53 protein-coding genes and 1 tRNA gene are annotated in these 49,343 nt (G+C 74.5%); 19 read left to right on the forward strand and 35 right to left on the reverse strand.

The window, feature by feature from the left end:
* Window positions 1–112: 112 nt before the first annotated feature.
* From ACI79A_RS16515 to ACI79A_RS16525, 3 genes are all read right to left on the reverse strand, one after another.
* Complete coding sequence (locus ACI79A_RS16515; RefSeq protein ID WP_457084843.1) at window positions 113–799, reverse strand: permease; 687 nt, start codon at window positions 797–799, stop codon at window positions 113–115.
* A gap of 149 nt (window positions 800–948) precedes the next feature.
* Complete coding sequence (locus tag ACI79A_RS16520; protein WP_457084844.1) at window positions 949–1,413, reverse strand: DUF3237 domain-containing protein; 465 nt, start codon at window positions 1,411–1,413, stop codon at window positions 949–951.
* A 49-nt stretch (window positions 1,414–1,462) separates the two neighbouring features.
* The gene (locus tag ACI79A_RS16525) at window positions 1,463–2,845 is read right to left on the reverse strand and encodes an FAD-binding oxidoreductase (protein WP_457084845.1); all 1,383 of its coding nucleotides are present in this window, start codon (window positions 2,843–2,845) and stop codon (window positions 1,463–1,465) included.
* A gap of 341 nt (window positions 2,846–3,186) precedes the next feature.
* Between ACI79A_RS16525 and ACI79A_RS16530 the strand changes: the two genes are divergently transcribed.
* From ACI79A_RS16530 to ACI79A_RS16545, 4 genes are all read left to right on the forward strand, one after another.
* Entirely contained in the window at window positions 3,187–4,041 is an 855-nt protein-coding gene (locus ACI79A_RS16530; protein ID WP_457084846.1) for an ABC transporter permease, read from the forward strand.
* On the forward strand, window positions 4,038–4,823 hold the full coding sequence (locus tag ACI79A_RS16535) for an ABC transporter permease (RefSeq protein WP_457084847.1): 786 nt from the start codon (window positions 4,038–4,040) through the stop codon (window positions 4,821–4,823). The genes ACI79A_RS16530 and ACI79A_RS16535 overlap by 4 nt, the downstream gene beginning before the upstream one ends.
* Before the next feature lie 14 nt (window positions 4,824–4,837).
* Window positions 4,838–5,620: an ABC transporter ATP-binding protein gene (locus ACI79A_RS16540; RefSeq protein WP_457084848.1), complete on the forward strand. Its 783-nt coding sequence runs from the start codon at window positions 4,838–4,840 to the stop codon at window positions 5,618–5,620.
* Between the two features lie 72 nt (window positions 5,621–5,692).
* Window positions 5,693–6,688, forward strand: coding sequence for an ABC transporter substrate-binding protein (locus ACI79A_RS16545; RefSeq protein WP_457084849.1), 996 nt, complete (start codon window positions 5,693–5,695; stop codon window positions 6,686–6,688).
* A gap of 146 nt (window positions 6,689–6,834) precedes the next feature.
* On the opposite strand, the gene ACI79A_RS16550 is transcribed toward ACI79A_RS16545, so the two are convergent.
* A tRNA-Asn gene (locus tag ACI79A_RS16550) sits at window positions 6,835–6,907 on the reverse strand.
* Between the two features lie 139 nt (window positions 6,908–7,046).
* Between ACI79A_RS16550 and ACI79A_RS16555 the strand changes: the two genes are divergently transcribed.
* Window positions 7,047–7,259: a hypothetical protein gene (locus ACI79A_RS16555; protein WP_457084850.1), complete on the forward strand. Its 213-nt coding sequence runs from the start codon at window positions 7,047–7,049 to the stop codon at window positions 7,257–7,259.
* An 18-nt stretch (window positions 7,260–7,277) separates the two neighbouring features.
* Here ACI79A_RS16555 and ACI79A_RS16560 read toward each other — a convergent pair whose 3' ends face one another.
* From ACI79A_RS16560 to dusB, 5 genes are read right to left on the reverse strand one after another with little or no spacing between them, the layout of a single operon-like run.
* Window positions 7,278–7,856, reverse strand: a complete 579-nt coding sequence (locus ACI79A_RS16560) for a hypothetical protein (protein ID WP_457084851.1) — start codon at window positions 7,854–7,856, stop codon at window positions 7,278–7,280.
* On the reverse strand, window positions 7,853–9,736 hold the full coding sequence (dnaG, locus tag ACI79A_RS16565) for a DNA primase (protein WP_457084852.1): 1,884 nt from the start codon (window positions 9,734–9,736) through the stop codon (window positions 7,853–7,855). The genes ACI79A_RS16560 and dnaG overlap by 4 nt, the downstream gene beginning before the upstream one ends.
* Window positions 9,737–9,751: 15 nt before the next feature.
* Complete coding sequence (locus ACI79A_RS16570; RefSeq protein ID WP_457084853.1) at window positions 9,752–10,381, reverse strand: YdcF family protein; 630 nt, start codon at window positions 10,379–10,381, stop codon at window positions 9,752–9,754.
* 60 nt (window positions 10,382–10,441) lie between these two features.
* Window positions 10,442–10,900: an Rv0361 family membrane protein gene (locus tag ACI79A_RS16575; protein ID WP_457084854.1), complete on the reverse strand. Its 459-nt coding sequence runs from the start codon at window positions 10,898–10,900 to the stop codon at window positions 10,442–10,444.
* 7 nt (window positions 10,901–10,907) lie between these two features.
* Entirely contained in the window at window positions 10,908–12,065 is a 1,158-nt protein-coding gene (gene dusB, locus ACI79A_RS16580; RefSeq protein ID WP_457084855.1) for a tRNA dihydrouridine synthase DusB, read from the reverse strand.
* A 246-nt stretch (window positions 12,066–12,311) separates the two neighbouring features.
* Here dusB and ACI79A_RS16585 point away from each other — a divergent pair, with 246 nt between their 5' ends.
* A complete protein-coding gene (locus ACI79A_RS16585; RefSeq protein WP_457084856.1) occupies window positions 12,312–13,382 on the forward strand; it encodes a type IV toxin-antitoxin system AbiEi family antitoxin domain-containing protein in 1,071 nt (356 codons plus the stop codon).
* Window positions 13,383–13,501: 119 nt separating this feature from the next.
* Here the strand turns inward: ACI79A_RS16585 and ACI79A_RS16590 are convergent, their stop codons facing one another.
* Window positions 13,502–14,914, reverse strand: coding sequence for a glycine--tRNA ligase (locus ACI79A_RS16590; protein ID WP_457084857.1), 1,413 nt, complete (start codon window positions 14,912–14,914; stop codon window positions 13,502–13,504).
* A 125-nt stretch (window positions 14,915–15,039) separates the two neighbouring features.
* On the opposite strand from ACI79A_RS16590, the gene argG reads away from it, so the two are divergent.
* Complete coding sequence (gene argG, locus ACI79A_RS16595; protein ID WP_457084858.1) at window positions 15,040–16,488, forward strand: argininosuccinate synthase; 1,449 nt, start codon at window positions 15,040–15,042, stop codon at window positions 16,486–16,488.
* A gap of 47 nt (window positions 16,489–16,535) precedes the next feature.
* Here the strand turns inward: argG and ACI79A_RS16600 are convergent, their stop codons facing one another.
* Window positions 16,536–16,811 (reverse strand): antibiotic biosynthesis monooxygenase family protein, encoded by a 276-nt coding sequence (locus ACI79A_RS16600; protein WP_457084859.1) that lies wholly within the window; start codon window positions 16,809–16,811, stop codon window positions 16,536–16,538.
* A 51-nt stretch (window positions 16,812–16,862) separates the two neighbouring features.
* Here ACI79A_RS16600 and ACI79A_RS16605 point away from each other — a divergent pair, with 51 nt between their 5' ends.
* Complete coding sequence (locus ACI79A_RS16605; RefSeq protein WP_457084860.1) at window positions 16,863–17,219, forward strand: ArsR/SmtB family transcription factor; 357 nt, start codon at window positions 16,863–16,865, stop codon at window positions 17,217–17,219.
* Entirely contained in the window at window positions 17,219–17,614 is a 396-nt protein-coding gene (locus ACI79A_RS16610; RefSeq protein WP_457084861.1) for a Fur family transcriptional regulator, read from the forward strand. Before ACI79A_RS16605 ends, ACI79A_RS16610 begins: the two co-directional genes overlap by 1 nt.
* A 5-nt stretch (window positions 17,615–17,619) precedes the next feature.
* Here the strand turns inward: ACI79A_RS16610 and ACI79A_RS16615 are convergent, their stop codons facing one another.
* From ACI79A_RS16615 to era, 4 genes are read right to left on the reverse strand one after another with little or no spacing between them, the layout of a single operon-like run.
* Window positions 17,620–17,847 (reverse strand): hypothetical protein, encoded by a 228-nt coding sequence (locus ACI79A_RS16615; protein WP_457084862.1) that lies wholly within the window; start codon window positions 17,845–17,847, stop codon window positions 17,620–17,622.
* Window positions 17,844–18,608 (reverse strand): isoprenyl transferase, encoded by a 765-nt coding sequence (locus ACI79A_RS16620; protein WP_457084863.1) that lies wholly within the window; start codon window positions 18,606–18,608, stop codon window positions 17,844–17,846. Before ACI79A_RS16620 ends, ACI79A_RS16615 begins: the two co-directional genes overlap by 4 nt.
* Window positions 18,605–19,393: a DNA repair protein RecO gene (recO, locus tag ACI79A_RS16625; protein ID WP_457084864.1), complete on the reverse strand. Its 789-nt coding sequence runs from the start codon at window positions 19,391–19,393 to the stop codon at window positions 18,605–18,607. Before recO ends, ACI79A_RS16620 begins: the two co-directional genes overlap by 4 nt.
* Entirely contained in the window at window positions 19,390–20,361 is a 972-nt protein-coding gene (gene era / locus ACI79A_RS16630) for a GTPase Era (protein WP_457084865.1), read from the reverse strand. The genes recO and era overlap by 4 nt, the downstream gene beginning before the upstream one ends.
* Before the next feature lie 6 nt (window positions 20,362–20,367).
* On the opposite strand from era, the gene ACI79A_RS16635 reads away from it, so the two are divergent.
* Window positions 20,368–20,964, forward strand: coding sequence for a hypothetical protein (locus tag ACI79A_RS16635; RefSeq protein WP_457084866.1), 597 nt, complete (start codon window positions 20,368–20,370; stop codon window positions 20,962–20,964).
* A gap of 107 nt (window positions 20,965–21,071) precedes the next feature.
* Here ACI79A_RS16635 and ACI79A_RS16640 read toward each other — a convergent pair whose 3' ends face one another.
* The 6 genes from ACI79A_RS16640 to ACI79A_RS16665 form a co-directional block, all read right to left on the reverse strand.
* A complete protein-coding gene (locus tag ACI79A_RS16640; RefSeq protein ID WP_457084867.1) occupies window positions 21,072–21,410 on the reverse strand; it encodes a cytidine deaminase in 339 nt (112 codons plus the stop codon).
* A 22-nt stretch (window positions 21,411–21,432) separates the two neighbouring features.
* A complete protein-coding gene (locus tag ACI79A_RS16645) occupies window positions 21,433–22,791 on the reverse strand; it encodes a hemolysin family protein (RefSeq protein WP_457084868.1) in 1,359 nt (452 codons plus the stop codon).
* Window positions 22,788–23,300 carry an rRNA maturation RNase YbeY gene (gene ybeY, locus ACI79A_RS16650; RefSeq protein WP_457084869.1) on the reverse strand — a complete coding sequence of 171 codons (513 nt, stop codon included), beginning with the start codon at window positions 23,298–23,300 and terminating at the stop codon, window positions 22,788–22,790. Before ybeY ends, ACI79A_RS16645 begins: the two co-directional genes overlap by 4 nt.
* Before the next feature lie 5 nt (window positions 23,301–23,305).
* The gene (locus tag ACI79A_RS16655; RefSeq protein WP_457084870.1) at window positions 23,306–24,436 is read right to left on the reverse strand and encodes a PhoH family protein; all 1,131 of its coding nucleotides are present in this window, start codon (window positions 24,434–24,436) and stop codon (window positions 23,306–23,308) included.
* 111 nt (window positions 24,437–24,547) lie between these two features.
* Window positions 24,548–25,201, reverse strand: a complete 654-nt coding sequence (locus ACI79A_RS16660) for a response regulator (protein WP_457084871.1) — start codon at window positions 25,199–25,201, stop codon at window positions 24,548–24,550.
* A gap of 17 nt (window positions 25,202–25,218) precedes the next feature.
* Entirely contained in the window at window positions 25,219–26,352 is a 1,134-nt protein-coding gene (locus ACI79A_RS16665) for a sensor histidine kinase (protein ID WP_457084872.1), read from the reverse strand.
* 199 nt (window positions 26,353–26,551) lie between these two features.
* Here ACI79A_RS16665 and ACI79A_RS16670 point away from each other — a divergent pair, with 199 nt between their 5' ends.
* Window positions 26,552–27,247: a hypothetical protein gene (locus ACI79A_RS16670; protein ID WP_457084873.1), complete on the forward strand. Its 696-nt coding sequence runs from the start codon at window positions 26,552–26,554 to the stop codon at window positions 27,245–27,247.
* Window positions 27,248–27,335: 88 nt separating this feature from the next.
* Here the strand turns inward: ACI79A_RS16670 and ACI79A_RS16675 are convergent, their stop codons facing one another.
* A complete protein-coding gene (locus ACI79A_RS16675; RefSeq protein WP_457084874.1) occupies window positions 27,336–27,707 on the reverse strand; it encodes an HIT domain-containing protein in 372 nt (123 codons plus the stop codon).
* On the opposite strand from ACI79A_RS16675, the gene ACI79A_RS16680 reads away from it, so the two are divergent.
* From ACI79A_RS16680 to ACI79A_RS16700, 5 genes are read left to right on the forward strand one after another with little or no spacing between them, the layout of a single operon-like run.
* Window positions 27,706–28,242: a methyl-accepting chemotaxis protein gene (locus ACI79A_RS16680; protein ID WP_457084875.1), complete on the forward strand. Its 537-nt coding sequence runs from the start codon at window positions 27,706–27,708 to the stop codon at window positions 28,240–28,242. The two genes, ACI79A_RS16675 and ACI79A_RS16680, sit on opposite strands and share 2 nt — an antisense overlap.
* Before the next feature lie 53 nt (window positions 28,243–28,295).
* The gene (locus ACI79A_RS16685) at window positions 28,296–29,225 is read left to right on the forward strand and encodes a putative selenate ABC transporter substrate-binding protein (RefSeq protein WP_457084876.1); all 930 of its coding nucleotides are present in this window, start codon (window positions 28,296–28,298) and stop codon (window positions 29,223–29,225) included.
* Window positions 29,226–29,239: 14 nt separating this feature from the next.
* A complete protein-coding gene (locus tag ACI79A_RS16690) occupies window positions 29,240–29,968 on the forward strand; it encodes a phosphonate ABC transporter ATP-binding protein (protein WP_457084895.1) in 729 nt (242 codons plus the stop codon).
* Window positions 29,965–30,486, forward strand: a complete 522-nt coding sequence (locus ACI79A_RS16695) for a hypothetical protein (RefSeq protein WP_457084877.1) — start codon at window positions 29,965–29,967, stop codon at window positions 30,484–30,486. The genes ACI79A_RS16690 and ACI79A_RS16695 overlap by 4 nt, the downstream gene beginning before the upstream one ends.
* Window positions 30,483–32,093: a PhnE/PtxC family ABC transporter permease gene (locus ACI79A_RS16700; protein WP_457084878.1), complete on the forward strand. Its 1,611-nt coding sequence runs from the start codon at window positions 30,483–30,485 to the stop codon at window positions 32,091–32,093. The genes ACI79A_RS16695 and ACI79A_RS16700 overlap by 4 nt, the downstream gene beginning before the upstream one ends.
* A 93-nt stretch (window positions 32,094–32,186) precedes the next feature.
* Here the strand turns inward: ACI79A_RS16700 and ACI79A_RS16705 are convergent, their stop codons facing one another.
* Genes ACI79A_RS16705 through hrcA form a run of 3 tightly spaced genes read right to left on the reverse strand, consistent with a single transcriptional unit; the run spans window position 32,187 to window position 35,121 of the window.
* Window positions 32,187–32,945 (reverse strand): 16S rRNA (uracil(1498)-N(3))-methyltransferase, encoded by a 759-nt coding sequence (locus ACI79A_RS16705; RefSeq protein ID WP_457084879.1) that lies wholly within the window; start codon window positions 32,943–32,945, stop codon window positions 32,187–32,189.
* Entirely contained in the window at window positions 32,942–34,081 is a 1,140-nt protein-coding gene (gene dnaJ, locus ACI79A_RS16710) for a molecular chaperone DnaJ (RefSeq protein WP_457084880.1), read from the reverse strand. Before dnaJ ends, ACI79A_RS16705 begins: the two co-directional genes overlap by 4 nt.
* A 17-nt stretch (window positions 34,082–34,098) precedes the next feature.
* Entirely contained in the window at window positions 34,099–35,121 is a 1,023-nt protein-coding gene (hrcA, locus tag ACI79A_RS16715; protein ID WP_457084881.1) for a heat-inducible transcriptional repressor HrcA, read from the reverse strand.
* 212 nt (window positions 35,122–35,333) lie between these two features.
* Between hrcA and ACI79A_RS16720 the strand changes: the two genes are divergently transcribed.
* Entirely contained in the window at window positions 35,334–35,831 is a 498-nt protein-coding gene (locus ACI79A_RS16720) for a type II toxin-antitoxin system VapB family antitoxin (RefSeq protein WP_457084882.1), read from the forward strand.
* On the opposite strand, the gene ACI79A_RS16725 is transcribed toward ACI79A_RS16720, so the two are convergent.
* From ACI79A_RS16725 to ACI79A_RS16740, 4 genes are read right to left on the reverse strand one after another with little or no spacing between them, the layout of a single operon-like run.
* Complete coding sequence (locus ACI79A_RS16725; protein WP_457084883.1) at window positions 35,828–36,433, reverse strand: response regulator; 606 nt, start codon at window positions 36,431–36,433, stop codon at window positions 35,828–35,830. The genes ACI79A_RS16720 and ACI79A_RS16725 overlap by 4 nt on opposite strands.
* Entirely contained in the window at window positions 36,430–37,575 is a 1,146-nt protein-coding gene (locus ACI79A_RS16730) for a sensor histidine kinase (protein WP_457084884.1), read from the reverse strand. The genes ACI79A_RS16725 and ACI79A_RS16730 overlap by 4 nt, the downstream gene beginning before the upstream one ends.
* A 6-nt stretch (window positions 37,576–37,581) precedes the next feature.
* Window positions 37,582–38,319: an ABC transporter permease gene (locus ACI79A_RS16735; protein ID WP_457084885.1), complete on the reverse strand. Its 738-nt coding sequence runs from the start codon at window positions 38,317–38,319 to the stop codon at window positions 37,582–37,584.
* Window positions 38,316–39,236: an ABC transporter ATP-binding protein gene (locus ACI79A_RS16740; protein ID WP_457084886.1), complete on the reverse strand. Its 921-nt coding sequence runs from the start codon at window positions 39,234–39,236 to the stop codon at window positions 38,316–38,318. The genes ACI79A_RS16735 and ACI79A_RS16740 overlap by 4 nt, the downstream gene beginning before the upstream one ends.
* Window positions 39,237–39,453: 217 nt before the next feature.
* Here ACI79A_RS16740 and ACI79A_RS16745 point away from each other — a divergent pair, with 217 nt between their 5' ends.
* A complete protein-coding gene (locus ACI79A_RS16745) occupies window positions 39,454–40,782 on the forward strand; it encodes a Cache 3/Cache 2 fusion domain-containing protein (protein ID WP_457084887.1) in 1,329 nt (442 codons plus the stop codon).
* Here the strand turns inward: ACI79A_RS16745 and hemW are convergent.
* Window positions 40,779–42,011: a radical SAM family heme chaperone HemW gene (gene hemW, locus ACI79A_RS16750; RefSeq protein WP_457084888.1), complete on the reverse strand. Its 1,233-nt coding sequence runs from the start codon at window positions 42,009–42,011 to the stop codon at window positions 40,779–40,781. The genes ACI79A_RS16745 and hemW overlap by 4 nt on opposite strands.
* A gap of 40 nt (window positions 42,012–42,051) precedes the next feature.
* Here hemW and ACI79A_RS16755 point away from each other — a divergent pair, with 40 nt between their 5' ends.
* Entirely contained in the window at window positions 42,052–42,837 is a 786-nt protein-coding gene (locus ACI79A_RS16755) for an enoyl-CoA hydratase-related protein (RefSeq protein ID WP_457084889.1), read from the forward strand.
* Between the two features lie 78 nt (window positions 42,838–42,915).
* On the opposite strand, the gene ACI79A_RS16760 is transcribed toward ACI79A_RS16755, so the two are convergent.
* From ACI79A_RS16760 to arfA, 5 genes are all read right to left on the reverse strand, one after another.
* The gene (locus ACI79A_RS16760) at window positions 42,916–43,290 is read right to left on the reverse strand and encodes a PH domain-containing protein (RefSeq protein ID WP_457084890.1); all 375 of its coding nucleotides are present in this window, start codon (window positions 43,288–43,290) and stop codon (window positions 42,916–42,918) included.
* Between the two features lie 78 nt (window positions 43,291–43,368).
* Window positions 43,369–45,114, reverse strand: coding sequence for a selenocysteine-specific translation elongation factor (gene selB, locus ACI79A_RS16765; protein WP_457084891.1), 1,746 nt, complete (start codon window positions 45,112–45,114; stop codon window positions 43,369–43,371).
* Window positions 45,105–46,415 carry an L-seryl-tRNA(Sec) selenium transferase gene (gene selA, locus ACI79A_RS16770; RefSeq protein WP_457084892.1) on the reverse strand — a complete coding sequence of 437 codons (1,311 nt, stop codon included), beginning with the start codon at window positions 46,413–46,415 and terminating at the stop codon, window positions 45,105–45,107. The genes selB and selA overlap by 10 nt, the downstream gene beginning before the upstream one ends.
* 64 nt (window positions 46,416–46,479) lie before the next feature.
* Window positions 46,480–47,553: an ABC transporter ATP-binding protein gene (locus tag ACI79A_RS16775; RefSeq protein WP_457084893.1), complete on the reverse strand. Its 1,074-nt coding sequence runs from the start codon at window positions 47,551–47,553 to the stop codon at window positions 46,480–46,482.
* A gap of 62 nt (window positions 47,554–47,615) precedes the next feature.
* Window positions 47,616–49,127, reverse strand: coding sequence for an arabinosylfuranosidase ArfA (gene arfA / locus ACI79A_RS16780; protein ID WP_457084894.1), 1,512 nt, complete (start codon window positions 49,125–49,127; stop codon window positions 47,616–47,618).
* Between the last annotated feature and the right edge of the window lie 216 nt (window positions 49,128–49,343).

Consider the following 49,343-nt stretch of genomic DNA (forward strand, 5'->3'; position numbering starts at 1 on the left):
CCCCCCCCCCCCCCCCCCCCCCCCCCCCCCCCCCCCCCCCCCCCCCCCCCCCCCCCCCCCCCCCCCCCCCCCCCGGGACCGGTGCGGCAGTGCGCTCGTCGAGCGCGAGCCGTCAGCGGACGGTGGAGCGGTCGGCCTCGGCGGCCCGCTTGCTCGGCCACATCTTGGCGCCGACCACCCCGCCGACAGCCGCTGCGGCGATCGAGAGGCCCAGGCCCAGGGCAGCCCAGCCGGCGCTCGTGCGGGCGACGTCCGCAGCCTCACCAGCCGCGATGTCCGGCAGGTTGGCCTGCTGGATGCCGGCGACGTCGGTCACCAGCCCGGCGAGGGAACCGAACAGGGCGCCGCCGCCGAACAGGGTCAGGAGCACCAGCGTGACCACGGTGAGCGCCCAGACGAGGATGCCGTGCAGCAGCCCCTCGGCGAACCCGCGCCACAGTGCGGTCGCTCCGGCGGTGAGCCCACCCAGGAAGAGGGCGATCAGGCCGTTGACCCCGCTGAGCCAGTCGGCGTTGCTCGCCCCGTCTCCAGGGCCGACGTCCCACCAGCCCAGGGCGAGGGTGGCCACCTGCAGCAGCAGGAAGGTCGGCACCGCCACGACGAGGCCGGCCCAGACCGGGCCCCAGCGCACCCGGTCACGGCGGGACGACCCGCCGTTGAACACCGGGGCGTCCTGATGGGTGCGGCTCCCGGGGTCGACCGCACCGGCGCGGTACGCCCCCTCACCACTGACGCCGGCGGGCTCCGCCACCACGTCTTCGCGCGGGTTCGTCTCCGTCCGCGCACGACTCTCCGTCATCTCGATTCCTCGTTCCGCTCGGGGGTCGTTGACGACTCGGATGTGCCCGCTCGGCCCGCAGCCCACCACCCGGGCACGGAGCTGTCACCGGATCGTCATCCGCACCGGGGACCCCGGGTCGGCGAGGGGCCGCGGAGGTGGTCGGGACCTCAGCCGACGCGGAAGAAGTCGAAGACGACGGCGTCCGGGTGCCGCACCCCCGAGCCGACGAACACGTGCGACGTGAGGACCGCCAGCCGCGGGACCTCGGTCTCGAAGCGCGGCACGGACCGGAAGTAGATGCGCGCCGGGTCGACCGGCAGCCCGTCGCGCAGCCGGGCGATGTCCTCGGCCGACCCGGTGCGCAGGCCGGTGTTCTCCACGTAGACCCGCTCCCCCCGGTCGGACTCCAGGACGTACCGGGCCTCGGCGACGGTCTCCGTCGGGGTCCGGATCACCTGGAAGTCGGCCCCGCCCGGCAGCACCCGTCCGGTCAGCAGGGGCCCGGACACCACACCGCCGGTGATCGGGATGACCCGCCGCATCCCGGCCGGTGTCGCGCCGACCTCGATCGCCGGGTCGACGGTGACCTCCAGGTGCAGCAGGTGCTCCAGAGGCGGCGGCGCGGGAGGCACGGGGTCTCCGATCGATCGAGGGTGTGGTGCCGGCGAACCGGCCGAGGGGCTACCAGAGGACACCGGGGTTGAGGATCCCCTTCGGGTCCAGGGCAGTGCGCACCCGCCGTCCGACGTCCATGACGTCGTCGTCCAGCTGGTCCAGCAGCGCCGACCGCTTGGTCCGCCCGACCCCGTGCTCGCCGGTGATGGTGCCGCCGCAGTCGAGGGCGACCCGGAGGACGGCGTCGAAGGCCTGCAGCGCGCGCTGCCGCGCCTCCTCGTCGCCGGGGCGGTGGACGATGGCCGGGTGCAGGTTGCCGTCGCCGGCGTGCGCGAAGACCGGGATCTCGACCCGGAACGTCGCGGCGATGGCCTCGATGCGCTCCATCGCGGTGGGCAGCTGGTGCACCGGCACGCAGATGTCCTCGGACAGGACGGCGCCGCGGACGTCGACGGCGTGGCCGACCGCGCGCCGCGCCTCCAGGAACATGTCCCCCTCGTCCGGGTCGTCGGTGGCGAACACGCTGGTGGCGCCGGCCGCCTCGCAGCACTCCGCCATGACGGCGAGCTCGTCGGACCGGGCGGCACCGGGCGCGTCGGACTGGCCGACCAGCAGGGCCCCGGCCTCCCGGTCCAGGCCCATCGCCCGGAAGTCCTCGACGGCGTTGATCGACGCCGAGTCCATGAGCTCCAGCATCGACGGTCGGGCGCGTGCGCCCATCGCCACCACGGCGAGGGCGGCGGCGCGGGTGTCGTCGAAGTAGGCCACGAGCGTGCCGGCCGGGTGCGGCTGCGGCACCAGCCGGAGCATCACCCGGGTGATCACCCCCAGGGTCCCCTCGCTGCCGACGAAGAGCTTGAGCAGCGGGAGCCCGGCGACGTCCTTGACGGTGCGCCCACCCAGGGTGATCAGCCGCCCGTCGGCGAGGACCACGTCGATCCCGTACACGTAGTCGGTGGTGAGGCCGTACTTGACGCAGCAGATCCCCCCGGCGTTGGTCGCCACGTTCCCGCCGATCGAGGAGATCCGGAACGAGCCCGGGTCCGGCGGGTACCAGAGCCCGTGCTCGGCAGCGGCGGCCTTGACGGCGGCGTTGAGCGCCCCGGGTCCGGCGACGGCGGTGCGGTTGACCGGGTCGATCTCGATCGTGGTCATCCGCTCGGTGCTCAGCACCAGGCATCCGTCGACGGCGGTGGCACCACCGGCCAGGCTGGTGCCCGCGCCGCGGACGATCACCGGCACCCGGTGCTCATCCGCCCACCGGATCGCGGCCTGCACGTGAGCGGCCGACTCGGCGCGCACCACGGCCACCGGCCACCCGGCGTCGGGCAACCGCGACCAGTCGTGGCGGTACCCCTCGACCACCGCCGGGTCGGTGACGACCACCCCGTCCGGGAGCGCCGTCCGCAGCAGTTCGACCGGGGCGCCCTGGGCGACCGTGTCCTCCATCCGCTCAAGCAAGCAGACGCCGGGGTCATGGGCAAGCGAGCGTTCCCGGTGCACCGGTGGATACGTCATCCGACCTAGCGGCACCTGCCGGAAACGCTCTACCGAACTGGCCCGTGCAATGGTGTCCCGGGCCACACTCGGGCCCTAGGCTCACTCCGGGGTGCAGGTGCCGTGCTCGACGCGTGCACGCCCCCGTTCGCATGCACTGCCTGACGTTTCCACCACCTGATGCACTCGAAGGGAGGATCGTGACGAGGTCGAGTCGACCCGCAGGGCCTGGCGACGCCCGGTCCTCCGGCAGCCCCACGGTCGAGGCCACGGACCCGACGACGCCACCCTCGGTGGCCGACCGGTCAGCCGCGGACGCCGCGGCACCCGGCCCTGCCGGTGACCGCGCGCCCCGAGCGCGGGACGATCGGCGCAGCGAGCGGCTGCGCGACTGGGCGCTACCCCTGCTGGGGGTGGCCATCGCCGTCGGCGTGTTCGAGCTGCTCCCCCGGATCGGCCTGATCGACCGGCGGTTCTTCCCACCGGCGTCGGAGATGTTCGGCGCGCTCTGGGACCGGGTCGCCGACGGCTCGATCTGGGAGCCCATCGGGCAGACGCTGCAGGGCTGGGGCCTGGGCCTGGGCACCGCGCTGGTGATCGCGCTGCCGCTGGGCATCGTGATCGGGTCGGTGTACCTGCTCTTCATGGCCACCCGGACGACGGTGGAGTTCCTCCGCCCGATCCCGTCCGTGGCGCTGATCCCGCTGGCCGTCCTGGTCTTCGGGGCCGGGCTGGAGAGCAAGTGGTTCCTCGCCGCCTTCGCCGCGACCTGGCCGATCCTGCTGCAGACGCTGTACGGCGTCCGGGACGTCGACCCGGTCGGCCTGGACACCGCCCGGTCCTTCGGCATCGGCGCCCTCACCCGGTTGCGGCGGGTGGTGCTGCCCAGCGCGCTGCCCTACATCGTCACCGGGATTCGCATCTCCTCGGCGGTGGCGCTGATCCTGTCGGTCACCGCAGAGCTCGTCCTCGGCGCGCCCGGCCTCGGCCAGGAGATCAACATCGCCCGGCAGAGCGGGGCCGTGCCCGGCATGTACGCCCTGATCATCACCACCGGCCTGATCGGCTGGCTGCTGAACATCGCCCTGTCCGTCATCGAGCGGCGCCTGCTGCACTGGCACGCGTCGCAGCGGGAGCGTGCCCGTTGAACGAGCCCAGCCGGCCGATCCGGATCCTCGGCATCGGCCTGGAGTTCATCGTCCCGATCGCCCTGCTGGTGGCGTGGGCGCTGGCGTCGTCGAACAGCACATCGTTCTACTTCCCGCCGCTGGTCGACATCTTCCGGGCCTTCGGCGACACCTGGTTGTTCGAGCGGGTCGGCAGCGACGTCGTGCCCAGCCTGGCCCGCATGTTCGCCGGCTACGCGATCGCCCTGGTCGCCGCGCTGGTCATCGGGGTGGCGCTGGGGCTGAACCGGACGCTCGGCCGGATGGCCGACCCCGTCGTCCAGTTCCTGCGGGCCATCCCGGCCCCGGTGCTGCTGCCCGCCGGCATCCTGCTGCTGGGCATCGGTTCGGAGATGAAGGTGGCGCTGATCGCCTTCGTCTGCGTGTGGCCGGTGCTGCTCAACACGATCGACGGCGTCGCCGGGGTCGACCCGGCACTCCGGGAGACCGCCCGCAGCTACGGGATCCCGTGGCGCGACCGGCTGTTCCGGGTGGTGCTGCCCTCGGCCTCGCCGCAGATCTTCGCCGGTGCCCGGATCAGCCTGTCGCTGGCCGTGATCATGATGGTGGTCTCGGAGATGATCGCCAGCAGCAACGGCATCGGCTATTTCGTCCTGCAGTCCCAGCGCACGTACGCCATCACCGCGATGTGGTCCGGGATCATCCTCCTGGCGATCATCGGCTACGTGCTCAACGTCCTGTTCCTGCTCGTCGAGCGCCGAGTGCTCCGCTGGCACCGCGGTGCCCGCGCCGGCGCCGGCTGACCGGAGGTCCCACCATGTTGCGCGTCGAAGGCCTCAGGAAGGTCTACCAGGAGGGCACCAAGCGTGCCTTCGAAGCGGTTGCCGACATCACCTTCACCGTCGAGCAGCGGGAGCTGGTCTGCATCGTCGGCCCCTCGGGGGCGGGCAAGACCACGCTGCTGAAGATGATGGCCGGGCTGCTGCCGCCCAGCTCCGGCGCCGTCTACCTGGACGGCGAGGAGGTCAACGGCCCGCCCGAGAAGATGGCCCTGGTCTTCCAGGACTACTCGCGGTCGCTCTACCCCTGGATGACCGTGGAGGAGAACATCGCCTTCCCGCTCAAGCACCGCAAGCTGGAGAAGTCCGAGTCGGCGGAGCTGATCCGGGACACCCTCCAGTCGGTCGGCCTCGCCGGAGCGGGGAAGAAGTACCCCTGGCAGCTGTCGGGCGGCATGCAGCAGCGCGTGGCCATCGCGCGGGCGCTGGCCTACCAGCCGGAGATCCTGCTCATGGACGAGCCGTTCGCCTCCGTCGACGCGCAGACCCGCGCCGACCTCGAGGACCTCGTGCTGGAGCTGCGCGGGCGGTACGGCGTCACGGTCGTCTTCGTCACCCACGACATCGACGAGTCGGTGTACCTCAGCGACCGGGTGGTGGTGCTCTCGCCCTCCCCCACCCGGGTGCAGGAGATCGTCGACATCCCGCTCCCCCGGCCGCGCGACCAGGTCGCCACCAAGGAGCTCGCTGACTTCGCGCACCTGCGCGCCTACGTCTGGCGCTCGATCAAGCGGCCCGAGGCCGCCGACGTCCCGGCCTGACCCTCCGGCGGCCACCTCCCCCCGAGGGGCCACCCGGTGTTCCACCGACGCAACACCACCAGAAGGAGAACGATGAGCCACCGTCCGTTCACCCGTCGCGCCACCTCCACGGTCGCCGGCCTGGCCGTGGTCGCCCTCGCGGCCACCGGCTGCGGCGGCGACAGCGACAGCGATGCCTCGGGAGGCGGGGGCGAGGGCGGCGGCACGACGACCGTGCAGGTCGGCACGCTGCCCATCGCCAACGCCGCCGCCATGTACCTCGGCATGGAGCAGGGCTTCTTCGAGGACGAGGGCCTGGAGATCGAGCCGACCGTCCTGCAGACCGGCAACGACATCATCACCGGCCTGGTGTCCGGCGACTTCGACTTCGGCTTTGTCGGCTACATCTCCGCCGGCATCGCGGCCGCCCAGGGGGTGCCCGTCTGCGTGGTGACCGCCAGCGACGCCACCGGCACGAGCACCGAGGACGACTGGCAGGTGCTGGTCGCCAGCGGCGACAGCGACATCGAGAGCGCGGCGGACCTCGCCGGCAAGACGATCAGCGTCAACGGCCTGGGCGGTGTCGCCGAGGTCATGCTGAAGGCGTCGCTGGACCAGGAGGGTGTCGACTGGCGCACGGTCGAGCTGATCGAGGTGCCCTTCCCCGAGGTGCCCGCCGCGGTCGAGGCCGGCCGGATCGACGCCGGCTACACGTCCGAGCCGTTCGTCACCACCGTGCTGGACCAGGGCGGCAAGGTCGCCTTCGCCCCGCAGTCGGCCATCGCCCCGGAGTACCCCAACGGGTCGTACGCGGCGAGCCAGATGTACGTGCAGGAGAACGCCGACGTCGTCGAGCGGTTCGAGGCGGCGATGACCACCTCGCTGGACTACGCCCGGGAGAACCCGGACGCCATCCGCGAGATCATCCCGACCTACACGCAGATCTCCGAGGACGTCGCCGGGCGCATGCGGCTGCCGGTCTACCAGTCGGAGCTGCAGACCGACGCCATCGACCAGCAGATGGGGTTCATGGAGACCTACGACATCGTCGAGGACGCTCCCACCGCCGACGAGCTCATCTGCGGCTGACCTGATCCGCGACTGACGGCCGCCGTGCCGGGCCCTGCCCGGTGCGGCGGCCGTTCGCACGTCCGGGGCAGGGGCGCGCGATCTGCGCGTACCCCGGGAACGAGCGAGGCCCTGACCAGCGGTTGCGCTGGTCAGGGCCTTCCTTGCTCCCCCGACTGGACTTGAACCAGTAACCCTGCGATTAACAGTCGCATGCTCTGCCAATTGAGCTACGGGGGAACGAACGGGTTGGTCGCCCGTGCGCCTGGAAGAGATTACCCCACCCGGCCGGCGGTGCCGGGAGGGGGTTCTCGGCGGGTCGCGCGGCGCGACGGCCGGTAGCGTCCCCACCCCATCCCGATCCCTGGAGGCACCCCTCGTGGCCAAGCTGTCCTTCCTCGCCGGCTTCGGTGCCGGCTACGTCCTCGGCGCACGGGCCGGCCGTGAGCGCTACGAGCAGATCCGCCGCGCCTACAACCACGCCAAGGACGACCCGCGCCTGCAGAGCGTCGCGGGCATGGCCCAGGCCCAGGCCGACGCCGCGGTGAAGTCGGTCAAGGCCAGCCTCGCGCAGGGCGACGGCCAGCGCTGACCCGCACCCGGCCCGCGGTCAGCGGGTCGGGTCGTCGGCGTCCACCGCGGCGGCCAGCCGGTCCCGGGCGATCTGCCGGGCCCGCGGGTCGTCGCGGTCGGCGTCGTCGTCGAACACCACGCTCCACTCCCGCGCCGCCTGGCCGGGCACCCGGCGCGCCACCAGCAACACCGCCCCGCCACCGGGCAGCGGGTGCCGCTGGCTGGTCACCACCGTCCGGTCGACCCGGCTGCGCACCTCGGCCGGCAGTTCCCCCGCCTCGGCGAGCACGTACCGCTGCTGCGGGCCCCTCGCCTGCACGCCCGGCTCGACCTCGGTGAGCGGCGTGACCAGGAAGCTGCCGCCCGAGCCCGCCGCGGTCCAGCGGGCCGTGCCCACCTCGTGCCAGCGGAGCACCGGCGCGGCCGCGGCGTCGGGGAGCGCCAGGTCGTCCGGCACCACCCGCAGCCCGCGGGAGGTGGCCACCAGCCAGCCCCCGCTCACCAGCCCACCCCAGGCGAGCACCCGCTCGTCGGCGTCCGGTGACGCGGCGACCACCGCCCGCACCGGCTCCGGCGGGCGGGCGAACCGGGCGCGCAGCGCGCCGAGCAGCGTCACGGCGTGAGGCCGCCGGCCGCCCGCTTGCGCAGCGAGATCGCCAGCTGCTCGAGGTCCATCAGCTGCTTGAACGCCTTCATGTACTCGTCGGCGGCCTCGACCGGGTTCATCCGCTGCAGCTTGCCCTTGAGCGCGGCCACCTGCCGGACGGTGGTGATCTCCTGCAGCCGGGCCATCAGGGCGTTGACGTAGGTGACGTCGTTCTCCCCCACCGACCGCATCGGCTCCACCGCCAGTGCGGTCAGCATCGCCTTCGCCGTCTCCCGGTCGCAGTGCTGCTCCACCTGCTCGACCCAGTCGGCGCCGCTGACCGTGGCCCCTGCCGCTCCCCCGGCCGCGGCGACCGCGGCGGCCACGGCGGCGTAGTCGGGGTGGGTGAAGTCGTCGGCGCGCACGGCGTCGAACTCGGGGCCGGCGATCTCCGGGCACTGCAGGGCGGCCTTCACCGCCTCCCGCTCCACCTCGACCGCGACGTCGTCCGGGCTCTTGCGCGGGGTGCGCACCCGACCCCGCTCGGGAGCGGCGCCGCCGTCGGCCAGGCGGCGCACCCGGGCGACCACCTCGCTCTCGTCGGGCAGACCGAGCAGCCCGGCGAGCCGGCGGGCGTAGGCCGGCCGCAGCGCGTGGTCCTTGATCTGGGCCAGCAGCGGCGCGGTCTTGTCCAGCGCCGCGACCCGGCCCTCCACGGTGTCCAGGTCGTACTCGGCCAGCATCGTCCGCAGCACGAACTCGATCAGCGGGGTGCGCCGGGCGATGAGGTCGCGCACCGCGGCGTCCCCGTGCGCCTGGCGCAGCTCGCACGGGTCGCGCCCCTCCTGCTCGACCGCGACGAACGTCTGCGCGACGAAGCGCTGGTCCTCCTTGAACGACTTCATCGCCGCCGCCTGGCCGGCCGCGTCGCCGTCGAAGGTGTAGACGACCTCCCCGCGGAACTCGTCCTGGTCCATCAGCAGCCGGCGCAGCACGTTGATGTGCTCGGCGCCGAAGGCGGTGCCGCAGGAGGCGACCGCGGTGGTCACGCCGGCCACGTGGCAGGCCATGACGTCGGTGTAGCCCTCGACGACGACGGCCTGGTGGTTCCGGGCGATGTCCCGCTTGGCCCGCTCGACGCCGTAGAGCACCGAGCTCTTCTTGTACAGCGGCGTCTCGGGGGTGTTCAGGTACTTGGGCCCCGGGTCGTCGTCCATCAGCTTGCGAGCGCCGAAGCCGATGACGTCGTTGGTGAGGTCGCGGATCGGCCAGATCAGCCGGCGGTGGAACCGGTCGATCAGCGTGCCGCGGGAGGACTCCTTGGCCAGCCCCGCGGTGACCAGCTCGGCCTGCGTGTAGCCCAGGCCGCGCAGGTGCCGGGTGAGGGTGTCCCAGCCGCCGGGGGCGTAGCCGCAGCCGAAGTCCAGCGCGACCTGCCGGTCGAACCCACGCTCGGCGAGGAACTGCCGGGCCGGTGCGGCGTCGGGGGTCATCAACTGCTCGGCGTAGAACCGCGCGGCCTCGGCGTTCGCGGCGACCAGCCGGGCCCGCTGCCCGGCCGCGGCCCGGTCGGGCCCGCCGGTGGGGCGCCCGCCGTCGTCCTCGTAGTGCAGCTCGACGTTGGCCCGGCCGGCCAGCAGCTCGACGGCCTCGGTGAAGGAGAGGTGGTCGATGTCCTGGATGAACCGGATGACGTCACCGCCGGCCCCGCACCCGAAGCAGTGGAACAGGTTCCGTGAGGGGGTCACGTGGAAGGACGGTGACTTCTCGTCGTGGAAGGGGCACAGCCCCTTCAGGCTGCCGCCGCCGGCGCGCTTGAGCTGCAGGTGCTCACCGACGATCTCGTCGATCTTCGCCCGTTCGCGGACCAGCGCGATGTCGGCGGCCCGGATGCGTCCGCGACCGGCCATGGCTCGTCCTCCCTCTCAGCCGATGCCCGGGGCGCCGGCGACGCTCTCACCGGTCGCGCGGTAGAGCAGGTACGCGGCGGTCTCCCGGAGGATGTAACGGAACTGCGTGGTGCGGGTCTGCACCGCGGGGCCCTGGCGGGTGGGCGAGCTGGTGGCGTCCATGCCGGCGTCCTCCGCCATCCGCTCGGCTCGCATCGCGTGCCACGGGTCGGTGACCAGGACGGCGGTGTCCCAGCCGCGGTCGGCGAACGCGGCGCCGACCGCCCGCATGCTCTGCAACGTGTCGACGCCCTCCTGCACGGCCAGCAGCGCCTCGCGGGGGACGCCGGTCTCGGCCAGGTAGTCGCGGCCGGCCTCGGCCTCGGAGAACTCGTCGCCCTCGGCCCGGCCGCCCACGGTCACGACCACCGGGGCCACGCCCTGCTCGTAGAGGTCACGGGCGTGCTCCAGCCGCGCCTCGAAGATCGAGGACGGGACGCCGTTGTACTGCGCCGAACCGAGCACCACGATCGCGTCGGACTCCGGCCGGGCGTCCTGCCGGGCGGTCCACCAGATCGCCAGCGCCGTCGAGCCGACCAGCAGCACCGACGCCGCCACCGCGGCCCCGACCACCCGGACGGCCAGCCGGCCCGCGAACGCTGCCACTCGTCATGGGTACCACGCGGCGCTGACAGCGGTGGGGCTGGTGGGTGAGCGGCTCGCCGGTCAGTCGAGCGCCCGGTTGCCGCAGACCTTCGTGCCGCCCTCGGGGACGACGGTGAGCTGGGTCCGGGAGACCGTGCCGTCGTCGTCCCAGCGGACGTCGACCCGCTGCACCGGCATGCCGTCGACCACGTCCGCGGTGGTGCCGGTGACCTCTGGGGTGCCCGGCCGGACGTAGTCCTCGGCCAGGTCGGGGGCGAGCACCCGGGCCCGCACGTCGTCGCAGACCAGGTCGTAGGCGGTGCCGAGGTCACCGGCGCTCAGCGCGCGCACGAAGACCGTGGCCACCTCCTCGGCCTGGTCCTCCGGTGAGCCCTTGAACACGCCCATCGCGGCGACCATCGCGACCGCCACCACCAGGGTGCCAATGAGCAACGCCAGCAGCAGGCCGGTGCGCCGGCGCGGGGTGCCGGTGTGCAGCGGCGCCGGGTCGTCGTCGTAGAGGTAGGGGCCGGTGGTCATGACTCGCTCATCCGCCGCTCACCGTCAGCTCCGCGCCGGACGGCGGGGTCGGGTCGTCCCGGTCGGCCAGCCAGCCCTCCGGCAGCGCCACCGGTCGCGGCGGGGTGGTGCGCCCGCGCGGGGCACCCAGCACCGCCTCCGGGTAGGGCTGGTCGGGGATCCGGCCGAGCAGCTCGGCCAGCTCGTCGAGGCTGCTGACCATCGCCAGCGCCCGGCGGACGTCGGAGCCCACGCTGAAGCCCTTGAGGTACCAGGCGACGTGCTTGCGGAAGTCGGTGCAGCCCCACAGCTCGCCCTGGTCCTCCGCCAGCAGGGTGGCGTGGCGGTGCATGACCGCGGCCACCTGGCGCAGCGTCGGCAGCGTGCGCCGCGACGAGCCGGCGAAGGCCGCGGCCAGGTCGCCGAACAGCCACGGCCGGCCCAGGCAGCCCCGCCCGACCACCACGCCGGCGCACCCGGTCTCGGCGACCATGCGCAGCGCGTCGTCGGCCTCCCACAGGTCGCCGTTGCCCAGCACCGGGATCTGGACGGTCTCCACCAGCCGGGCGATCGGCGCCCAGTCGGCGGTGCCGCTGTAGAGCTGGTCGGCGGTGCGGCCGTGCAGCGTGATCCCCGCGGCGCCCTCGTCCTGGGCGATCCGCCCGGCGTCGAGGTAGGTGACGTGGTCGGCGTCGATGCCGATGCGGGTCTTGACCGTCACCGGCACGTCGCGGGCGGCGGTGACGGCGGCCCGGACGATGTTCCGGAACAGGGTGCGGCGCCACGGCAGCGCCGAGCCGCCGCCCTTGCGGGTCACCTTGGGCACCGGGCAGCCGAAGTTGAGGTCGATGTGCGCCGGGCGGGTGCCGGCCACGTTCTCGTCGACCAGCATCTCCACCGCGCGCCCGACGGTGGCCGGGTCGACGCCGTAGAGCTGGACGCTGAACGCGTCGGCCTCACCGGGCGCGGCCTGGACCATCTGCAGCGTCTTCGCGCTGCGCTCGACCAGCGCCCGGGTGGTGATCATCTCGCAGACGTAGAGCCCCGCCCCGAACTCGCGGCACAGCGTGCGGAAGGCCGGGTTGGTGATGCCGGCCATCGGCGCGAGCACCACGGCGGGGTCGACGCTCAGCGACCCGAGCTGCAGCGCCGGCAGCGCCGTCGTCCGCTCGAGGGTGCTGGTCACGACGTCCAGGGTAGGTGGCCCGGCGGTGTGCCCGTGGTCACGGCACCGTCGCCGGCGCGGGTTGACCCGGTCGACCTGAGGTTCGGCCGTGCCACGGCGCGGCTCGACGTCAGGCCGGTCGGGTCAACCCGCTCGGCGGTACCGGATCCCCGCACGCCGCGCCCCACGCCGTCCCCGGTCGGGGCACCCGTCCACAGCTGGTCCTCGTGCGCAGCCCCCGTCACCGGAGCCGGTCAGGCTGCCCCCGTGACCGCTCCGCTCCCCGTTCCGCTGGCCGTGGCCGAGCCCGGTCGCCGCCGGCTCGGCCTGTTCCGCACGGCCGAACTCGCTGCGGCCGGCATCGGGGAGAGCGAGGTGCGGAGGGCAGTGCGGTCGGGAGCGTGGGTCCGGCTGCGCACCGGCGTCTTCATCACCGCCGTCGATCTCGCCGAGGTGGAGCGCACCGGGCGGCGGCCAGGGCTCGATGCACTCGCCGTGCTCGCCGGCCTCGAGCGACCGTCCGCCGTCCTCAGTGGCGCGACTGCCGCGTGGGTCTGGGGTTTGCCGCAACCTCCCAGCACTCCCATGACGGTGCACCTGACCGACCCGCACCACTGGCGCCGCGGACGGGGCTGGCTGATGACGCGCGCCGCTCTCCCGGACGACGAGGTGACACTGCGCGGCGTCTACCGGTTGACCACGCCCGCTCGCACCGTGGTCGACCTGGCCCGGTCCTGGCCGGAGGTGGACGCTGTGGCCGCCGTCGACTCGGCACTGCTGCGCGGACTGACCAGCCGTGACGAGCTGGACCGGGTGCTGGACCGGCAGGCCACGGTTCCGGGGATCCCGCGCTCGGTCCGCGCGATCGCGCTCGCCGATGGCCGGGCCGAGTCGTGGCTGGAGACGAGCGGCCGGCTGACCTTCGCCGCCCTCGGTCTGCCGCCGTTCACACCGCAGGTGGAACTGCGTGTCGACGGGCGGCTGCTGAAGGTCGTCGACGGGTGGTACCCGGGTGCGGCCGTGGCGGTCGAGTTCGACGGCCAGGTCAAGTACCGGCGGTCGTTCCTCGGCCGGACCCCGGAGCAGGAGCTGTGGCAGGAGAAGCGCAGCGAGGACCTGTTGCGCTCGCTCGGGATCCGGTTCGTCCGGGTGGCCCGGGAGGACCTCGGCGGACGCCGGCACGAGCTCACCAGCACGGTGCAGCGCACGCTGTCCACCCCCGGGCCCGCGGTCCGGGCGTTCACCGCGACTCCGCGGGCCGCCGGTCGGTACCGGGGCAGCTCCACCGGAGACGACGGTTGGCTCGCCCGCACCGACGACCGGGTCGGCGCGGGTTGAGCCGCCCCGCCTGACGTTGAGCCGTGCCACAGCACGGCTCAACGTCAGGTCGACCGGGTCAACCCTGCAGCCACCAGGGTTGACCCGGGACGGCACCGGGCCAGACGCCGGTCCAGGCCTCAGCAGCCGGGGAGGCGGGCGCCGAGGTAGGCGACGACCTGGTCCAGCGCCACCCGCTCCTGGGTCATCGCGTCGCGCTCCCGGATCGTCACCGCGTCGTCCTCCAGGGTGTCGAAGTCGACGGTGATGCAGAACGGGGTGCCGACCTCGTCCTGCCGGCGGTAGCGCCGGCCGATGGCGCCGGCGTCGTCGAAGTCGACGTTCCAGTTCTTCCGCAGCTCGGCGGCGAGGTCCCGGGCCTTGGGCGAGAGGTCGGCGTTGCGCGACAGCGGCAGGACGGCGGCCTTCACCGGCGCCAGCCGCGGGTCGAGCTTGAGCACCGTGCGGGTGTCGATGCCGCCCTTGGCGTTGGGCGCCTCGTCCTCGGTGTAGGCGTCGACCAGGAACGCCATCAGCGAACGGGTCAGGCCGGCGGCCGGCTCGATGACGTACGGCGTCCACCGCTCGTTGGAGGCCTGGTCGAAGTAGGACAGGTCCGAGCCGGAGTGCTCCGAGTGGGTCTTCAGGTCGAAGTCGGTGCGGTTGGCGATGCCCTCCAGCTCGCCCCACTCCGAGCCCTGGAAACCGAACCGGTACTCGATGTCGACGGTGCGCGTCGAGTAGTGGCTCAGCTTCTCCTTCGGGTGCTCGTAGTGCCGCAGGTTCGCCGGGTCGATGCCCAGGTCGGTGTACCAGCGGGTGCGCTCGTCGATCCAGTACTGGTGCCACTCGGCGTCGGTGCCGGGCTGGACGAAGAACTCCATCTCCATCTGCTCGAACTCACGGGTGCGGAAGATGAAGTTGCCCGGGGTGATCTCGTTGCGGAAGGACTTGCCGATCTGGCCGATGCCGAACGGCGGCTTCTTCCGGGAGGCGCCCATGACGTTGGCGAAGCTGACGAAGATGCCCTGCGCGGTCTCCGGGCGCAGGTAGTGCAGCCCCGACTCGTCCTCGACCGGGCCGAGGTACGTCTTCAGCATCATGTTGAAGTCGCGCGGCTCGGTCCAGGAGCCGGTGACGCCGCAGTTCGGGCAGGTGATGTCGGCCAGGCCGTTCGCCGGCAGACGACCCTTCTTCTCCTCGTAGGCCTCTTCGAGGTGGTCGGCGCGGAACCGCTTGTGGCAGTTCTGGCACTCGGTCAGCGGGTCGGTGAACACCCCGACGTGACCGGAGGCGACCCACACCTGACGCGGCAGGATGACCGAGGAGTCCAGGCCCACGACGTCGTCGCGGCCCTGGACGACGGTGCGCCACCACTGCTTCTTGATGTTCTCCTTGAGCTCCACGCCCAGTGGCCCGTAGTCCCAGGCGGAGCGGGTGCCGCCGTAGATCTCCCCGGACGGGAAGACGATCCCCCGGCGCTTGCAGAGGTTGACCACCTTGTCCAGGCGGGCGGGGTCGGCGGTACGGGGGGACTGGACGTCGCTGGGCACGAGGGCTCCATCCGGCTGGCGGTCGGCGGGGTTGACCTCTAGACGTTAGTCCGAGCGCTGAGTCTGCCTCCGGGCGGTGACCACCCGGCTTTGCATGCTCATACATGACTGTGCATACTCTTCCCGTGTCCAAGGTGCTCACCTCCCTGCCCGTCGGCGACCGCGTCGGGATCGCCTTCTCCGGCGGCCTCGACACCTCCGTGGCGGTCGCGTGGATGCGCGACAAGGGCGCCGTCCCCTGCACCTACACCGCCGACATCGGCCAGGCCGACGAGCCCGACATCGGCTCGGTGCCCGGCCGCGCCGCCGCCTACGGCGCGGAGATCGCCCGGCTGGTCGACTGCAAGGCCGCCCTGGTCGAGGAGGGCCTGGCCGCGCTCACCTGCGGCGCCTTCCACATCCGCTCCGGTGGCCGCAGCTACTACAACACCACCCCGCTGGGCCGCGCGGTCACCGGCACCCTGCTGGTGCGCGCGATGCTCGAGGACGACGTCCAGATCTGGGGCGACGGCTCCACCTACAAGGGCAACGACATCGAGCGGTTCTACCGCTACGGCCTGCTGGCCAACCCCGGGCTGCGCATCTACAAGCCCTGGCTGGACGCCGACTTCGTCACCGAGCTCGGTGGGCGCAAGGAGATGTCGGAGTGGCTGGTCGCCCACGGCCTCCCCTACCGGGACAGCGCCGAGAAGGCCTACTCCACCGACGCCAACATCTGGGGCGCCACCCACGAGGCCAAGACCCTCGAGCACCTGGACACCGGCATCGAGACCGTCGAGCCGATCATGGGCGTGAAGTTCTGGGACCCGGCGGTGGAGATCGCCACCGAGGACGTCACCCTCGGCTTCGAGTACGGCCGCCCGGTCAGCATCAACGGCAAGCAGTTCGCCTCCGCCGTCGACCTGGTGCTGGAGGCCAACGCCATCGGCGGCCGGCACGGGCTCGGGATGTCCGACCAGATCGAGAACCGGATCATCGAGGCCAAGAGCCGCGGCATCTACGAGGCCCCGGGCATGGCGCTGCTGCACATCGCCTACGAGCGGCTGGTCAACGCGATCCACAACGAGGACACGCTGGCCACCTACCACAGCGAGGGCCGGCGGCTGGGCCGGCTGATGTACGAGGGCCGCTGGCTGGACCCGCAGGCGATGATGCTGCGCGAGTCCCTGCAGCGGTGGGTCGGCATGGCCGTCACCGGCGAGGTGACCCTGCGGCTGCGGCGCGGCGAGGACTACTCGGTGCTGGACACCTCCGGCCCGGCGTTCAGCTACCACCCGGACAAGCTCTCCATGGAGCGGACCGTGGACTCCGCGTTCGGCCCGGTCGACCGGATCGGCCAGCTCACCATGCGGAACCTCGACATCGCCGACTCCCGCGCCAAGCTCGAGCAGTACGCCCGGATGGGGATGGTCGGCGGCGCCACCCCGACGTCGATCGGTGCGGCGCAGGCGGCGTCCACCGGGCTGATCGACGCCTCGCAGGAGGGCGGCGCGGAGGCGATCGCCTCGCGCGGCCAGGTCTCCCCGAACGACGAGCTGCTCGACCGCGCCGCCATGGAGTCCGGCACCGACTGATGGGGCTCACCCGGCCGGTCGGTCTCTGGCAGGTTCGGTGAGCCCCTTCAGTCGGTGAGGTACGCGCCGGGCTCGTCCAGGGCGTGCAGCCACACCGGCGCGCCGGCGAGCTTCACCTCGGGGGCGGACAGCGCGCGGCGGTAGGTGCCGACGCCGTCCCACGCCGTCCAGAGCGCGAGCAGCTCCGGGTCGTCGGCCGCCCGGCCCACCGCGCCGTCCCGGAAGCCGGGCCGGGTGCGCAGCAGCGCCAGCAGGTCGGTGGTGGCGGCGAGCAACGCCGGCACGTCGTCGGCCGGGGCACGCAACCGGGTGACGGCGAACACCGCAACCTCCTCTGTTTGACAACCGTTCTCATGTGCGTGGAGGATGATGTCATGTCCGCGGCCGTCTCCACCCCCAGCCGGACCATCCCAGCCGACGTGCTGGCCGCGAGCGAGCTGCTCACCGCGCTGGCCTTCCCGCTCCGGCTGTCGATCGTCGCCCTGCTCGACGAGCACGGCTCGCGCTGCGTGCACCAGCTGGTCGACGCCCTGGGCGTGCCCCAGCCGCTGGTCTCCCAGCACCTGCGCGTGCTGCGCGGGGCCGGCCTGGTCACCGGGGTGCGCCGGCACCGCGAGGTCGACTACCGGCTCGTCGACGGGCACGTGGCGCACATCGTGCGGGACGCGATCGCCCACGCCGCGCACCGCGAGGCCGCCGCGCAGCCCCAGACCGCGGAGGGGAACGCCTGATGGTCCGCACCACCCGCCAGCGCGCCGCCGTCGCCGCCGTCTTCGACTCCCTGAACGGCTTCCACAGCGCCCAGGAGGTGCACGCCCGACTGCGCACCGCCGGTGACACGGTGGGGCTGTCCACGGTCTACCGGGCCGTGCAGGCCCTGGCCGACGACGGCGAGCTCGACTCCATCCGCACCGACACCGGTGAGGCGCTGTACCGCCGCTGCAGCACCCAGCACCACCACCACCTGGTCTGCCGCTCCTGCGGGCGCACCGTGGAGGTCGCCGGGCCGGCGGTGGAGCAGTGGGCCGACCGGGTCGCCGGCGAGCACGGCTTCTCCGACGTCAGCCACACCCTGGAGATCATGGGCACCTGCGCCGAGTGCCGGACGGCGCCTCCGGCCGGCTGACCCGGCTATGCCCGCGGGCCGTCGCCCCGCCCGTCGGAGTCCTGCGGGTCGCTGCGATCCCGGCGGTCCATCCGCCACCACTGGAACCTGATCGCCAGGTAGCCCAGCACGACCAGCGCACAGCCCGCGATGATCAAGCCGGCGAGCACCAGGGTGGCGACTGGGCCGTAGCCCAGCCCGGGGCCGTACTCCCGGGCCGCGACCTGGTCGACCGCGAATGCCACCGCTGTCACGCGCTGCCGAAACGGCGTTGCCGGCTGGCGTACTCCTCGCAGGCCTGCCACAGGTGCCGGCGGTCGAAGTCCGGCCACAGCGTGTCCAGGAAGACCAGCTCGGCGTAGGCCGCCTGCCAGAGCAGGAAGTTGCTGGTCCGGTTCTCCCCCGAGCTGCGGACGAACAGGTCGACGTCGGGCATGTCCGGCTCGTCGAGGAAGCGGGCGACGGTCTTCTCGTCCACCTTGTCCGGATCGAGCCGGCCGGCGGCGACCTCCCGGGCGATCGCCGCGGCGGCGTCGGCGATCTCGGCCCGGCCGCCGTAGTTGACGCACATGGTCAGCGTCAGGACGTCGTTGTCCTTCGTCAGCTCCTCGGCGATCTCCAGCTCCTTGATCACCGAGCGCCACAGCCGGGGACGGCGACCGGCCCAACGGACCCGGACACCGAGCTCGTGCATCTCGTCGCGGCGGCGCCGGATCACGTCGCGGTTGAAGCCCATCAGGAAGCGGACCTCCTCCGGGCTGCGCCGCCAGTTCTCGGTGGAGAAGGCGTAGGCGCTGATCGCCCCGATGCCCAGCTCGATCGCGCCCTCGACGCAGTCGAACAGCGAGGACTCCCCCGCCTCGTGCCCGGCGGTGCGCGGCAGCCCGCGCTGCTTCGCCCAGCGGCCGTTGCCGTCCATCACGATGGCGACGTGGCCGGGCACCTTGTCGGCCGGGATGTCCGGCGGGGTGGCGCCCGAGGGGTGCGGGTTCGGCGCCTTCACCTCGCGCCTCACCGCGCCACCTCGACGTGGGGCGCGCCGGCGCGGGGGGCATCGGTGCGGTCGACCAGCGGCAGCGAGCGCAGGCCCCGCTCCAGGTGCCACTGCAGCATCGCCGCGACCAGGCCGCTGCCCTCGCGCCGGTTGATGCCCTGGCTGGCCTCGGCCCGCCCCCAGTCGCCGGTCAACAGCGCCTCCAGCAGCTCGACGGTCACCGGGCTGGGCATCGCCGAGCCGGTGGGACGGCAGGCCGGGCAGACGGTGCCCCCGGCCGGGACGGAGAAGTGGCGGTGCGGGCCCTGCTCGCCGCACCGCGCGCAGTCACCCAGCGCGGGCTCCCAGCCGGCCACCGACATGGCGCGCAGCAGGAAGGCGTCGAGCACCAGCGGCGGCGGCTTGACCCCCTCCGCGAGGGTGCGCAGCGCACCCACGACGAGCAGGAACATCCGCAGCGCGGGCTCCTTCTCCTCCACGGTCAGCCGATCGGCGGTCTCCAGCACCGCCGTGCCCGCGGTGTAGGCCCGGTAGTCGCCGACGACCGCCGGCCCGTAGGCGCGGATCGACTCGGCCTGGCTGACCACGTCGAGGTTGCGGCCGGTGTACAGCTGCAGGTCGACGTGGCTGAACGGCTCCAGCCGGGCGCCGAACTTGCTCTTGGTGCGACGCACGCCCTTGGCCACCGCGCGCACCTTGCCGGTGCGCCGGGTGAGCACCGTGACGATCCGGTCGGCCTCACCCAGCTTCTGGGTGCGCAGCACGATCCCCTCGTCGCGGTACAGCGACTGCGGCGTCGTGCTCAATACCCGAGCCTGTTCAGCTTCTTCGGGTCGTCCTGCCACTCCCCCAGCACCGTGACGTGCAGGTCGAGGTGCACCCGGCCGCCCAGCAGCGTCTCCAGCCCGACCCGGGCCTCGCTGCCGATCGCCTTGATCGTCTGCCCGCCCTTGCCCAGCAGCATCGGCTTCTGGCTGGGGCGCTCGACGTGCAGCAGCGCGTGGATCTCGGTGAACACCGCCTCGGGGTCGCGCGGGTCGGGCTTGCGGAGGATCTCCTCGACGGTGACGGCGAGGGAGTGCGGCACCTCCTGCCGCACCTTCTCCAGCGCCGCCTCGCGCACCAGCTCGGCGATCTGCCGCTCGACGTCCTCGTCGGTGGTCTGCTCGTCGGGGTACATCGGCGGGCCCTCGGGCAGCAGGCCGACCAGCAGGTCCTCCAGCAGCTCGACCTGGTCGCCGGCGACGGCGCTGACCGGCACGATCTCGCGGGCCTCGACCAGCTGGCTGGCGGCCACCAGCTGCTCGGTGACCTGCTTCTTGCTCGCCGCGTCGGTCTTGGTCACCACCAGCACGATCGGGGTGGTGACCTCCTTGAGCTGCCGGGCGATGAACGCGTCACCGGCGCCGACGGGCTGGTCGGCCGGGATGCAGAAGACGATGACGTCGACCTCGGACAGGGTGTCGCGGACGACGTCGTTGAGCCGGCGGCCCAGCAGGCTCTTGGGCTTGTGCAGGCCGGGGGTGTCGACGAGCACGAGCTGCCCGCCGGGCCGGTGCACCACGCCGCGGATGGCGTGCCGGGTGGTCTGCGGCCGGTTGCTGACGATGCCGACCTTCTCGCCCACCAGCGCGTTCGTCAGCGTGGTCTTGCCGGCGTTGGGCCGGCCCACCAGGCAGGCGAAGCCGCTGCGGTAGGGCGGCTGGTCGGTGTCGGTCACATCGGCCAGTCTCCCACTGCGCACCGACAGGCCGGGCAGGGCGGCTGCGATCATGGGCGCATGCCTCCCCGGTCCCGACGTGAGCAGGGCGAGCCGCTGGCGGTGACGGCGGCCCGCGACCGCGAGCGGCACATCACGCAGGTCACCAGCTACGGCTACTTCGCCGCCCGCGGACCGAAGCGCTCGGTCACCGTCACCCCCGCCCCGCTGCGCTACTGGCAGTACGACCCGGCCGGCCCGTTGGTGCTCGGCCTGACCGCGCTGGCCCTCGCCGCCTGGCTGGGCGTGATCGCCTGGCGTGAGGGCGGCTCGGGCGTGGCCGCGGAGCTGCCGATCGCCCTGGCGCTGGCCGCGCTGGTGGTGGTGGGCTCGACCGGGCGGCTGACCGTCTCCGACGCCGGCGTCTCCACCGACATCGCCGGGCTGCGTCAGGTCTCCTCCTTCCGCATCGTCCCGCGGGTGCTGGTCCAGGAGGTCGTGCCCGGTCCTCCGCCGGCCGGCTGGCCGAAGGCGCGCCGGCGCGGCGGGTGGTGGCCCGGGCGCACCCGGGTCAGCGTCCGGCACCTGGGCATGGACGGGCAGACCGAGGAGGCGTTCACCGTACGGGTGCGCGACGCCGAGGCCTTCGCCGACGCCCTGGGCCACCCGCTCCGCTGACGGCACCCCTCCCCCTGCACCAATGACCGTCCTCCCGCACCCATGCTGGTGCGGGAGGACAGGCAGTGATCAGGTCACCTGATCACTGCCCGGAGGCGGGGCCGGGGTCAGGCGGTGCTGCGGACGGCGCCGTCGGGGCCGGCGAGCAGCACCGGCGCGGAGGCGGTCAGGTCGTGGACGGCGGCCAGCCCGGCCGCCTCGACCGACGCCGCCTCGCTGACCACGGCCGCGGCCTCCAGGCCCTCGACCCCGCTGGAGACGGCCGCGGCGACGGCGGCCTGCAGCGCGGTGAGCTGCAGCGAGGGCAGCGCCACGGTGGCGGCGAGGTAGGTGCGCCCGTCGGTGTCGCGGACCGCGGCCCCCTCGGCGGCTCCCGTGCGACCGCGCGCGGAGCGGGCCAGGGTGATCAGCTTGGCGTCCTCGGGGTCCAGATCAGCAGCGCTCACGAGGAGTCAGGATTGCACGCCGTCAGGATTCCGCAGTGGCCGGCTCGGGCTGCCGGGCGGTCGCGTCGTCGTCGCCGTCCTCGGTGTCGCCGTCGTCGTCCGACCCCGGGTCGGGCACCCGGGTGACGACGATGGTGTCGATCTGGTTGCGCCGCCCGCCGGTGCTCTCCGCGACCAGGTGCAGCCCGCCGACCTCCGCGGCCGATCCCTCGATCGGCACCATGCCGATCTCCCGGGCGAGCAGCCCGCCCACGGTCTCCACGCCGTCGTCGTCGGGCAGCTCGACCTTGAACAGGTCGGCGAGGTCCTCCACCGGCAGCCGTGCGGTGATCCGCACCGCCCCGTCCTCGAGTTCCTCCACGGGCGGGCGCTGCACGGTGTCGTGCTCGTCGTCGATCTCACCGACGATCTCCTCGAGGATGTCCTCGATGGTGACCAGGCCGGCGAAACCGCCGTACTCGTCGACGACGACGGCCATGTGGGTGCGCGAGGCCTGCATCTCCCGCAGCAGCTGGTCGACCGGCTTGGACTCCGGCACGAAGCTCGCCCGGCGCATCAGGTCCTCGACCTGCGGCCCCGGGTCACCGGAGGCCAGGCCCTGGGACCGGCGGACGAGGTCCTTGAGGAAGACGACGCCGATGATGTCGTCGACGTTCTCCCCGATCACCGGGATGCGGGAGAAGCCGCTGCGCAGGCACAGCGCCAGCGCCTGGCGGAGGTTCTTGCCGCGCTCGATCCACACGACGTCGGGGCGGGGCACCATCACCTCGCGGGCGATGGTGTCGCCGAGCTCGAAGACGCCGTGGATCATGTTCCGCTCGCCGGACTCCACCACGCCACGCTCCTCGGCCATGTCGACCAGCTCGCGCAGCTCGACCTCGCTGGAGAACGGCCCGTCGCGGTAGCCGCGACCGGGGGTGATGGCGTTGCCGATGAGGATCAGGAGGGTGGCGACCGGGCCCAGCAGCCGGCCGAGGAGGCGGATCAACCCGGCCGCGGCCAGCCCGATCGGGTAGGCGTGCTGGCGGCCGAGCGTGCGGGGGCCGACGCCGACGAGCACGTAGCTCACCACCGTCATGACGGCGGCGGCGCTGGCGATCCCCGCGGCCAGGCCCTCGACGAGGTCGTAGAGGACGACGGCGACCACCACGGCCGCGGTCATCTCGCAGACGATCCGCAGCAGCAGGAGCAGGGCCACGTGCCGGGCCCGCTCCGACATGACCTCGGTCAGCGCAGCCGCCCGCTTCACCCCGTCGCGACGGAGCTCGTCGACCCCGGCCGGGGACAGCCGCTGCAGGGCGGCGTCGAGCGCGCCGAAGACGCCGGCGAGCAGGACGAGGAGAACCGCGATCACCAGCAGGACGATCGCTGTCGTGCTCATCGGACCCCGGGCTCCGAGGGCCCGCTGGTGGCCGGCTCGCCGGTGACCGGTTGACGCGGCACGGAGCGCCAGCCCTCCAGCAGCGAGGACTGCAGGCCGAACATCTCCTTCTCCTCGTCGGGCTCCATGTGGTCGTAGCCCAGCAGGTGGAGGACTCCGTGGGTGGCCAGCAGCAGCAGCTCGTCGGCCATCGAGTGGCCGGCGGCCCGGGCCTGGCGGACGGCGACGGCCGGGCAGAGGACGACGTCGCCGAGCAGGGCCGGACCCGGCTCGGGGTCGTCGGGACGGCCGGTGTCCAGCTCGTCCATCGGGAAGGCGAGGACGTCGGTCGGCCCCTTCTCCCCCATCCACCGCTCGTGCAGGGTGGCCATGTAGTCGACGTCGACGCAGAGCACCGACAGCTCGGCCAGCGGGCTGACGTCCAGGCTGTCGAGCACGTAGCGGCAGATGCCGGCCAGCGCGTCCTCGTCGACGGCGATCTCGGACTCGTTGGCGACCTCGACGGGCACCGCGGTCAGCTCCCCTGCTGCCGGCGGGGGCGGGCCGCCCGGGACGGGCCGGCACCCGTCGCGGTGGTGGTCTGGCGCGCGGTGTCCCACCGCTCGTACGCGTCGACGATGTCGCCGACCAGGCGGTGGCGCACCACGTCGGAGCTGCTGAGCGTGGAGAAGTGCACGTCGTCGACGCCCTGCAGGATGTCCCGGACCACCCGGAGGCCGCTCTGCGCGCCACCGGGGAGGTCGACCTGGGTGACGTCGCCGGTGACGACCATCTTCGAGCCGAACCCGAGCCGGGTGAGGAACATCTTCATCTGCTCGGCGGTGGTGTTCTGCGCCTCGTCGAGGATGACGAACGCGTCGTTGAGCGTGCGGCCGCGCATGTACGCCAGCGGCGCCACCTCGATGGTGCCCGACTGCATGAGCCGCGGGATCGACTCGGGGTCGACCATGTCGTGCAGCGCGTCGTACAGCGGGCGCAGGTACGGGTCGATCTTCTCCGACAGCGAGCCGGGCAGGTAGCCCAGCCGCTCGCCGGCCTCCACCGCGGGGCGGGTCAGGATGATCCGGTTGACCTGCTTGGTCTGCAGCGCCTGCACGGCCTTGGCCATCGCCAGGTAGGTCTTGCCGGTGCCGGCCGGGCCGATGCCGAAGACCACACTGTGGGTGTCGATCGCGTCGACGTAGCGCTTCTGGTTCAGCGTCTTGGGCCGGATGGTGCGGCCCCGGCGGCTGATGATGTCCAGGCTGAGCACGTCGGCCGGGCGCTCGGAGCCGCCGGCCCTGAGCATGGCGACGACCCGGCGGACCGAGTCCGGCCGGAGGACCTGGCCGGTGGCGAGCAGCGCGATCAGCTCGTCGAAGACGCGGACGGCGAAGGCGTTGTCCGCCGGCTGGCCGGTGACGGCGATCTCGTTGCCGCGGACGTGGACGTCGGCGGCGAGCTCGCTCTCGACCAGCCGGAGCAGCTCGTCGCCGGAGCCCAGCAGGGCGACCATGGAGACGGTCTCGGGAACGGTGATGGCGGTGCGGACGTCGGCCGGTACGGCCGCGTCGTCCGGGACGCCGGCTGCCGCGGCACGCGCGGACAGCTCACGGGCCGACGCTGTGAGGGCGGCCGGGACGGCGTCTGGTGAGGTGTCGGGCAAGTACGCTCGACCCTGCCTTCCTGCGACGGGGCTGTGACCTCCGGGAGTCTACCCGCGCGACGCGCTCACGGCGCCGGATCAGCGCGGGGGCCGGTCAGCCCGGGGCCCGACTCACTCCTCCGCCCGCCGTAGCGACACCAGGCCGCTGCGGAAGGCGAACGCAACCGCCTGGACTCGGTCCCGGAGGCCGAGCTTGGTGAGCATCCGGGACAGGTAGGTCTTCACCGTCGCCTCGCCGAGGAACAGCCGGGCGGCGATCTCCCCGTTGGTCAGGCCCTCGGCGACCAGCCGCAGCACCTCGGTCTCGCGCGCGGTCAGGGTGGCCAACCGGGCGACCTCGTCCGGGTCCGGGTCCGGGGACCGCGCGCCGGCGGCGATGACCCGCAAGGTCACCGCCGGGTCGAGCAGTCCGTTGCCGGCCGCCACCGTGCGCACGGCAGCCAGCAGCTGCTCCGGTGGCGCGGTCTTGAGCAGGAAGCCGCGCACCCCGGCGCGCAGCGCCTCGGCGAGCGAGGCGTCCTCGTCGAAGGTGGTGAGCACCACCACCGCCACCTCCGGGTGGGCGCCCAGCACGCGACGGGCCGCGGCCAAGCCGTCGCAGCGCGGCATCCGCACGTCCATGAGGACGACGTCGGGCCGGGTACGGGCGACGGCCTCCAGCGCAGCGAGGCCGTCGGCTGCCTCCCCGACCACCTCGAGGTCCGGCTGGAAGTCCAGCAGCATGCGCAGGCCGGCGCGCACCATCTCCTGGTCGTCGGCGAGCACGACCCTGATCGTCCCGGTCACCGGGCCCCCGGCAGGGGGAAGCAGACGCGCAGCCGGAACCCGCCCTCGGGTCGCGGCCCTGCCTCGACCGCACCGCCGAGGACGCCGACCCGCTCCCGGATGCCGACCAGACCGTGACCGCCGGCTCCCGCGACCGGCACCGGCACCCCGGACCCCTCGTCGTCGACCTGGAGCACCAACGTGGCCGGTTCGTGCCGCAGGGAGACCACCGTCGGCACCCGGCCGGCGTGCCGCAGCACGTTGGACAGCGCTTCCTGCAGCACGCGGTAGGCGGAGACGTCGACGGCCTGCGGCAACTCCCGCGGCTCACCGTGCACGGCGAGGGTGACCGGCAGCCCCGCACCGCGCACCTCCGCCAGCAGCTCGGGCACGCGGTCCAGGGACGGCGGGGCACCGGCTCCCGGCGCCTCGCGCAGCAGGCCGACGAGCCCGCGCAGCTCGTCGACGGCCTCCCGGCCGACCCGTTCCACCCCGCGCAGCACCTCGGCCACCCGGCTGCCGGGCTCGACCGTCGTCCGCAGCGCGCCGACCTGGAGCACCATCACGCTCACCGAGTGGGCGACCGAGTCGTGCACGTCCCTGGCGATCCGGGCGCGCTCCTCGGCCACCGCCGTCGCCTCGGCGAGTTCGCGCTCGGCATCCAGCCGAGCCGCGAGACGCCCCAGCCGCTCGGCGCGCTCCCGCGAGCGGCGGGTGAGCAGGCCGACGGCCCACGCACCCCACAGCAGCAGGGAGAAGAACAGGTTCTCCCAGGCCTGGGACGGCGGCGCCCACAGCAGGATGCCGACAGTCGCCAGCACCTGGTCGACGGCCGGCGCCGCCCAGGAGCGGGCCGGGCGGGCCTGGCTGCCGGCCCACCCGGTGGACAGCAGCAGCGCGAACAGCTGGGCACCGTTCGGCCCGGTGAGGCCGAGGGCCGAACCGACCGGGAAGGTGACGCCCACCACCAGGGCCGCGCCGAACGGCGACCAGGGTGCGACCAAGCCGGCGGCGGCGACGAGGGCCAGCACCGCGACGCTCGCCGCCGGGTCCGGACCGGTCGCGTCGAGGGCGAACTCGACCACCCCGACGACGAGCACCAGCAGCGCACCACCCCACGGGACGGCGACGGTGCGCACGAACGCGGACACGAGCAGCTCCGGACTGGTCGGGAGCGCACAGCGTAGGGGCCTCCAGCGGCGGCCGGGGTCCGCCTGACGCGGGACGCCCACCGGTCCCCCCGTCCTCCGGACGGCGGACACAGGTCCAGCTCGCAGGAGGCAGCGCGGAGACCGCCGCGGCGGCGAGCCTTCCTACGTCCCCGAAGCCCCGATCCCAGGAGCGAGCCCCATGACCACCGTCCGTCCCGTTCCCGTCCGGCCCACCGCTGACGAGGAGGTGGCGCCTGCCGCGCGCGTCCTGTCCCGCCTGGCCGGCGGCGCGCTGCCGGCCGGCGTCGCCGCGTTCGCCGCCGGCATCCTCACCAGCCCGATCGCCGAGGGCGACGACCGTGCCAGCTACCTGGAGTCGCTCGGCCGTGACCCCGCACTGACCCAGCTGTCGGCCGTGCTGCTCCACCACGGCAACCTGCTGCTGGGCGTCGGTGTGCTCGCCCTGCCCCTGCTGGTGCGCGGACGCCGGGGCTGGCTGGTCTCCCTCGTCGGCGCGGTGCTGAGCGCCCTGGGTCTGCTCAGCACCTCCGGTGCGCTGTTCACCGACTGGTTCCACATGGAGATGGCCCGCGCCCTGCCCCTGGACCAGGCGGTCGGCATCTCCGAGCGAGTGCTGTCGGCACCACTGCAGCAGCTCAGCTTCGGGCTGGCCCCCTTGCTGGCCCTGGGGTTGCCGCTCCTGGTCCTCGGGCTCTGCCGGGCCGGCGTCCTGGGCTGGTGGACGATGGCCTGCGTGCTCGTCGGCACCGTGCTGCTGCCGTTCAGCCCGGCCCAGGGCAACGTCGTGCCGGCGGTGGCGTTCGTCCTGATCCAGCTGCCGCTGGCGGTCGCCGGGTTGCGGCTGGTCGGCCGGTCCCGGCTCGTCGGGCGCTGACCTGATCCCTCCGGTGGCCCCGTCCCCGCTCGCGCGGGTGGCGGGGCCACCGCGTTCCCCGGGACGACTCCTCGACCCAGGGACCAGGTCAGCCCGGGGGCCAGGTGAGGCCCCGGCCACCCAGCACATGCAGGTGCACGTGGTGCACGGTCTGCCCGCCGTCCGGGCCGCTGTTGACCACCAGCCGCCATCCTGGCTCCGGGCCGTCCGCCGTCGCCAGGCCCTCCTGCTCGGCGACCGCCTGCGCGGCGGCCAGGAGCTCGGCGGCCAGCGCCGGGTCGGCGGCGGTCAGCGCCCCGATCGTCGGGTGGTGGTCCCGGGGGACGACGAGCACGTGGGTGGGCGCCTGCGGGGAGATGTCCCGGAACGCCAGGGTGCGGCCGGTCTCCCGGACGACGTCCGGGGCGATCTCCCCCGCGACCATGCGGCAGAACAGGCAGTCGCTGCTGGTCCCGGTCATGGCGGGAACCGTAGTACCCGACCCGGTCCGGAATCACGTCGTCGGTTGCATCGCGCACGATTTGGTCTTCTGCGATCAAGCTCTGGCCGGGACCTGCCGAGGAGGCGTGGGACGGATCCCGCGACCACCGGCGTCAGGAGTGCAACTGCTCGCCCTCAACGCCACCATCGAGGCGGCGCGCGCCGGCGATGCCGGCACGGGGTTCGCGGTCGTCGCCGGGGAGGTCGAAGAGCTGGCCCGGGAGACCGCGCAGGCCACCGAGGACGTCAGCAGCCGGGTGGCCACCATCCAGGGCGACGTGCAGGACGTCGTCGGCGCGCTGACCTCCATCGGGAGATCGTCGGCCGGATCAACGAGACCCAGCAGCACATCGGCGCGGTGCTCACCGAGCAGGCCGGCGTCACGCGCAGCATCGTCGAGCTGGGCTGAGCCCAGCGGGGGTTCCCGGGAACAGGTGCGCCAGGATGGGCGCACCGTTCCCCGAGCCCACGTGGAGGCCCCCGTGTCCGTTCCCCGTCCCCCCGCGAGGACGTAGTGAGCACCCGTTCCGCCGTCCGGTCGGGTGGCCTCGTACAAGCGAACAGGAGGGTGAGCAGGCGCGGCTTCCTCGCCGGCGCCGCAGCCACCGTCACCGCCGCCGCGCTCGCCGCCTGCGGCGACCGCTCCTCCCCCGTGACCGGCTCCGGGGGCTCCGCCGCACCGACCAGCGGCGCCCGCCGGACCCTCACCATCGGCGCCATCCCCGACCAGGACCCCGAGGTCCTGCAGCGCCTGCACGGCACCGTCGCGGACGCGATGTCCGGCGCGCTCGACCTGGACGTCACCTACCAGCCGGTGACCGACTACGGCGCCGCCGTCTCCCTCTTCCGCACCGGCGACCTCGACCTGGTCTGGTTCGGCGGCCTCACCGGCGTGCAGGCCCGGCTGCAGACCCCCGGCGCGGAGCCCATCGCGCAGCGCGACATCGACGAGGACTTCCACTCGGTGTTCGTGGTGAACACCGCCACCGGGCTCGCACCGTCGGACGACCTCACCCCGCTGGCCGACCTGCGGTTCACCTACGGCAGCGAGACCTCGACCTCCGGCCGGCTGATGCCCGCCTGGTTCCTGCAGCAGCAGGGCGTGGACCCCGAGGACTTCCCCGGCGGGCCCGGGTTCTCCGGGTCGCACGACGCGACGCTGGCGCTGGTGGCGTCGGGCAGCTACCAGGCCGGCGTGCTCAACGAGCAGGTGTGGGCCTCCCGCAGCGAGGAGGGCGCGGTCGATCCCGCCGTGGTGCAGTACGCCCGCACCCCGGCCTACCACGACTACCACTGGCTGCTCGGGCCGCGGGCCGTCGAGCGGATCGGCGCGGACCTGCCCGGCCGGCTGACCGACTGGTTCACCGGGCTGTCCGCCGACGACCCGGACGACGCCGCGGTGCTCGAGCTGTTCGGCGCCGGGGCGTTCATCCCGACCGAGGCCTCGAACTACACCCAGATCGAGGAGATCGGCCGCGAGCTGGGGCTGATCAGCTGACCGCCGTCCTCCGGCTGAACGGCGTCTCGGTCCGCTACGGCGGCACCCCCGCGCTCACCGGCGTCGACCTGACCGTCGGCGCCGGTGAGCGGGTGGCGCTGGTCGGGCCGTCCGGCGCCGGCAAGTCCACGTTGCTGGGGCTGGTCAACGGCTCGGTGCAGCCCACCGCGGGGTCGCTGCGGGTGCTCGGCGCCGACCCGGCGGCGCTGCGCGGGCCGGCGCTGCGCCGGCTGCGCGCCCGGGTGGGCACGGTGCACCAGCACCTCGAGCTGGTCGGCCAGCTGCGGGTGGTGCACAACGTCAACGCCGGCCGGCTCGGCGACTGGTCGGCGGCCCGGGCGGCCTGGTCGCTGGTGCGCCCGCAGGGGATGCCCGAGGTGCTGGCCGCGCTGTCGGCGGTGGGGCTGGCCGACCGGGCCTACGAGCGCACCGAGCGGCTCTCCGGTGGGCAGCGGCAGCGGGTGGCGGTCGCCCGGCTGCTGGTGCAGCGCCCGGAGCTGGTGCTCGCCGACGAGCCCGCCTCCGCGCTGGACCCGGTGCTCGCCGACTCGGTGCTCGGGCTGCTGGCCGGGATCGCCGCCGAGCGGAACGGCGCGCTGGTGGCCTCGCTGCACGACCCGGCGCTGGCGCTGCGGCACTGCACCCGGGTGGTCGGGCTGGTCGACGGGCGGGTGGTGCTCGACGCACGCGCGGAGCGGCTCGGCGTCGGCGACCTGGCCGACATCTACGGGGCGCCGCGGTGACCGTGCTGACCGCCGCGCCCGTCCCCCGGCTGCGTCGGGCGCGCACCCGGTGGGCCTGGGGGCTCGGGGCGCTCGCCGTCGTCTGCGGGGCGCTGGCCGGCGCCGGCTTGCTCGGTGGCGAGGTGGTCAACCGGTCGGGGACGGCGCAGTTCGGCCGGTTCGCCGCGGCCGCCCTCGCCCCCGAGCTCGACCCCGCGTTCCTCTCGGTGCTGGGCACCGCGACGCTGGTGACCATCGCCTACGCGGCGCTGGGCACCGCCCTGGCGGTCGGGCTGGGAGCGGTCGGCGCGGTCGCCGTCGCCCGCACCACCTGGGGACGGCGGCGGGCCGGGTGGCTGATGGCCCGCGGCGCGCTGGCCGTGCCCCGCGGGCTGCACGAGGCGGTGTGGGGGCTGCTGCTGGCGCTGCGGCACTGCACCCGGGTGGTCGGGCTGGTCGACGGGCGGGTGGTGCTCGACGCACGCGCGGAGCGGCTCGGCGTCGGCGACCTGGCCGACATCTACGGGGCGCCGCGGTGACCGTGCTGACCGCCGCGCCCGTCCCCCGGCTGCGTCGGGCGCGCACCCGGTGGGCCTGGGGGCTCGGGGCGCTCGCCGTCGTCTGCGGGGCGCTGGCCGGCGCCGGCTTGCTCGGTGGCGAGGTGGTCAACCGGTCGGGGACGGCGCAGTTCGGCCGGTTCGCCGCGGCCGCCCTCGCCCCCGAGCTCGACCCCGCGTTCCTCTCGGTGCTGGGCACCGCGACGCTGGTGACCATCGCCTACGCGGCGCTGGGCACCGCCCTGGCGGTCGGGCTGGGAGCGGTCGGCGCGGTCGCCGTCGCCCGCACCACCTGGGGACGGCGGCGGGCCGGGTGGCTGATGGCCCGCGGCGCGCTGGCCGTGCCCCGCGGGCTGCACGAGGCGGTGTGGGGGCTGCTGCTGGTCAACCTGCTGGGCCTGGACCCGTGGGTCGGCGTGCTGGCGATCGGCATCCCGTACGGGGCGGTGACGGCGAAGGTGTTCGCCGACCTGCTCGACGAGGTGCCGCGCGGCGCGCACGACGCACTGCTCGCCGCCGGCGCCGGCCGGGTGGCCGCCGTCGCCTACGGCCTGCTGCCGCCGGCGTCGGGCGGGCTGCTGTCGTACTCGTTCTACCGGCTGGAGTGCGCGGTGCGCTCGGCGGTGGTGCTCGGGCTGATCGGCGCCGGCGGGCTGGGCTACCAGCTGTCGCTGTCGTTCAGCTCGCTGCGCTGGGGGCAGGTGTGGACCTGCGTCTACGCGCTCACCGCGCTCTGCGTGCTGGCCGTGGTGGCCGGTCGGGCGGTGCGCCGGCGGGTCGCGTCGCCGCGCTCGTCGGGTGACCGGCTCCGGCGCGACCCGGCGCTCACCAGCGCAGTGGCGGTCACCGTCGCCGCGGTGGCATGGGCCTGGTGGTACCTGGCGGTCTCCCCCGCGACGCTGGTCTCCGACCGCACCGGCGAGCAGCTGCGGTACGTGCTGGCCGCCGCCTGGCCACCGGCCACCGACGCCGGCCTGCTGCGCGCCGTGGTCGCCGCCGCGGTGGAGACGCTGCAGATGTCGGTGATCGCGATCGCCGTCGCCACGGTCGGGGCGGTGCTGCTGGCCGGGGTGGCCGCGCACCCGGCCGGGCGCCCGGGCCCGGGGCGCCGGGTGGTGGGCGGCGTCGTCCGGCTGGCGCTGCTGGTGCTGCGCGCCGTGCCACCGCCGGTGTGGGCGCTGGTGCTGCTGTTCGTGCTGCTGCCCGGCGTGCTGCCCGGCGCGCTGGCGCTGGGCGTCTACACGCTGGGTGTGCTGGGCCGGCTCGCCGCGGAGGCCACCGAGGAGCTCGACCCGCGGCCGCGGGCGGCGCTGGCGGCGATGGGCGCGCCGCCGGTGGCCGGCTGGCTGTACGGCGTGGCGCCGCGGGCCGTCGGGCCGGTGCTGGCCTACGCGCTGTACCGGTGGGAGGTCGCGATCCGGGACACCGTGCTGATCGGGCTGCTCGGCGCCGGCGGGCTGGGTTCGCTGCTGGCGACGTCGCTGGCCACCTTCGACTGGAGCGCGGTGACCACGGTGCTGGTGGCCGTCGTGCTGTTGACCGCCGGGGTCGACCTGGTCAGCGCCCGCGCGCGGCACGCGATCAGGTAGGTCATCCGCTTCCCGACCTCTGGAGTCGATCATCGGCGTCCGGGTGCCCCCGCCGGCGTGTCGAGCAGCCCATCGCCGATGATGGACAGCGCGTCAGGCCCAGCGGGTACGGGCGGACAGGGCCGCCAGCGCGGCGGCGCCGGCGGTGGACGTGCGCAGCACCTCGGCGCCCAGCCGCACCGAGCGGGCACCGGCGGCGCGGAAGGCCACCACCTCGCCGTCGGTGAGCCCGCCCTCGGGGCCGACGACCACGGCGACCGTGCCGGTGGCCGGCACCTCGACCCGGGCGAAGGGCTCCCGCGCCTGCTCGTGCAGCACCAGGATCAGGTCGACGTCGGCGAGCAGGCCGACCACCTGCCGGGTGGTCATCGGCTCGGTCACCTCGGGCACCCGCGGCCGGCGGGCCTGCTTGCTGGCGGCGCGGGCGGCCGAGCGCCACTTGGCCAGGCCCTTCTCCACCCGGTCATCGCGCCAGCGGGTGACGCAGCGGGCCGCCGTCCACGGCACGATCCGGTCCACGCCCAGCTCGGTGGCGAGGTCGACGGCGAGCGGGCCGCGGTCGCCCTTGGGCAGTGCCTGGACCAGCACGAACTCCGGCTGCGGGGCGGGCACCTCGTGTCGGGCCTCCACCTGCACCTGCAGCCCGCCGGGGCCGGCCGCGGTGACCGTGCCCTCGACGAGCAGGCCGCGGCCGTCGGCGACCTTGACCCGCTCGCCGGAGGTCAGCCGCAGCACGTCGACGGCGTGCCGCCCCTCGGCGCCGTCCACGGTGACGACGTCGCCGTCGGGCACCTGGTCGAGCAGGAAGAGGGGGGCACCGTCGGCGGCGGGCGCGTCCGGGGCCTCGCTCATCGGCCGTTGAACGCGTCGCGCACCCGGGAGAACAGGCCGCCGCCGTGGTTGGCCGCGGCGCCGTCGGCGAGGTCCTCGCCGCGCAGCGCCGCGAGTTCGCGCAGCAGCTCCTGCTGGCGCTCGTCGAGCCGGCTGGGGGTCTGCACGTCGATGTGCACCAGCAGGTTGCCCCGGCCGGTGCCGCGCAGCCGCGGGGCGCCGTGCGCGCGCAGGGTGAGCACGCTGCCGGACTGGGTACCGGGCCGGATGTCGAGATCCTCGTTGCCGTCGAGGGTCTCCAGCTTGAGCGTGGTGCCCAGCGCGGCGGCGGTCATCGGCAGCGTGACCCGGCAGTGCAGGTCCTCGCCGTCGCGGGTGAAGACGTCGTGCGGGCGCTCGTGCACCTCGACGTAGAGGTCACCCGCCGGGCCGCCACCGGGGCCGACCTCGCCGTGGCCGGCCAGCCGGATGCGCATGCCGTCCTCGACGCCGGCGGGGATCTTCACCGGGATGGTGCGGCGGGCGCGGACCCGGCCGTCACCGCCGCACTGCCCGCACGGGTTCGGGATGACCTGGCCGGTGGCCTGGCAGGTCGGGCAGGGGCGGCTGGCGATGACCTGGCCGAGGAAGGAGCGCTGCACGCTCTGCACCTCGCCGCGGCCGTTGCAGGTGGGGCAGGTCTCGGGGTGGGTGCCCGGGGCGGTGCCGGCGCCGGTGCAGACGTCGCAGACCACCGCGGTGTCGACGGTGATCTCCGTCGTCGTCCCGAAGACCGTCTCGGCGAGGTCGAGCTCGACCCGGATGAGCGCGTCGCTGCCCTCACGGACCCGGCCGCGCGGTCCGCGCGCGGCTCCGGTGCCGCCGAAGAAGGCGTCCATGATGTCGCCGAGCCCGCCGAAGCCGGCGTTGCCGAACGGACTGCCGCCCCGGCCGCCGTTCGTGTCGTACGGGTCGCCGCCGAGGTCGACGATGCGGCGCTTCTCCGGGTCGGTCAGCGCCTCGTAGGCGCGGCTGACCTCCCCGAAGCGCTCCTTGGCCTCCGGGGCGGGGTTGACGTCGGGGTGGAGGTCCCGCGCCAGCCGGCGGTAGGCCTTCTTGATGTCGGAGTCGGTCGCTCCGGGGGCCAGGCCCAGCACGCCGTAGTAGTCGGTCGCCATGCAGTCTTGTCCCGTCCTCAGCTCTCGGCCAGCAGGTGGCCGACGTAGCGGGCCACGGCTCGTACCGCGGCCATGTTGCCTGCGTAGTCCATCCGGGTGGGGCCGACGACGCCGAGGCCGCCGAGCGCCTGGTCGCCGGACCCGTAGCCCACGGAGACGAACGACGCGGCGGTCAACGCCTCGTGCTCGTTCTCCTCACCGATGCTCACCGTCACCGTGCTCGGGCCCACCTCGGCCATCAACCGCAGGACGACCACCTGTTCTTCCAGGGCCTCCAGCAGCGGGCGGAAGGTGCCCGGGAAGTCCAGCGCGCTGCCCTGCGCGAGGTTCGCCGTGCCGCCGATGACCAGCCGGTCCTCCGAGGGCTCGACCAGCGTCTCCAGCAGGGTGGCGCTGACCGCGGCGACCAGCGGCCGCAGCTGCGGCCGGGCGTTCTCGACCAGGTCTCCGACCGTGTCGCTCGCCTCGGCGAGCTTCTTGCCGGTGAAGGCGGCGTTGAGCAGCGTGCGCAGCTCGGCGACGGTGTCGGGCTCGACGTCGTCCGGGGTGTCGACGACGCGCTGCTCGACCCGGCCGGTGTCGGTGATGAGCACCATGAGCAGCCGGCTGCTGGTCAGCGGCACGAGCTCGAGGTGCCGGACGGCGCTCCGCGACAGCGTCGGGTACTGCACGACGGCGACCTGGCGGGTGAGCTGGGCCAGCAGCCGGACACTGCGGCCGAGCACGTCGTGCAGGTCGACGGCGCCGTCGAGGAAGCGCTCGATGGCCCGCCGCTCGGCGGCCGACAGCGGCTTGACCGAGGACAGCCGGTCGACGAACAGCCGGTAGCCCTTGTCGGTGGGCACCCGCCCGGCGCTGGTGTGCGGCTGGGTGATGTAGCCCTCCTCCTCCAGCACCGCCATGTCGTTGCGGATGGTGGCCGGGGACACCCCGAGGTCGTACCGGGCCGCCAGCGCCTTGCTCCCCACCGGGTCGTTGGTGGAGACGTAGTCCTGGACGATGGCTCGCAGCACCCGCAGGCGCCGGTCGTCGTGCGCCACGGCTGACACCTCCCGTACCGGTTCGACGGGCCCGCGCACGGCCGGCCAGGACGCGTCCTGGCACTCGCGCGAGCCGAGTGCCAGCATACGACCGCACTCCCCCGCCGTCCTCCGGCTCGCGGTGGCCCCGGGCGCCCGGCGCCGTCGCGGTCACCGGTGCTGTCCCGGCCATCGGCGTGACGGGGCCCGGCCCACTAGGGTGGACGTCGGTCGTGAGCACCCCTGCGGGGGTGTCCGGGGGAACGGGAGGACCAGCTCTGATCTTCAAGGCGGTGCGGGACGGGCGGCCGTATCCCGACCACAACTTCTCCACCCGTGACTGGGCGATGATCCCGCCCCGGCAGATCCGGCTCGACACGCTGGTCACGACCAAACGCGAGCTGGCCCTGGACGCCCTGCTGGCCGACGACTCCACCTTCTACGGCGACCTGTTCCCGCACGCCGTCCAGTGGCACGGCGAGATGTACCTGGAGGACGGGCTGCACCGCGCGCTGCGGGCGGCGCTGCAGCAGCGCAACGTCATCCACGTCCGGGTGCTGGACCTCGACACCCTCATGCGCGAGCCGGCCCCCCGGCACGCGGCGCCGGACACCGCCGAGCTGCCCGCGCAGTCCGGCGACCCCGGCAACACCGCGGCCCCCTGGGGCAGCGGCCCGTGGAGTGCCCACCGCGGGGGGGCCGCGGCGCTGGACCTCGACCAGCCCCGCTAGAGCCAGCCCTTCTCCTCGGCCACCCGGGCGGCCTCCACCCGGGTGCGCGCGCCGGTCTTGCCGATCGCCGCGGACAGGTAGTTGCGCACCGTCCCCTCGCTGAGGAACAGCCGTCCGGCGATGTCGGCGACGGTCGCCCCGTCGGCCGCGGCTCGCAGCACGTCGGCCTCCCGCGTCGACAGCGGCGTGGCGCCCATCGCCAGCGCCGCCGCGGCGAGGTCGCGGTCGATCACCCGCTCCCCCGCCACCACCGCGCGGATCGACCGCGCCAGCTCGGCCACCGGGGAGTCCTTGACCAGGAACCCGGCAGCGCCCACCTCCATCGCCCGGCGCAGGAACCCCGGCCGGCCGAACGTGGTGAGCACGACCGCGCGCACCTCCGGCAGCGCACCGGCGAGCTCCCGCGCGGCCTCGATGCCGTCCTGACCGGGCATCTCGATGTCCAGCAGGGCGACGTCGGGGCGGTGCTCCCGGGCGGCGGCGAGGACCTGGTCGCCGCGGCCGACCTCGGCGACGACCTCGATGTCCTCCTCCAGGTCCAGCAGCGCGCGCAGCGCCCCGCGCACCAGCGTCTGGTCCTCGGCCAGCAGCACCCTGATCACCGGGCCGCCGCCCCGGCCGGCTGCAGCGGCAGGCGGACGGCGAGCCGCCAGCCGCCGTCGTCCACCGGGCCCGCGGTGAGCTCGCCGCCCAGCGCGGCGACCCGCTCCCGCAGCCCGGCCAGCCCCGAGCCCGACGACGCACCGACCACCTGGATCCGCTCCCCGGTCCCGGCCCCGTCGTCCTCGATGGCCAGCGCGGCGGTGACGCCGTCCTCGGTGAGCGAGACGGTCACCCGTCGGGCGCCGCTGTGCCGCAGCACGTTCGTCGTCGCCTCGCGCACGACCCAGCCCAGCGCGGCGTCCACGGTGCCCGGCAGGACCGGCACGCGGTCGGGCAGCCGGACGGCGACGCCGGCGCCGGTGAGCGCGGCCCGGGCCTCGGCCAGCGCCTGGGCGGCGTTCACCTGGCGGTAGCCGCTGACGGCGTCGCGCACCTCCGCCAGCGCCCGGCGGGCCGCCTCTTCGACGTCCCCCATCTCCGCCGCGGCTCGGGCCGGGTCCCGCTCGGCCAGCCGGCGGGCCAGCTCGCTCTTGAGCGCGATCAGCGACAGCGAGTGCCCGAGCAGGTCGTGCAGGTCGCGGGCGAAGCGCAGCCGCTCCTCCGCGACGGCGTTGCGGGCCAGCTCCTCGCGGGCCTCGGTGAGCTCGCGGTTGACCGTGATCAGGTACCGCATGCCGCGCATGGCGAACGCGGTGAGCAGGCACAGCGCCGGGATGACGGCGAGGCTGAAGTCGTCGTTGACCGCCAGCACCGCGGCGGACACCGCGGCCGCCGCGCCGGCCACGGGCCAGATCCAGCGGTGCGGCAGCGTCATCGACGCCGCGGCCGAGACGTAGATCATCAGCCCGGCCCACGCGCTGCCCAAGGAGACGGCCAGCACCACCCCGAGCACCGCCAGCACCGCCAGGTCCCAGCGGGCTCCGCCGCTGCCCGGCTGCGCGGTCACGCAGTAGAGGTACGTCGCGGTGAAGAGCACCAGCCCGGCCACCGCCAGCACGACCACGCTCGCCGGCCGCGGGGTGCCGACCAGGTCGGCGATCGGGAACAGCTGGAAGAACAGCCAGGGCAGCGACCACACCGCTCCCCGCCAGTTCCGGCCGCCGGTCTCCACGGCGGCGACGCTATCGCCCAGGGTCCGCATGACGGCTCAACCGGCGACCGCGTGCAGTGGACGACGGCGGGCCACGACAAGGGCGGCGACGGTGAACAGCACACCGAACCCGGCGAGCGCGAGCACCGGCGTGCCCGACGGCGTCCCGGCGGCGAGGTCGCGGGCGAGCTCGCCGTACCAGTAGGAGGGCATCGCGTGCGCCACGCCCACCATGCCGTCGGGGAAGAGCTCCACCGGGATCCACAGCCCGCCCAACGCCGCGAGGGCCGTACCGACGATGCCCATCGCCGCACCGGCCGCCTGGTCGTCCAGGGCGAGCCCGATCGCCAGCCCCAGCGCCACGAACACCACCGACCCGGCCCACAGCACGCCGATCAGCCCCAGCCAGGTGGCCAGCGGCAACTCGACGCCGTTGACGAACCGCCCGACCCCGGCCACCACCAGCAGGCTGGGCAGCACCAGCAGCGCGCCGACCAGCACGTCGACGGCGAACACCGTCGAGGTCGGCACCGGCGTGACCCGCAGCTGCCGCAGCCAGCCCGAACGGCGGTCGAAGGCCAGCCGGATGGTCGCGCCGAGGGCCGCGCCGATGGCCCCGTAGGCCATCATCGAGATCATCGTCCCGGCGGCCAGCTGCTGGTAGCCGTCAGCTGCCTGCCCACCCAGCACGCGGGTGAAGAAGACGGTGAACAGCGCCGGCAGCAGCACGGTGAAGAACAGGTACTGCCCGTTCCGCCCCACGCGGCGCAGCTGGAAGAGCAGCAAATCGGTCATCGCTCGGCTCCCGTGGTCGGCCGGGTCGGGGTGCGACCGCTCAGCAGCGCGAGGAACGCCTGCTCGAGGCTGGCGCCGCGGACCTCCAGGTCCGGGAGGCGGTCGAAGCGGGACAGCAAGGCGCGCAGCGTCGCCTCGGGGTCGCTGGTGGTCAGCTCGACGACGTCGGCCGAGCCGCCCACGCCGGTGACCCCGGGCAGCCCGGCCAGCTCGCCGCGCGGGCCGTCGCAGCGGAAACGGACCGTGCGGTCCCCTGCCCCCCGCGTCACGTCGGCGACCGAGCCGTCGGCGACCACCCGACCGCCGTCGACGACGACCACCCGGTCGGCCACCGCCTCGGCCTCCTCCAGGTGGTGGGTGGCGAAGACGATGGTGTGGCCGCGCCGGGCGAGCTCGCGCATCGTCGCCCAGAAGGCCCGCCGTGCCTCGACGTCCATGGCGGCGGTCGGCTCGTCCAGCAGGAGCAGCGGTGGCGACCCGATCAGCGCGACGGCGAGCAGCACCCGCTGGCGCTGCCCCCCGGACAGCGCGTCGGTGCGCCGGCCGAGCAGTCCGTCGATGCCGGTGACGGCGGCCAGGTCGGCCAGCGGCCAGGGCGCCGGGTACCGGCCGGCGACGAGCCGGAGCACCTCGCCCACCCGCGTCTCGCTGGGCAGCCCGCCGTGCTGGAGCATCGCGCCGACCGCACCGGCGCGGACCGCGGCATCCGGCTCCCGGCCGAGCAGCCGCACCCGGCCGGCCGCCGGGCGGAACAGGCCCAGCGCGGCGTTCACGGTCGATGACTTGCCGGCTCCGTTCGGGCCGAGCAGGGCGACGGTCGCACCGGCGTCGATGCGCAGGTCCAGGGCGTCGACGGCGAGGGTGCCGCCGTACCGGACGGTCAGCCCCTCGATGTCGAGGGCGGGGGTCTCGGACACGGGGACCAGCCTGGCGGCCGGTGGTGCGGCCGCGGCAGTGCGAGACGTCGTCGACCCGGTCTGACATCCGTCAGGTGGGAACGATCCCGCGCGCTGTCGATCACCCAGGGTCGGCGCGTCATCACGCCGGGACGGGAGAACGACGCTGCCAGCTCCTAGCATTCGCCTCGCGGTCCGCCGGCCGGTCACCGGAGCCCTGCCGGCGGAACTGCTGTCCATGTCGGAGGACCGGGCGCTGCCCACGGGCGCACCCGGTGCCCGCGACGTCCGGCCGGTGGCGCTCGGGCGCGCCGGAAGGAGCCTGTTCGTGCGCTGGTCCACTGCTGGGAGCACCCCGCCGGCGACGACGACGGCCGAACCGCCGCCGGCACCGCCCGCCCGTCCCCGCCGGCGGGCCGAGCACGACGGCACGCTGGAGACCGCGGCCAAGCAGGCCGGGGTGCTCTCCTCGGCCAGCCGGGAGGTCTCCGACACCTCGCGCGAGGCCGCGGAGTCGCTCACCGAGCTGCGGACGGCGATCTCCGACATCTCCGCCAGCACCTCGCGCGCCTCGGCGGTGGCCGAGGAGGCCGTCCGCGACGCCCAGGCCGTCGACGAGCGGATCGCCGCGCTGCAGACGGCGAGCGAGTCGATCACCGAGATGGTCCGGCTGATCTCCGCGATCAGCCAGCAGAGCCGCTTCCTGGCGCTCAACGCCTTCGTCGAGGCCGCCCGCGCCGGCGAGGTGGGCCGCGGGTTCGCCGTCGTCGCCGACGAGGTGAAGCAGCTGGCCAGCCGCACCGCCCAGGCCGCGGCGGACATCGGCTCGCAGATCGAGGCGGTGCAGTCCGAGACCCGGCAGGCGGTCAGCGCGATCCAGCGGATCACCGGCACGCTCGGGTCCATCGCCGAGGCGCAGGACGCGATCAGCGCCGCGGTCGACCAGCAGCGCGCCGCCACCGACCGGGTGGTGGACAACGTCGACCGGGCCGCGAGCGGTTCGGCGCGGATCACCGACGCCGTGGCGCAGCTCGCCGACAGCCAGCGGCTGGCCTACGTCCGCCGGGCGCTGACGACCGCCCAGGACCTGCTCGACGACGCCGGAGGCGTGGAGCTGGGCGAGCAGGCGGTGAGCCTGACCGTGCGCAACCAGGCCACCGACGCCGCGCGCGGGGCGACGCTCCCGGAGCTGCTGCTCGGTGGCGTGCCGGTGGACCGGGACGACGACCCGCGCCGCCCGGCGCGGCTGGTCGACGCGGTCGTCGCCGAGGTCGGCGGCAGCTGCACGCTCTTCCAGCGGCTCGACGCCGAGGGCAGCATGGTCCGGGCGGCCACGTCGGTGGTCACCCCGGCGGGGCGGCGCAACATCGGCACCTACATCCCCCGCACCAACCCCGATGGCAGCCCGAACCCGGTGCTCGCCGCGGTGCTGGCCGGGCAGACCTACACCGGGCCGGCCATGGTCGCCGGCCGGGAGTACTTCACCGCGTACACCGGCGTGCACTCCCCAGCCGGGGAGCTCATCGGCATGCTCTACGTCGGCCTGCCGCTGGACGAGATCGGCTAGTCCGTCAGGTCGCGGACGACGGCGTCGGCGAGCAGCCGCCCGCGGTCGGTCAGCACCGCCAGACCGGCGGTGTGCGCCGCCGGCTCCAGCAGCCCGCGGACGCACGCCTCCGCGGCCCGTGCCCGGCCGGCGTCGCTGAGTGCGGTCAGCGGCAGCCCGTCGCGCAGCCGGAGCCCGAGCATCACCGTCTCCAGCGCCTGGTCCTCGGGGGTCAGCAGCTCGCGGTCGGCGGCCGGGTGCAGGCCGGCGGCGAGCCGGTCGGCGTAGGCGGCCGGGTGCTTGACGTTCCACCAGCGCAGCCCGCCGACGTGCGAGTGCGCACCCGGCCCGATCCCCCACCAGTTCGCGTTCGCCCAGTACAGCTCGTTGTGCCGGCAGCGGGCGGCGCGGTCGCGCGCCCAGTTCGACACCTCGTACCAGCCCAGCCCGGCCCGCCCGAACGCCCGGTCGGCCTGCTCGTAGCGGTCGGCCAGCACGTCGTCGTCCGGCATCGGCAGCTCGCCGCGGGCGACCCGGCGGGCCAGCCTGGTGCCCTGCTCGACGATCAGCGCGTAGGCGCTGACGTGGTCGACCGGCGCGGCCAGGACGGCGTCCAGCGAGGCCTGCCAGTCGGCGTCGGACTCCCCCGGCGCACCGTAGATGAGGTCGAGGTTCACGTGCTCGAAGCCGGCGGCGCGCGCCTCGTGCGCGGCCTGCACCGCGCGGCCGGGGGTGTGCCGGCGGTCCAGCACGGCGAGCACGTGCTCGGCCGCGGACTGCATGCCCAGGCTGATCCGGGTGAAGCCGCCCGCCCGCAGCGTGGCCAGGGACTCGGGGGTGACCGACTCCGGGTTGGCCTCGGTGGTCACCTCCACGTCCGGCGCGACGGGGAACAGCTCACGGACGGCGTCCATCACCGCGACCAGGTCACCGGCCGGCAGGAGGGTGGGGGTGCCGCCGCCGACGAAGACCGTCTGCACCGCGGGCCGGTCCGGCCCAAGCACCTCGGCGGCCAGCCGCAGCTCGGCGATCGCGGTGGCCGCGTACTCGCTGCGGTTGGCGCCCGGGCCGAGCTCGTCGGAGGTGTAGGTGTTGAAGTCGCAGTAGCCGCAGCGGGTGGCGCAGAACGGCACGTGCACGTAGAGCCCGAAGGGCGTGGTCGGCAGACCGTCCCGGGCGGATGCCGGGATCATCGAGGGATCCGCGGGGAGGGCCGGGGTCTGGCCGAGGAGAGGAAGGGTGGTGGTCATCGCTGCTCCCAGTGTGACCGCTCCCGGCAAGATGCCGGGCGTGACCTCCGCGACCAGCGACGACCGCGTGCTCACCGTCGACGTCTCCGCCGGGGTGGCCCGGCTGACCCTGGACTCCCCCGCCGACCGCAACGCCCTCTCCCGCGCCGTGCGCGCCCAGCTCCGCACCGCGCTGGACGACGCCCTGGCCGACGACGCCGTCCGGGTGGTGGTGCTCGACCACACCGGGCGGGTGTTCTGCTCCGGCATGGACCTGCGCGAGGCCACCGGCGGGGCGAGCAGCGACCAGGGGGTGCGCGAGTTTCCCGAGCTGCTGACCCGGCTGTGGCACGCGCCCAAGCCGGTGGTCGCCGTCGTCCGCGGCCCGGCCCGGGCCGGTGGGGTGGGGCTGGCCGCGGCCTGCGACGTCGTCGTCGCCGGGGCCTCGGCGACCTTCGCGTTCAGCGAGGTGCGGCTCGGGCTGGTGCCGGCGGTGATCTCGGCGGTCTGCCGCCCGCGGATGCAGCCGCACGCCGCGCACCGGCTGATGCTCACCGGCGAGGTGTTCGACGCGGCCACCGCGGCGTCCACCGGGCTCGTCGACCTCGCGGTGGCCGACGACGCGGTGGACACCACCGTGGCCGCCCAGGTGACCGCGCTGGCGGCCGGGGCGCCGGCAGCGCTGGCGGTGACCAAGCAGCTGCTGCGCGGCGGGCACGACCTCGCCGGGGCCCTTCCGGCCCTCGCGGAGATCTCGGCCCGCGCCTTCGCCTCGGACGAGGGCCAGGAGGGCATGGCCGCCTTCCGGGAGAAGCGCCCGGCCCGCTGGGTGCCCGCGGCGGACTGATGCCCCCGCAGAGCTCGTGCTCTGCTCACCACTGGTGAGCAGAGCACAAGCGCCGGCGGACCACCTCGGGGCCGTCCCTCAGAGCACGTAGGTCGCGATCATCTGACCGAGCTGGCGGATGTCGGCGTTGCCCTTGAACTCCAGCCGGACCTTGCCCAGCCCGCTGAACCACAGGTCGAGCTCGGCATCGAGGTCGAAGGTGCCGGCCGTCTCCACGGAGAACGCCTGCACCTTGCTGTAGGGCAGCGAGGTGAAGTCCCGCTTCTTGCCCGTGATGCCCTGGATGTTGACCGCGATGAGCCGCTTGTCGGTGAAGACCACGAAGTCGCGGACGCCCTTGAACGTGGCGACGACCTGCTCGCCCCGGATCATCAGCGGCGCCACGGCCGGGGCGATGTCGTCCGGTTTGCACGGGCTGAGCTTGAACACGGAACCGTTGGCGAAGTCGATCACCGCGTCACCGTAGGGGCGTGCGCCGCGACGTCGGGCCGACCACGCCGCAGCGCCGGCCGCCGATCCGGCCGGCGCCGGTCAGCGCAGCCGGCGGGTGTTGTCCGGCTGCCGCACGGTCACCCCGCGCGCGTCCAGCCACTCGGCCAGCGGGACGGCGACCCGGCGCGTGGTCTGCCACGCCTTGCGCGCGTCGCTGAGGGTGAACGGCTGCGGCAGCTCGGCCAGCCGCCGCCGCGCCTCCTCGGCCACGCCCGGCGCCAGGTAGACCCCCTCGGCGATCCGGACCAGCTGCTCGTCGCGCACCGCCGCAGCCAGCTCCCGCGGGCCGAGCCCGGCCGCGGCCAGGTCAGGCGCCTCGGGGGCGGCGAAGGGGGCGCCGGCCAGCCGGGCCCGCACGTCGTCGACCGCCCGCTGCACGTGCGCGGGCAGCCCCGCGGAGCCGGCGACGACGCGGCCGTCGCGCAGCGACAGCGGCGGGCGCACGACGGCGGGCACCAGCTCCGCGTCGGGCAGCTCGAGCGCCGACCGCAGGACCGCGATCGGCGGCCCGGTCTCCAGCGGGCGCAGCTGCCGGTACCGGGCCACCACCTGCGGCACCCGGGCCGCCAGCTCGTCGGCGAGCCCCGGGGCGATCAGCCACGGGCCGACCTCGGACGCCCCGGCGGGCACCGGCCAGCCCATCGCGACGAAGTCGGCCCGCCGCACGAACCGGCGTCGCTGCAGGTCGGCGAGCGCCCCGGCCTCCCCGGTCGGTTGCCCAGCCAGCTCGGCCCCGCGGGTCCGTGCCGCCCCGCGGCGGCGCAGCTCCGGTGGGTCGACGTCCCGCACGTCGGCGCCGAGCACCCGGCGGGCGCCGGGGTCGCGCAGCAGCAGCCGGTCCCCGATCCGCAGCGGCAGCTCGGCGCTCAGCCGCAGCCGCACCGCCGATCCGTCCAGCGGGCGCACCCGCGCGGCGACGGTGGCCGATCCGATGTGCACCACGAGCTCGGCGGGCAGCCGGTCCTCGGGAGGGGCGGCCAGGGAGACGTCGACCTCGGCGGTCCGGCGGAACGCGCCCGGGGTGAGCAGCGCGTCGCCGCGGGCGATCTCCTCGACCGCGACCCCGCGCAGGTTCAGCGCCACCCGGGCGGTCGCCGACGCCGCCTCGACCGGCGCCCCGAGCGACTGCAGCCCGCGCACGGTCACCTCCCGGTCGCCCAGGGCGAACCGGTCGCCGGTGCGCACCGTGCCGGCGGCCAGGGTGCCGGTGACCACGGTGCCGGCGCCGCGGATGGTGAAGGCCCGGTCGACCCACAGCCGCACCGCCGCGGCGGGGTCGGGCGCCGGCAGGGCCGCCAGCACGCCGTCCAGGGCCGCGGTCAGCTCGGGCACGCCCTGGCCGGTGCGGGCGCTGACGGCCACCGCGGGCACCTGCCCCAGCGAGGTGTCGGCCAGGCGCTGCGCGGCGTCGGCGAGCACCGGGCCCGCGTCGGCGAGGTCGGCCTTGGTGACGGCGAGCAGACCGTGCCGCACACCCAGCGCGTCCAGCACGGCCACGTGCTCGGCGGTCTGCGCCGACCAGCCGTCGTCGGCCGCGACCACGACCAGCGCGGCCGGCACCGAGCCGACGCCGGCGAGCATGTTGCCGACGAACCGCTCGTGGCCGGGCACGTCGACCACGGCCAGCCGGCGGCCGCCGGGCAGCGTGGTCCAGGCGAACCCGAGGTCGATGGTCAGCCCGCGCCGGCGCTCCTCCTCCCAGCGGTCGGGCTCCATCCCGGTCAGCGCCCGCACCAGCGTCGACTTGCCGTGGTCGACGTGGCCCGCGGTGGCGATCACGTCCACGCAGCCGCCACCTCCCGCACCATCGCGGTCAGCCGCTCGTCGTCGTCGGGGGCGAGGCTGCGCAGGTCCAGGTGGGTCCGGTCGCCGGCGGCGTAGCCGACCACCGGGGTGCTCGCGGCGCGCAACGGCTCGGCGAACGCCAGCGGCACGGCCACCGCGGCGCTGGGCAGCTCGAACTCCGGGGCTCCTCCACCCCCGACCCGGGCGGTCGCGTCGACCGCCTCCGCCTCGACCCCGTGCGCCCGCAGCGCCGCGGCGACGGCGGTGGCGCGGGCCCGCAGCCCCGCGACGTCGGCGTCCAGCATCCGGCGCACCGGGGGCACCGGCCCGCGCAACGTCGCCTCCAGCGCGGCCAGGGTGGTCTTGTCGACCCGCAGCGCCCGGTAGAGCGAGTGCCGGCGCAGGCGCTGCACCAGCTCCGCCCGGCCCAGCACGATCCCCGCCTGCGGCCCGCCGAGGAGCTTGTCGCCGCTGCACAGCGCCAGGTCGGCGCCGTCGGCGAGGGTGGTCTGCAGGTCCGGCTCGTCGGGCAGCAGCGGGTACGGGTGCAGCAGCCCACTGCCCACGTCGGCCACCAGCGGCACGCCGGTGCCGGCCAGCGCGGCGGACAGCTCGGTGACGTCGGCGGACCGGGTGAACCCGCGGACGACGAAGTTCGACGGGTGCACCTTCAGCACCGCACCGGTGTCGGGCCCCAGCGCGCCGGTGTAGTCGGCGACGGAGACCCGGTTCGTCGTCCCCACCTCGCGCAGCCGCGCGCCCGTGGCGGCCAGCAGCTCGGGGATGCGGAAGCCGTCACCGATCTCCACCAGCTCGCCGCGGGCGATGACCAGCTCACCGCCGAGCGCGGTGGCGACCAGGGCGAGCGCGGCGGCGCAGTTGTTGACCACTAGCGCGGCCTCGGCGGCCGGGACGGCGGCCAGCAGCGCCCCGAGCGCCCCCTCCCCGCGCGGGCCGCGGCGGCCGGTGGCGAGGTCCAGCTCCACGTCGGTCGTGCCACTGGCGGCGACCACGGCCTCGACGGCGGCCGGTGACAGCGGCGCCCGGCCGAGGTTGGTGTGCACCAGCACGCCGGTGGCGTTGAGCACCGGGCGCAGGCTGCTCGCGCTGCCCGGCAGCCGCTCCAGCACGGCCGCGACGACGTCGTCCGGCGGCAACGCGCCCTCCCGCACCTGCTGCTGCGCGGTCTGCACCGCTGCCTTGACCAGGTCCCGGCCCAGCCGGGCGACGGCGGCGGCGACCTGTGGTTCGGCGAGGACGGCGTCGGTGCGCGGCACCGCGCGGCGGGGGTCGGTCGTCATGGCCGCACCAGCCTAGGGCGGACCGCGCGGGGCCGGTCCGGAGCCGGCCCCGCGGGCACCGGGATCAGCCCGCCAGCCGCGCCCCGTCGGCGCCGAACAGGTGCACGCGGTCCGGCCGGGGTGCGACGTGCACGACCGTGTCACGCCGCGGCGGACGCCGGCCGTCGACCCGGACGGTGATCGGGCGCTCCTCGCCGCCCTGCTCGGTGCGGCCGTAGACGTAGGCGTCGGCGCCCAGCTCCTCGACGACGTCGACCTGCACCCGGGCCCCCTGGTCGGCGAGCGCGAGGTCCTCCGGCCGGACGCCGAGCACCACCGTGTTCCCGGGGACCCGCGCGAGGACGTCCCGCCCGACCGGGAGGACGAGATCCCCGAAGCGGACTCCCCCGTCGGTGAGCGGCAGCTCGAACAGGTTCATCGCCGGGGAACCGATGAAGCCGGCGACGAAGACGTTGGCCGGCCGGTCGTAGAGCACCCCGGGGGCGTCGCACTGCTGCAGCACCCCGTCCTTGAGCACTGCGACCCGGTCGCCCATGGTCATCGCCTCGACCTGGTCGTGCGTGACGTAGACCGTGGTGACCCCGAGCCGGCGCTGGAGCGAGGCGATCTGGGTGCGGGTCTGCACGCGCAGCTTCGCGTCCAGGTTCGACAGCGGCTCGTCCATCAGGAACACCTGCGGGCTCCGGACGATCGCCCGGCCCATCGCCACCCGCTGGCGCTGACCACCGGACAGCGCCCGGGGCTTGCGGTCCAGGTAGTCCGCCAGGTCCAGCAGCTGGGCTGCCTCCCGGACCCGGCGGTCGCGTTCGTCCTTGCCGACGCCGGCGATCTTGAGCGCGAAGCCCATGTTGTCCCCGACGGTCATGTGCGGGTAGAGCGCGTAGTTCTGGAACACCATCGCGATGTCGCGGTCCTTGGGCGGCACGTCGGTGACGTCGCGGCCACCGATGCGGATGGCGCCGTCGGTGACGTCCTCCAGGCCGGCGAGCATCCGCAGCGACGTCGACTTGCCGCACCCCGAGGGCCCGACGAGGACCAGGAACTCCCCGTCGGCCACCTCCAGGTCCAGCGCGTCGACCGCTCTGCGGTCGGCCCCGGCGTACGCGCACGTTGCTCTGTCGAAGGTGACGGTCGCCATCGAGCGTCCTCCTGGTGTGGTGGTTCCGTGAGTGGGTGGGTGTGCGGGTGCGACCGGGAGGATCAGCCGAGGGAGACGGCCGTCCAGGACACCGGGGGCAGCTCCACGGTGAGGGTGCCGCCCTCCAGCACGGCGCTCTTGTTCTCGCCCGGGGCGATCCGCGTCGGCTCGGCCAGGGTGTTGGCCGCGTAGGGGTCCCCGTCGTGCAGCGTGTGGGTCTCCAGCACCCGGGCGTCGCCGAGGGCACCGGCGTCGACGGTCACCGTCACCGGCCCGTCGATCGCCCGGTTGACCAGGAACAGCGCCGTCCGCCCGGTCTCCGGGTCGTGCGTGGCGACGGCGTCGACGAGCGGCACGTCGCCGTGCTGGGCCGTGGCGTAGGTGTCGGACGACAGCTCCACCCGCAGCGCGTTCCCGCGGGCGAGCCGGGAGGTGAGCGCGAACGGGAAGAACGTCGTCTGCCGCCAGGCCGGGCCACCGGGCTCGGTCATGATCGGCGCGATGACGTTGACCAGCTGGGCGAGGCTCGCCGAGGTCACCCGGTCGGCGTGCTTGAGCAGCGAGATCAGCAGGCTGCCGACCACCACCGCGTCGGCGACGGAGTAGACGTCCTCCAGCAGCCGCGGGGCGTAGGGCCACTGCTCGATGTCGGTGATCTGGTCCTCGGTGTGGAAGCGCTCCTGGTACCAGACGTTCCACTCGTCGAAGGAGATCTCGATCGTCTTCTCGCTGCGCAGCACGGCCTTGACGTGGTCGGCGGTGGCCACGACGGACTCGATGAACCGGTCCATGTCGACCGCCGAGGCCAGGAAGCCGGCCAGGTCGCCGTCCTTCTCGGCGTAGTAGGCGTGGCAGGAGATGTAGTCGACGTCCTCGTAGGTGTGCTCCAGGACGGTGCGCTCCCACGCGCCGAACGTCGGCATCGCGGAGTTGGAGCTGCCGCACACGACCAGCTGCACCCGGGGGTCGAGCTGGCGCATCGCCTTCGCCGTCTGGCTGGCGAGCTTGCCGTAGTCCTCGGCGCTGCGGTGCCCCAGCTGCCAGGGCCCGTCCATCTCGTTGCCCAGGCACCACATCCGCACGTCGAACGGCTCGACGGTGCCGTCGGCGACGCGCTGGTCGGACAGCGCCGACCCGGAGCGGACGTTGCTGTACTCCAGCAGGTCCAGCGCCTCCTGGACGCCGCGGGTGCCGAGGTTGACCGCCAGCATCAGCTCGCTGCCGACCTTGTCGTTCCAGCGGGCGAACTCGTGCAGCCCGACCTCGTTGGTCTCCACCGAGTGCCAGGCCAGGTCCAGGCGGCGGGGCCGGGACTCCCGCGGGCCGACACCGTCCTCCCACCGGTACCCGGAGACGAAGTTGCCGCCGGGGTAGCGGATCGTCGAGACCCCCAGCTCGCGGACCAGCTCGAGGACGTCGGTCCGGAAGCCGTCGGCGTCGGCGGCGGGGTGACCCGGCTCGTAGATGCCGTCGTAGACACAGCGGCCGAGGTGCTCGACGAAGGAGCCGAAGACGCGGCGGTGCACCTCGCCGACGGTGAAGCGCGGGTCGAGCGTCAGGCGTGCGGAGGGCATGGCAGAACTCCTCGAGGGCGCGGCGGGGCCGCAGTCGCGTGGGGGTGGGTCACGTGGATGGGGTCGGAGCGGCGTCGGTCGGCGGGACCGGCCCGCCGGGGGGGGGGGGGGGGGGGGGGGGGGGGGGGGGGGGGGGGGGGGGGGGGGGGGGGGGGGGGGGGGGGGGCGGGGCGCGTGCCCGCCCCCGCCCCGCGTCCCCCCCCGGCCACCCCCCAG

Source organism: Modestobacter sp. SYSU DS0657, assembly GCF_054050925.1.

Excerpts from the sequence above, each read along its gene's own strand:
- ACI79A_RS16515 (WP_457084843.1), bottom strand. The coding sequence starts at position 799 with ATGACGGAGAGTCGTGCGCGGACGGAGACGAACCCGCGCGAAGACGTG.
- ACI79A_RS16525 (WP_457084845.1), bottom strand. The coding sequence starts at position 2,845 with ATGGAGGACACGGTCGCCCAGGGCGCCCCGGTCGAACTGCTGCGGACG.
- ACI79A_RS16540 (WP_457084848.1), top strand. The coding sequence starts at position 4,838 with ATGTTGCGCGTCGAAGGCCTCAGGAAGGTCTACCAGGAGGGCACCAAG.
- ACI79A_RS16545 (WP_457084849.1), top strand. The coding sequence starts at position 5,693 with ATGAGCCACCGTCCGTTCACCCGTCGCGCCACCTCCACGGTCGCCGGC.
- dnaG (WP_457084852.1), bottom strand. The coding sequence starts at position 9,736 with ATGGCCGGTCGCGGACGCATCCGGGCCGCCGACATCGCGCTGGTCCGC.
- ACI79A_RS16575 (WP_457084854.1), bottom strand. The coding sequence starts at position 10,900 with ATGACCACCGGCCCCTACCTCTACGACGACGACCCGGCGCCGCTGCAC.
- ACI79A_RS16605 (WP_457084860.1), top strand. The coding sequence starts at position 16,863 with ATGTCCGCGGCCGTCTCCACCCCCAGCCGGACCATCCCAGCCGACGTG.
- ACI79A_RS16610 (WP_457084861.1), top strand. The coding sequence starts at position 17,219 with ATGGTCCGCACCACCCGCCAGCGCGCCGCCGTCGCCGCCGTCTTCGAC.
- era (WP_457084865.1), bottom strand. The coding sequence starts at position 20,361 with ATGATCGCAGCCGCCCTGCCCGGCCTGTCGGTGCGCAGTGGGAGACTG.
- ACI79A_RS16635 (WP_457084866.1), top strand. The coding sequence starts at position 20,368 with ATGCCTCCCCGGTCCCGACGTGAGCAGGGCGAGCCGCTGGCGGTGACG.
- ACI79A_RS16645 (WP_457084868.1), bottom strand. The coding sequence starts at position 22,791 with ATGAGCACGACAGCGATCGTCCTGCTGGTGATCGCGGTTCTCCTCGTC.
- ACI79A_RS16670 (WP_457084873.1), top strand. The coding sequence starts at position 26,552 with ATGACCACCGTCCGTCCCGTTCCCGTCCGGCCCACCGCTGACGAGGAG.
- ACI79A_RS16680 (WP_457084875.1), top strand. The coding sequence starts at position 27,706 with ATGGCGGGAACCGTAGTACCCGACCCGGTCCGGAATCACGTCGTCGGT.
- ACI79A_RS16675 (WP_457084874.1), bottom strand. The coding sequence starts at position 27,707 with ATGACCGGGACCAGCAGCGACTGCCTGTTCTGCCGCATGGTCGCGGGG.
- ACI79A_RS16705 (WP_457084879.1), bottom strand. The coding sequence starts at position 32,945 with ATGAGCGAGGCCCCGGACGCGCCCGCCGCCGACGGTGCCCCCCTCTTC.
- dnaJ (WP_457084880.1), bottom strand. The coding sequence starts at position 34,081 with ATGGCGACCGACTACTACGGCGTGCTGGGCCTGGCCCCCGGAGCGACC.
- ACI79A_RS16730 (WP_457084884.1), bottom strand. The coding sequence starts at position 37,575 with ATGCGGACCCTGGGCGATAGCGTCGCCGCCGTGGAGACCGGCGGCCGG.
- ACI79A_RS16735 (WP_457084885.1), bottom strand. The coding sequence starts at position 38,319 with ATGACCGATTTGCTGCTCTTCCAGCTGCGCCGCGTGGGGCGGAACGGG.
- ACI79A_RS16745 (WP_457084887.1), top strand. The coding sequence starts at position 39,454 with ATGTCGGAGGACCGGGCGCTGCCCACGGGCGCACCCGGTGCCCGCGAC.
- hemW (WP_457084888.1), bottom strand. The coding sequence starts at position 42,011 with ATGACCACCACCCTTCCTCTCCTCGGCCAGACCCCGGCCCTCCCCGCG.
- selA (WP_457084892.1), bottom strand. The coding sequence starts at position 46,415 with ATGACGACCGACCCCCGCCGCGCGGTGCCGCGCACCGACGCCGTCCTC.
- ACI79A_RS16775 (WP_457084893.1), bottom strand. The coding sequence starts at position 47,553 with ATGGCGACCGTCACCTTCGACAGAGCAACGTGCGCGTACGCCGGGGCC.
- arfA (WP_457084894.1), bottom strand. The coding sequence starts at position 49,127 with ATGCCCTCCGCACGCCTGACGCTCGACCCGCGCTTCACCGTCGGCGAG.